This is a genomic window from Mesorhizobium sp. PL10, assembly GCF_053714315.1.
Genome location: NZ_JBSKBR010000029.1, coordinates 1 through 49,155, shown reverse-complemented (window position 1 = coordinate 49,155; position 49,155 = coordinate 1). Strand labels below are relative to the sequence as shown.

The following is a 49,155-nucleotide window of genomic DNA, read 5'->3' as shown; positions in this document are numbered from 1 at the left end:
GCAGCATCGTTGCCGCGTGGCGCCGCGAGGGCCTACGGATTGCCGTTGTGCCAACCATGGGTGCCCTGCATGAGGGTCATCTCAGCCTCGTGCGGGCCGCGCTGGCCAAGGCTGATCGGGTGATCGTGACGCTGTTCGTCAACCCGAGGCAATTCAACAATGCCGATGACCTGGCTGCCTATCCGCGCACGGAACACGATGACGCCGCCAAGCTCGCGTCTGCTGGCGCCCATATTCTTTATGCTCCCGATGCCGCCGACATATATCCGCAAGGCTTCGGGACCACAGTTTCGGTCGGCGGTGTGAGCGAGGGGCTTTGCGGCACGTTTCGGCCCGGCCACTTCGATGGTGTAGCCACCGTGGTCACGAAGCTTCTTCTTCAGACTGGCGCCGATCTGGCGTTTTTCGGCGAAAAGGATTTTCAGCAACTTCACGTCGTGCGCCAGCTTGTCCGTGACCTCGATATCCCAATCAAGATCATCGCTGGCCCGACGGTTCGCGAAGCCGATGGCCTGGCAATGTCGTCGCGCAACGCGCGCCTGTCCTTGGCTGAGCGCCACAGGGCGCCTCGACTGGCTGAAATCCTGGGCCAAACTGCCAGGCAGCTGAGTTCAGGAGAATCTATACAGCGTGCGCTGACTGTCGGCCGAGAGGCGATCCTCGCCGCCGGCTTCTCGAAGGTCGAGTATCTCGAGCTGCGCTCGGAGAGGGACCTTGCCTCAATACTCACATTGGATCGACCAGCGCGCCTGCTCGTCGCTGCCTGGCTTGGCGAAACGCGGCTAATCGACAATCTCCAGGTAGCGTTGCCGCGCCCTGAAGTGTTGCATCAAGCCGCTGCTTGAATCGAGAGGACGTGGCAGGAACGCGGGAACTGCCCGGCGATCCTAAGCAAGGCTGTGGGGAGATCGACTCCTGCAGGCATGCAAGGAGACGGTCATCATGACGCTCCAAAACCTCGCCGCGGGCGGAACAGCTTTCGCCTGCCGCAAGCTGCGCCAGAACCTAAACATATTCTAAAATTCGATCTCGCTAATCTAATCTTTACCATGGCAATGCGACCTTCACGGACGGATAGGTGCTGCGTTCCGCCAGACAAAGCCCACTTGGCCCCGGCCGAGTGGGCTTTCGCTTATTGGCTTTTGTTCGGCCAAAGCCCCCAGCTAAAATCATGTGGGCAGGGGTGGCATGTCTCCATCCGCCACCCTCCACAACCACGCATCGATTTCGGGTCGCGATGCGATCAACTCCTCAACTGCATCCAGGTAGGATGAATCGGCAATTGGCGGGACGATGTAAAGCGCAGTCGATCGCGGCTGCCCCTGTGCCAGGGCGGCAGCTACCGGCCGCTCTGCCGGCAAATTGTAGCGCAGGCCCTTTACGCTGCGCGTCTGCACCCTGGCCAGTGCATCGACCAGCTTCTTTTCGTAAGCGGACTCGTAAGGTACCCAGTTTTCCGCCACCACCATCAGTGCCAGTTCCTCGATGACGGCGAGCCCGGTCGGTGTGAGTGCGAACGTCGCGATCGCGATCAGGTGTGACGCCTCATCAGTGTCCCACAGCATTAGCTCGGTCTCAAAGCGAGACTGAAGCCGGCGGCAAAGTCCATCATCGACCAAAAATACCAACCCTGGCATGTGCTTGATGATCAGCTTATGACCGCTGCGCGCCGGCTCAAGTTCCTTGACCTCGCCAACGAGGATCATCAGCTGCCTCGGGCCGGTCTTCGGTGGCTGAGCAGGCGCAAGCGCCGCAGCACGTCGCTGCTCGATCCCGGCTTTGTCGGCGGACCGGAACGGCTCCGGCACGAACAGGATTTCGCTCAACATCCCGCCCTTCGCCGTCATCTGTCTTGCGGCTTCGATCAGGTGCCATCGGATGTTCCACCAATGGCGCTTCCCGGTCCAGCGTGAGGTCCAGGCCGTCAATTCAGCTTCGTGCCAAAGGTATTGAAGCAGGCTGCGCAAGGACAATTTCTTTGCATCGCCGGTCACGCTGTCGGAGCTGCCCGCACCCGCGACAGGTCTTGCCCGGCCAGCGACCTTCGACAGGCTGAAATCCAGCTTCAGCGAGGCCAGCCCACTCTCGGGATCAACCTGGATTGCGCTCCCCATCAGCATGCCGAGACCGGATAGCTCATCGGGCGGCTCGTAGGACGAACAGGACGGATCATGCCCGCCGCCCGACGATGGCATGCGCTTGACGATGTACTGCTCGCCGACCTGGGCAATATACATTGCCACACCCGGCGCTTGGCACAGGCAAAGTGGCCGGCTCTTGCGCTGGTAGGCATCCGCAAGCACGACCTGCAGGTCAGACACCGTTTCTTCTATGACCTGGTCAGCAATTCTGAATCGTCGCATCGCCTCCATCGCTCCGGGTGCCGCCGCATCCCTGGACGCGCATTGATTCATGATTTCGGCATCGTGGCAACCGCGATTGTTCTCGCCGGCAGTGCGAATGCGCTGGAAGGTGGCCTGACGCTTCATGTGGGTGACCAGCCCCGGCCAATAGCGGGGGCGTCTCGCTGCGGGAGCGGACTGCCGTTGCGCTGAAGGCCGGCCTGCGGCCGGTCTTCACCGTAGGCAGATCTCCGAGGAAAAAGCTGCCGCAAGCGCAGCGCTCGTGCCGGTTTGGCCGGCGCCAACAGAGGGAGAGGGTGGAGCGGAGTGCTGGCGGCGGGCGAAAGCCTGGAGAGAGGCTCCTGGCGCCCCGTCGAGGAGCAAGAGCTATGACCCAGATGGAAATTCAGGCGCCCGTGCGGAGCGGGAACAACGGTTACAAGGTGGATGTCAGCCGCGGCCAGCGCATTGGCCGCGTGTCGTCGGAATGGTTCAACCGGCCGGACGACGAACGCTACCTGTCGCTCACCGACCTCAACAATGCGGTGAGGCGGCGGTCCGAACGCAGCAAGACGCGAATCGTGGAAAGCGACGCGATCCGTGTGGAAGCCTCCCGTGAAAATCCCGAGAGGCTGACGCTCATGCTGCCGGACGCCCACACGCCGGTCGCGCCGACACACTGGAGTTTTGGTCAGCTCGCCAGCCTGGTCGGCGCACCCGCAACCTATCTGCGCCAGCTTCCGGCTGCGCTCGCCGGGATCAATCTGCAGTATGGCCTTTCCACGCACCGCGCCGAGCAGGTCAAGACGCTCGAGATCGCGAACGGCCGTCTCGAGCTCCGAGCAGTCACTGGTCCAGACTATGGGAGGATTTTCGACCACGAACTCGTTGAGGCCGTACAAAAGATCGCTGGCAACGGCACTGGCGATACGCGCTGGAAGGTGCCCGGCGTGCTCGACTGGTCGACCAGCATTTACAATCCCAATGTAGACATCTCGAAGGACACGACGACGCTTTATGCCTCGGACCGCGACATCTTCATTTTCCTGGTCGACGACCTCAACCCCATAGAGGCTGGGCGGCTCCCGGACGGCTCGCCCGATCTCTATTTCCGCGGCTTCTACTGTTGGAACTCAGAGGTCGGCGCCAAGACGCTCGGCATAGCGAGCTTCTACCTCCGCGCCGTCTGCCAGAACCGCAATCTCTGGGGTGTTGAAGAATTCGAGGAGATCACCATCCGCCACTCCAAATATGCTGCTTCGCGCTTTGCGCTCGAAGCCGAGCCGGCGCTGATCCAGTTCGCCGAATCCTCGCCGATGCCCTTCGTCAACGGCATCAAGGCGGCGCGCGAGCGCGTTGTCGCACGTAACGACGACGACCGAACCACCTTCCTGCGCAAGCGGGGCTTTTCCAAGGGCGAAACCGCGAAGATCATCGATGCCGTGCTTACCAACGAAGGCCATCCGCCGGCATCGGTTTTCGATTTCGTGCAGGGCATCACCCGCGTCGCGCGCGACAAGCAGCACCAAGACGTCCGGCTCGAGTTGGAAGGCAAGGCCAAGAAGCTCCTCGACCTCGCCCACTGATCCTGCGCCCAACCGGCGATCCTGCACATCGCATCGCCGGCTCTCCGATCATCGCCCTCTTCGAGGCGCCGCTCCGCCAACCAGGGGGACGGCGCCTTTCGCCACACCACCATGGACGAGTTCGAAACGCTGAATGAACGGCATGAGCGCACACGCAGCACCAGCATGACCGTCACCCTCGATCGCCAGGCGCTCATCCATGTCCTCATCGACCATGCCCGTATGTTGGAGGCGCTTCGCTGGCCAGGTCGACATTCGCGAACCGGACGAATAACCGCTATTCTGGAAGATCGAACCTCTCGATCGTCACGGTTCGATCCGCGTCCACTGAGATCTCCAGCGCTTCGTTCCATGCCTCCTCGCCGCCGAGTTCCGAAAGGGCGAGGAGGAAAAGCCGCACCTGAAGATCGAGACTCATCAATCCTGGCGCCGTGTTGAAGGCTATTAATCCGACGTGCAGGTCTTCGCGACCGTAAAGCCCCCGGAAATCCGTCGTGTTGTGGGTAACCAGGACATAGCCGTCATCGACAGCGCGTCTGGTCACAACATGATCTTTCGCGCCCGCCAGGCCCAGCCAGCGCACGTGGCTGGACTGCGGATACCCACTCTCTCGCGCCAGTTTCGCAAGGTCCGGGCTCAGGCATTCGTCGATCAGGAACTTCACGAAGTCGCCGGCAAATCGTCGAGACTGACCGTGCGCGACGATTTTGACGGCGTGGTCCGCCAGACTGGCTTTGCCGGCGGACGGCCGCGCCGGGGATAGGCAAGCGCGTAGTCGGCGGCAAGCTCGACCTGGTCGAGGGCCAACTGCGGATAGCCGGCATGGATCGCGTCCGGCGTATCGCCAGCCGCGAGCATGTCAGCGATGTCATGAACAAGCACACGCGTTCCGGCAAACACCGGCTGGCCGCCGAGAATGTCTGCATCGCGCGCCACCATCGCCTTCGCTTTCCGAAGCCGGGCGAGGCCGATCTTCACCTCGGCGGCGATCGGCTTCAGGTCGACCTTCAGTGGGGCGGCGGCAACCACCGATGCCGCGTCGGTTGCGATCGCGCGCTCGACGATGCGCCGACGTGCCGTTGGTGTCAGTGTCTCGGCCGTCAACCACGCCAGACGCAATCCCACTAGTCCCGAACCGACGATGACGCGGCTGCCGCGACGCATCTCGACACGGCCGCGCAGCAAGCCGGCGTCGATGATTCGATGCACCTGCTTGAGCGGCACCCGCGTCACCGACGCTGCCTCAGTGGCGGTGAGTACCTCGCTGTTAAATCCGGCCACGACAGTAATCCTTCCACGTTTGTGGAAGATATATAGCTCGTCTTTCTCCGTCGGTCCAGCCGCCAGGTTGCGTGGAACCGGCCTGTGCCGCGCCGGCGCGGCCGTGAGAGGCAGAGGGGGGAGGGGAGGGGTTTTTGACGGGTTTGGAGGTTCGGGGAGAGGCCCCGGGCCGCCCGTCATGGAGACCCTGACCATGGCAAAGGCCAGCCAGAAGATCGCTATGAATGCAGCGGAGAACATTGCCTATGACAAACTCGTGCTGTCGCAGAAGAACGTTCGTCGGGTGAAGGACGGCGTCACCATCGAGCAACTCGCAGAGGACATCGGTCGCCGCAAGCTCCTGCAGAGCCTGAACGTCCGTCCGGTGCTCGACGCAAACGACGAGGAGACCGGCATGTATGAGGTGCCTGCCGGCGGCCGCCGCTATCTCGCGCTCGGCATTCTCGTCAAGCAGAAGCGTCTGGCGAAGAACGAGCCGATCCCCTGCATCCTCAACCGCAGCGCAACGACATCGGCCGAAGAGGACTCGCTTGCCGAGAATCTGCATCGCGAAACCCTGCATCCGCTCGACCAGTTCCGAGCGTTCAGGGCACTGAAGGAGCAGGGGCTCGACGTCGAGGAAATCGCCGCCCGGTTCTTCGTGTCGGCGGCGACCGTCAAACAGCGGCTGAGGCTCGCCTCGGTCACGCCAAAACTGCTCGAGCTCTACGAGAAGGATGAAATCCGCCTCGAGCAGATCATGGCGTTCTCGATCTCCGACGACCATTCCCGTCAGGAGCAGGTCTGGGAGCGCATATCCGGCAATCCGCACATGCAGGAACCCTATTACATCCGGCGCCTTCTAACGGAGACCACGGTTCGCGCCGATGATCGCCGGGCGGTCTATGTCGGCGCAGAGGCCTACGAGGCTGCCGGCGGCGTCATCCTGCGCGATCTGTTCGAGCAGGATTCCGGCGGCTGGTTCCAGGATGCTGCCCTTCTCGAGCAGCTGGTCTTCGACAGGCTGAAGATCGATGCCGAGACAATCCGCGCCGACGGCTGGAAGTGGGTCGAAGCGGCAATCAGCTTCGCTTATGGGCATACCTCCGGCATGCGGCGCATCTACGCGGAACAGGCGGAGATGAGCGTCGAGGAGATCGCCCGTTACGACGCGGCGAAGGCCGAGTATGATGCGCTCGACGCCAAATATGCCGAGATGGAGGAAGCCGACCAGGAGATCGAGGACAGGCTTGATCAGCTTGGCGCCGAACTAGACGCGTTCAGCGATCGACCACAGGTCTACGATCCGGCGCAGAAGGGCATTGCCGGAGCGTTCGTGACCCTCGGCGCCAACGGCCAGCTCCAGATCGAAGCCGGATTTGTTCGTCCCGAGGATGAGCCCCGGGCTGAGGCCGACGATGACAAGGAGGCCGACGGCGGGGAACGTGACGCGTCGCAGTCCGATGAGGACGGCGCCAATGGCGTCGTAGTCAACAGCAGGTCGACGAACGGCGGATCCGATGCGGCCGACGAGCCCGAGGAAGAAGGCATCAAGCCGCTGCCGGAACGGCTTGTCTTCGACCTTACGGCGCAAAAGACGCTGGCGCTGCGCAACGCGCTCGCGAGCAACGTCGACATCGCCTTCGTCACCGTTCTCCATGCCCTCATGCTGCAGGTGTTCTACCATTTCGCCAAGGACAGCTGCCTCGAGGTCACCATGGTGAACAACAGCTTCGGTCAGGTCCAGGGTCTCGCCGAAACTCCCTGGGCGAAAGAGATTGCCGAGCGTCACGAGGCCTGGGACCGGGATATGCCCGACAGCGACAAGCTCTGGGACTTCCTGCTCGGTCTCGACGAAGCGAGCCGCAAGGCGCTGCTCGCGCACTGCGCGTCGCTCTCGCTCAACGCCGTCGTCGAGCCCTGGAACAGGCGGCCGGGTGCGCTTGCCCACGCAGATGCACTTGCCACCACGCTCGGCTTTGACATGGTCACGGCCGGCTGGGAACCGACTGTCGACAACTATCTCGGCCGGGTCACCAAAGCCCGGATTGTGCAGGCGGTTCGCGAGGCCCGCGGCGAGGACTCCGCGCAGATGATCGACCACATGAAGAAGGACCTCATGGCGCGTGAAGCTGGCCGTCTTCTCGAAGGGTCGAACTGGCTGCCCGAGCCGCTGCGCCTCGAACAGGACGGTCCTGTTGCCGATACCGACGAGCCGGTGGTCGGAGACATATCGGGCGACGGTGCCGAGGTCGGCCCAGCCGAGTTGCCGGCCTTTCTCACCGGCGATGCCGATTGCCCGTCGGTGGAGGTCGCCTCCGGTGTCGACGACGAGACGAACCGTCTCCAGGCCGCCGAATAACCGGCGTCACGAACCAGGAGGGTCCGGCGCAATTGCCGGGCCCTCATGGTGAGTTTTCGCCAACGAGCTTGGCCCCGACGTGACCAACGAGGGGCGGTCGTCCCACCTTTCCAACCCAAATAGCCAACCGACGACAGGTCTGCGGTCGAACGACAGCAGGCCAATTCCGGTTCATGGAGATCGAGATGTTCGACTGGAACAAAAGCTGCGCCTATGACGGCCAGCAGAAGAGACGCTCGTCCGGGCACGGCATCCTGATCCGCACCTGCAACGGCCGCAAGGACTATACAGGCGGCGCCAACCACATTGTGGCGCTTGCCCTACTGGACGACATCCCGGCGCTCGCTGCTGCTGTTCGCGCCAAAACTGGCCTCGGTCGAAATCAAGCTCTGATGGCGAACAGAACTCGCGCCGCCTGACGACGCTGCCTGCCGGCAAAGCTCCGCCTGCTCTGCCACTCGCTCAATGGGCTGCCGGCAGGCGCCGGCTGGCGCCACCGACCTTCAATCCAGGACAAAACCTTCACGCCATCGCGGCGCTCTCGTGGAACATTCCGCGTGCCTTTGGCGTGCCATCGAGGAGAAGCGCCATGCCTTCACATCCGCCCTTCAGAAAAGTGTTCGACGGTGTCGCGACACGGGAGCAGATGTTCGAACTGTTCAACCGCCACCGCGACGTGCCAGGCGTCGACCCGCTATCGGGCACTCCATACGCTGGTGAGTGGTTCCAGATCTCCAGCGTGGAATACCACTCCATGCTTGAGCTCCTGCCACCGTTGTTTCAGCGCACCGGCATGTTCGGCATATCGGAATACAAGGCCAAGGTATGTCACCAGCGTCTTCTTTGCGATCAGGGTTCGCGGTCGCGAACGCTGGTTCCACGGGTTCTGCGACCTGTCCGACAGACACAGTCCGGACGCGATGCGGGCCGCCATCGTTGCTCATGAAACGGGCGCTGCCGACAGCATGACGCGCGAGGAAAAGCTCGAAGCAATCTGGATCGCGACGCATCCGGATTTCCAGGGGCGCGCCGGCGACATCGATCCCGATGCCTGGCCGTCGCAGCATCGGGGAAAGCGGACCATTATGGTCAACGCTGGCGGGTCGGGCGCCGTTCTCAAGCTCCTCGAGGATCTGTCCGATGACGAAATCGATCACCTTCTACCTACCAAGTGACCAACGAGAGCGCTCAATTCCTTGGAGCTGGGTACCGGCTGAACGCCAAATTCGATCGATGTAAAACGGCTCTTGCTCCTAATCGACGTTGTCCGATAAAGCTCCGCCCACAATGGAGATTGCCTGAACGATTTGAGTCGTCTTCAGTTGCGGTTTCTATACGATCGTATTTCAGTCAAGGAAGAATTATGAGGCGGCAGACCCGACCGTTCATTGTGGAAGTCAGACAGAAGCGCGGCTATGAAAGGCGCAATGGCTCTATCTGGGGCGACATTGATTTCTCAGCAGCCTTCGCCGAAGCATCCACAGAGCTCCAGAACGTTGCTCCGTCAAGTCATCAGGATATTGACTCCAGTATCGTGGCCCGTGATGCTGAACGATTGCAGCAAATGACATCGGAGCACCAAATGGCAGATCCAGAACAAGCTGAATTGGCAGGTGTCGAAACGGAAGGCGCGACGAAATTGGACACGCCAGGTACCAAGAAAAAGCCCCGGCGCTCGGGGAAGGTAAAAGCTCAGTCGACCCCACCCGCCCGGACCAATGGCGCCGAGGCGGCTGCCCAAGCCAATGGGGTAGCGGCGGCAACGGCGCGCGGACCCCGCAAGGTCTATTCTGAAAAGGATCGCGCCCAAAAGCTTACCCAGATCGAAAGGTCGGTCAGAAGCGGCGCCACCCACAGAAGCGCGGTGAAGCAGGCCGGGATCTCGGAGCAGACCTATTATCTTTGGAAGAAAGCCACGATCCCTGCAGCAGAGACCGACGAACTCAAGGACCTGGTCGCGCTCGAGGAAGAAAACAAGCGCCTGAAGAGCCTGCTTGCGGAACGCCTTCGCAAGGAGAATGCCGAACTGAAAAAAAGGCTTGGGCTCCACTAAAAAGGTCTTGGGCCTAGCGGGGGCAGGCCCGGCTCGAGATCATTGGGCTGTCATGTTCCCGGTGAGGGATTTGCTTCAAGAGGATCTCCTGCGCAGATAGCCTTGGTTATCTGCCGTGTTCAGGGACGCTGAATGCAGGGTTTCCGTGCGGCAATGTGATGGAATGCGGGGGAGTTGGCTGTCTTGAGCAGGTTTGAGAGGCCAGTCGTCGTTCAGCTTGGCCGCCACGGATCGGAGCGCATCGTGCACGATGTCAACGACGCAGCCACCATTTTGCTTCGCGATCTCCCTCGCCAGACTGAGAAACGCAGGACAGCGATAGACATCTGTCTGCAGGTGCTGCGTGGCGAGGCTCGTCCCCCAGCCGCTCGGCGCGCATTCGTGGCGGCCGCGCTCGAGGCAAAGATTTTGCGCAGTGATTAGGGCGGAACGCGTTCATCGAGCTTACGATTAATCAATTGAATCCACGCGCAGTGTGGCGACCGTGTCGCGCGTCTGCGAAGTGTTTCTCCGCGGCATGGAAAAATGCGCTCGCCAAGCGCCGCCCGAAGCCAGGCGGCTCGCTCTCATAAATCTTCCCAACTGAAGTCCCTCATCGCCTGAGCATTCCTGCTTCCGCATGGAGTTGCGACACTTCCTGGAGGGGCAACCTGCGGGGAGTTCTGTCGCTGGAGGCAGAGTGGGGGCCGGGAGGGATGCGGCCCAGGCGGCGCAGAGAGAGCGCCGGCGAGGCTGAACCCCTCCACGGACAAGGAACGATCCCATGAACATAGTCACCGCCCCGGCCGCCGCCACGGCGCCCGCTACCCTTGCCACGCCCACGCCTCGCCGAGCCAACCGCGCCGAGGCAATCCTTCGGGCAGGCCATCTTCTCCTGGTCTCGCTCGAAGGCGGGCGGCCGATCAGCATCAGTGTGCTGGGGGCCGCCATGGCTTCTTGCTTCGGCGGGACGGACGCGCAGGGCTACTGGGTCTGGAAGGACGCCTACGAGGCGCTTGAGGTGGCCCAAGTCTTGTTCATCCGCAAGTTCGGAGCGGCAATTCTTTTGCGCTCGACTTCGCCAGAGGCAGCCCTCGCCATGATGACGAAGGTCGCGCAACTCGTGCCCACGCATACGCGGCGCTCACAAGAAAGCCAGGCGATGCAGCAGCTTTCCACACCGCTGCCGCTTGCCTTTGTCGCCGCCCGGGCCGCGGCGATCGTTCCATCGGATCTCGTGCTGGAGCCTTCAGCCGGCACTGGCCTGCTTGTCGTGCATGCCGAAATCGCGCAGGCCTCACTCGCGCTCAACGAGCTGGCTGCAACGCGCGCCGGTCTGCTCGGCCTCTTGTTTCCGCGCGCTGCCACCTTTCGTCATGATGCCGCTCACATCGACGACCATCTCGATGCCGGCGTCCAGCCGTCCGTGGTGTTGATGAACCCGCCGTTCACGGTCGGCGCCTATGTCGATGGCCGTGTCGCCGACGCATCATGGCGGCATTTGACGTCCGCTCTTGCACGCCTTCAGCCAGGCGGGCGGCTAGTCGCGATCACCAGCGCCAACTTTTCTCCCGAAAACCCAAAATGGCGACCGGCTTTCGCGCGCCTGCAGGAGCAAGGCACTGTCGTGTTCACGGCGGCGATCGACGGCCGCGTCTACGCCCGCCATGGCACGACTGCCGAAACCCGGGTAACCGTCATCGACAAGTCACCGGCCGCCGACCCCACCCGCTTCGTCGCCTCGCCGGGCAAGGCTCCGGACGTAGAGACGCTTCTTTCCTGGATTTACGGTCTGCCGCCACGGATCCCGGGCGGCTACCCCGATTCCATTGGTGCTGTTGCCAACGGGGTTCTGCGCAGCGCCTCGCGGCGCATGGTCGACCGATCCGCGGCAAGCTCCGCACCCGCCAATGCCTTGCCGAACGCTTTGAAGGTTTTCCGGCCGGCTCGCCCGCTTGCCCGGGCCTTGCCTGCCCGATCGGTCCTGGCAAACAGCCTGCCGGCCGAGCCGCTTGCCTACGAGCTGCGCGACTGGGCGCCGCAAGCTGGAGGCCATCTAACCGACACCATCTACGAGCCCTACGCGCTCCAGTCGATCCACATTCCAAGGGCGATGCCGCATCCGACGTCGCTCGTGCAATCGGCCGCGATGGCAGCGGTTGCACCGCCCAAGCCCTCCTATCGCCCATTGCTACCGGATGCTGTGATCGATGAGGGGCTGCTGTCGGATGCACAGATCGAAAGCGTCATCTATGCCGGCGAAGCACACTGCGGTCATCTCGCAGGCGCATGGACTGTCGACGACACCTGCGATGTCGTCTCGGCAGCACCTGAAGGCGCCCAAAACGCCGTCCGCTTCCGCCGTGGATGGTTCCTGGGCGACGGCACCGGTTGCGGCAAGGGCCGCCAGGTCGCCGGCATCATCCTGGATAACTGGCTTCAGGGCCGCCGCCGGGCGATCTGGATTTCCAAATCGGACAAGCTGCTCGAGGATGCCCAGCGCGACTGGGCAGCCCTCGGCCAGGAGAAGCTTCTGGTGCAGCCGCTCTCCCGCTTTCGGCAGGGCACGCCGATCCGCCTTGCCGAAGGCATCCTGTTCACCACCTATGCGACCCTGCGCTCGCAGGAACGCAACGGCAATAAGTCCCGGCTCGCCCAGATCATCGATTGGGTCGGCCAGCAGGCGGGGAGGGTTAACCCGACCGGCACAAAAGAAAACTCGGCGGGAATCGGCGAACCTGCGACGCCGTCGAAAAGGCCTTTCGACGGGGTTATCGTCTTCGACGAGGCGCATGCCATGGCCAATGCCGCGGGGGGCAAAAGCGAGCGCGGCGACGTCGCACCCTCGCAGCAGGGCAAGGCCGGCTTGCGTCTACAGCACGCACTGCCCGACGCCCGGGTCGTTTATGTATCGGCGACAGGTGCGACCGCTGTCGAGAACCTCGCCTATGCGCAGCGCCTCGGCATCTGGGGGAGCGACGATTTTCCGTTCGCTAACCGCGCCGATTTCATCGCCGCGATCGAGGATGGCGGTGTCGCCGCCATGGAAGTGCTTGCCCGCGATCTCAAATCGCTTGGGCTCTACACCTCGCGCTCGCTATCTTATGACGGCGTCGAATACGACCTGCTGGAGCACGAGCTGAGCGAGGAACAGATCCGCATCTACAATGCCTATGCCGATGCCTTCGCCATCATCCACAACAACCTCAGCGCCGCGCTCGAGGCGACCAACATCACCAGCGAGGCGGTCACGCTGAACCGCAACGCCAAGGCGGCGGCGAGATCGGCCTTCGAAAGCACAAAGCAGCGCTTCTTCAGCCATCTGATTACTTCGATGATGACGCCGAGCCTGCTCGGCGCGATCGGGCGGGACCTCGCCGATGGCCACGCGGCCGTTGTTCAGATCGTCTCGACAGGCGAGGCGCTGATGGAACGCCGCCTTGCCGAGATCCCGGCCGAGGAATGGTCCGACCTCAACATCGACGTCACACCCCGTGAATACGTCGGCGGGTATTTGATGCATTCCTTCCCGACGCAGTTGTTCGAAGAATATTCGGATGCCGATGGCAACGTCACTTCGCGGCCCGTCCACGACCAAGATGGCAATCCGGTTCAATGCCGCGAGGCGGTCCGTCGGCGCGACGAGATGATCGAGAAGCTCGCGTCGTTACCACCGGTCGGCAGCGCGCTCGACCAGATCATCCACCATTTCGGGACGGAGATCGTCGCCGAGGTGACGGGCCGCGCGCGCCGCATTGTCAGGAAGTCCGGTCGCGACGGCATCGACCGGCTTGCGGTGGAGAACCGTCCGGGCTCGGCCAACCTTGCCGAGACCCAGGGCTTCATGGACGATGAAAAGCGCCTGCTGATTTTCTCCGACGCCGGCGGGACCGGCCGCTCGTATCACGCCGATCTCGGCGCGAAAAACCAGAGGCTGCGCAAGCACTATCTGCTCGAAGCCGGCTGGCGCGCCGACAATGCCATCCAGGGCCTCGGGCGCACCCACCGCACAAATCAGAAACAACCGCCGCTGTTTCGACCGATGGCCGCCAATGTCAAGGCAGGTAAGCGCTTCCTATCGACGATCGCCAGGCGGCTCGACACGCTTGGCGCCATCACGCGCGGCCAGCGCCAGACCGGCGGGGCCGGACTGTTCCGCGCCGAGGACAATCTTGAAAGCCCATACGCCCGCGCAGCCCTGCGGCAATTCTACATGCTGCTGCACCAGGGCAAGATCGAGGGCTGCTCGCTCACCACCTTCGAAACCGTCACCGGCCTGTCGCTAACCACGGACGAAGGCGGCCTTCGCGACGAGCTGCCGCCAATCACGACCTGGCTCAATCGTCTTCTGGCGCTGCGCATCGAGACGCAGAACCTGCTGTTCGAGGTTTTCGAGCAGTTGATGGCCGCCAAGATCGAAGGCGCTGTCGCTGCCGGCAATTACGACAAAGGGCTGGAGACGGTCACGGCGGAAAGCATCGTTGTCACCGACCGCCGCACCGTCTACACGCACCCGGTTTCAGGCGCGCAGTCGCACGTGCTGACCGTCGGACGCAAGGATCGCATGCGTCCGCTCGGCCTTGTCGATGCGCTCGACATTGCACGTAGCGAGCCGCAATCGGTCCTGCTCGTCAACACACGTTCGAGCCGCGCGGCGATACAGCTTCCGACCGCGAGTCTCATGCTCGACGACGGCAGCGTCGAACATCGCGTACGGCTGTTGCGGCCGACCGACGAGCTGCGCTTCGGCATCGAGGCGCTTGCCGAAACGCATTGGCAGCTCGCGGACAGAAAACTGTTTTGCGAATGCTGGCAGATGGAACTGTCGGCGCTTCCCGAGTTCAGCACCAGCACGTTCCACATCGTCACCGGCCTCCTCCTGCCGATCTGGCGGCGCCTGCCGGACAACGACTGCCGGGTCTACCGCATCCAGACCGATGAGGGTGAACGCATCATCGGACGCCATATCGCGCCGACGCTTGTCGCGACCATGTTGCGCAACCTCGGGCTTGATCATGTCCCGACTCTCACTCCAAACGAAGCCTGGAGCGGCCTGGTCGAGGGACGGATCGGGTTGCAGCTCGCCGATGGCCTGATCCTTCGTCGTGGCCGCGTCATGAACGATTGTCGCGTCGAGCTGATCGGCTTTGCCGAAGCGATGGTCCCGCGGCTGAAGACTCTCGGGCTGGTTTCGGAGATCATCTCCTGGAAGCTCAGGCTGTTCATCCCGACCCGCGCCGAAGGTCGGACCATCCTCGCCATGCTCCTCGATGGTCACCCGCTCATCGGCATCACCGATCGTGCCGCAGCGGCTTGAGCGGAGGAGGCGATCATGACCAGCTCGGCATCCGAGCTGGCACAGCGTCTTGGCGAACATGCCGAGGCGGTGTGCCGCGAATATCTCTCCAACGGCCGCCGCAGCGGCAACTACTGGATCGTCGGCGATGTCCGCAACACGCGTGGCCGCTCCATGCACGTCCGGCTGAAGGCCAATGCCAAGGGTCCAGCCGGGAGGTGGGTGGATGAAGCGTCCTCGGAATTCGGCGATCTACTCGATGTCATCGGCGAAACTTGTGGCCTCACGGAGTTCCGCGAGGTCGCGGAAGAGGCCCGCCGCTTCCTCGCCATGCCGCGACCGAAGCCCCAGTCTCAAACCGATGGCGCGGAGCGCCAGCTGGCCGCCGCACGCGGTTCTCCCGACGCCGCGCGCCGCCTGTTCACCATGTCGCAGCCGATTCCCGGCACACTTGCCGAACGATATCTCGCCGGTCGCGGCATCCTGCTCTCCACGCATGAGCGTGCGCTGCGCTTCCATCCCGGCTGTTACTACCGCGATCTCGTGACGGGCGACAGCCAGACGCTTCCTGCCCTGATTGCCGCCGTCACCAACCTCGACGGGCGTATTACCGGTGTCCAGCGCACCTGGCTGGACGCACGCGGCAACGGAAAGGCGCCGATCGCCGATCCGCGCCGCTCGCTCGGTCACTTACTCGGAAACGGCATCTGGCTTGGCCTCCAGCCCGGTACGCCTGTTCCGGTCATGGCTGCTGGCGAGGGCCTCGAGACGATGGCATCGCTAAAGGTCGTGATGCCAGCGCTGCCGGTAGCCGCCGCCACCTCCGCCAATCACCTCGCCGGCCTGATCTTTCCGCTTGGCTGCCGCCGCCTCTACATCGCGGCCGATGCTGACGCCGCCGGCCGGCATGGCATCGAGCGTCTCAGCCAGCGAGCAGGTGAGGCCGGGATCCTCGCGCTGGCGTTGCGGCCGCAGCTCGGCGACTTCAACGATGATCTGCGCCATCTTGGCCCGGCCCATCTCGCGGCATGGCTGCGCGATCAGCTCGTCCCGGAGGATGCCAGTCTCTTCCTGCAGTCGGGATGAACGGCGCGACCCGGCGGGCGGGCAGGGCCGGCGTTCATGGGAAGGCCCGCAGGCATGGCGGTTCCATCGAGAGGTCGCGCCTGCGGCCTGCCTGAGAGGCGACCCCTGCCACGCCCAGGCCACGGCCGCAACGGCTGCGCCGTCCTCCGCTTCGCTACGGCCTTCGGTGCGGCCGCGTCCCGAGCGAGGCCGTGGTGCGCTGTCAGGCCGCGACAGGCGCGGCCACAACCCACGGAGACGCGCCATGACCTTCGAGCTTCCTTCCGACGACGCCTACGAGCCCTACCACGCCTCCTCGCCGACCGACCGCGTCATTCTCGAGCTGCAGATGTACGGTCACCGTCCACATCAGGACGAGCCGGACCCCCGCCCCCTGCCGGACGAGACGGCGATCCGGGCCGGGCTTGCGGGCATCGCCGAGACTTTCGCCGGCATGCTGGGCGATACCAGGCTCGAACCTGACCTCGACGACCTGCTCTGGTCCTTCACCAATCTCTTCCACCGCGCCGCCGAGCGTGTTTCCCGCGGCCTCGATCGCAACGAGGACGCGCAGCGCACGAGCCAGCACGAGCAGGACGGCTCCGAGGTGAAATCCGTCGAGCTCGAACGGCTCACCGCCGAAGGCATCACCCTTATCGAGCGCCGCAACGTGTTCGAGATCATGCGCGACGAGGTCGCCGACCTCTACGAGGCCAATACGGGATCGGCATGGCGTCCGCGCACCGGCTCCAAAGTCTCCCATCAGTCGCTGACAGCGGCGGTCATCGACTCCCGGGATTTCCTCGCCGCGCGGCGGCGTGCCGAAACCGAGGTGCTGGTGCCCGCCGGCACCAAGATCGCCTTTGCCGGCGGGCTCGACTTCAACGATCACGATCGGATCTGGGACGCGCTCGACACGGCCCGCGAAAAGCACCCCGACATGGTGCTGCTGCACGGCGGCAGCCCACGCGGCGCCGAGCGCATCGCCGCCTGCTGGGCCGAGAACCGCAAGGTCACGCAGATCGCCTTCAAGCCGGACTGGAACCGCCACGCCAAGGCGGCGCCGTTCCGGCGCAACGACCAGCTGCTGTCGGTCGTGCCGGCAGGCATCATCGTCTTCCCTGGCTCCGGCATCACTGAGAACCTGGCCGATAAGGCCCGCCACCTCGGGATCCCGGTCTGGCGCTTCAAGGAGGGCGGCGCGTGAGCGCCGTCTTCCTCGCAATCCGCACCACCGAACCCCGCGCGCGAAGCACCGCACCCTCCGCGGATCGTATCGACGCGGCGAAACCTGCGGCCACGCAATGTGGTATTGCGTTCCGCGTTACATAGACGTATATACGTCCGCAGCACAGGAGCGCGCCATGGCCATCACAGCCACGAGGAAGGAAACACCCGTCTCGATGCGGTTTCGCGATGATGATCTCACCATCATCGACCGCGGCGCGGAGCTGCTCGGCCTCTCGCGCACGGAGTTCATGCGACGCGCAGCACTCCACGAGGCGCAGGCGGCCATCCTCAACGAAACCATCATCCGCGTGTCCCCGGAAGCCTATGACGCCTTCATGCAGGCGATCTCAGCCCCCGCCGCCCCGCCCACGCCGAAGGCGGCCGAGCGGCTGCGTCGGTCGCCGCCCTGGGACCGCTAGGTGGCGCTTTCAGGCATCGAACTCCTTGACGACGCGCACCGCCTCGACAGCTTCGATTGCGGCAAGCCGGCGCTCAACGCTTGGCTGGCCGGCTTCGCGCGAACGAACCAGGCCCGCGGGTTCACCCGCGTCCTGATCGTTCACGACGAGGGGACAGTCGTCGGCTATTACGGCCTCGCGCCGGGCGTGATCCAGCCAAACAGCGCGCCGCGCGCCATCCGCACCGGACGGCCCCCCGATCCAATCCCCTGCCTGCTGATTGGACAACTCGCCGTCGACCGCCGATATGCCGGACAAGGCATCGGCAGCGGCCTGGTCAAGGACGCGCTGCGTCGCTGCGTCGCCGGCGCCGACATCGTCGGCGGCCGCGCGGTGGTGGTGCGGGCGATCGACGCCGAGGCCGAGCAGTACGGGCAGAGCTGGGGCTTCATCCCCGCGCGGGACAATCCGTCGGTGCTCATGCGCTCGATCCAGGACGTGAGCCTCTGGCTGGCCGACAAAGGCCACTAGCTCCAGCGCGTAGCGCCTTCGACAGCGGCAGGGTCCGGGCGCGCCGGCCTGCGGCCGGCCGGGCTCTAGTCGCGGCGCCCCGCCGCTCCCCGCGCCGGCTTCGCCGTCTCGGCCTTCGGGTGACGATCCCTCGCGCAGGGCCAGAGGGAGAGGGCGGCCGGCGCGGGGCGGGGACGCTGGAGAGAAGGGAAAGTCACGATGTCGATGATATTCATAGGTGGATCACGCGAGATATTCGAGCTGCCGGAACCTGCCATCACTCGCATCGGCGCGATCGTTGCTGCCGAGCACGGCGTGCTGATTGGCGACGCGTCTGGAGCCGATACCGAGGCGCAGGGCCTGCTCGCCGGCTACAATTACGAGCATGTCGGGGTCTTCCATGCGGGCAAGGAACCCCGCAACAATCTGGGCGACTGGGCCACCTACCATGTTCCTTCTCCTGAGGATGCCAGAGGGTGCTGGGTCCACGCCACCAAAGACCGGGAGATGGTGCGGCGCGCCGACTTTGGCATGATGGTCTGGGACGGCGCATCGCCCGGCACGGCCGTCAACGTGCTTCGGCTGGCCATAGCGAACAAGCCGTGCGTCATTTACGATCTGGCCAGGGGCAGCATGGCGACCACGTACACTGTGGAAGATTGGTGCGCCATGCTCCGCCATGCCGGTCCGGACATTCGCCGGCAAGCCGAGGCCCGCATGACGCCGGACGAGCGTCTGGCGCTGCCAGGATGATGTAGGCGCAGACCCGCCGACAGCCCGGCGGATCCCATCCGATATGCTTGATCCGGCCCCGCGCCCCCAACTTCCCTTCGCTGAACGGCCGAAGCCGGCCCCTTCCGAACCGGCCCACGCGCAGAGCCGCGGGGCGTTGTGCACGATGATTATCTTGCCCGTCTCGCATCTGAAGCGGGTGCGAGCGTGCCGAACATCCTGGCTTGCGCGGTCATCCATCGTGGCTTCGAGGGATTGCTACCGAGGGGCGTGAAGTTCGCTGCCAGTCGGCTCCGATCTCAAAACCGCTGTACCGCCATCGCGAAACCCAAGGCGATTCACGCGCCATGCTGCTGTTTGAAGTGTTGACGACGCAGGCGACATGACCCGGGGGTGCGCGGCAAGTATCCCGGCGATCCGGCAGCGTTGCGTCGGCGGTCAAGCGATGGCGGCCTGGGTTCTTGTCCTTCGGTCGCATCCGGGGCCATCCCCGTTTCATGTCGCCTTTGTAGACGACCGCCTGCTTTGTGCGGTCAACCCCCGTTGGGGGTACACTCGGCGAAAATTCAGGAAAATTCGATTTCTGTTTTTGGTTGCGGTCAGGCGAAGGGCCTGCCCGCGTTTTTTTAGCAAATAGAATTTTCCAGAATTTTCGCCGAGATGACCGCAGCAGGACGGCCCTCTCCTTTGGCGCCATCGGGAATGGTCCCGATGCAACCGAAGGAGAACTACCATGGCCACCACGATCGCAAACCTCACCACCAAGGCCGACGGCTCGATGGAAGGCGTCTTCGCCACGCTCCGGGTCAACGCCCCGATCACCCTCATCCCGAACCCCAACAAGTCGCGCGAGGACGCCCCCGACTACCGGATCGTCAACAAGCGCACGGGCTTCGAGATCGGCGCCGGCTGGCACCGCATCTCCCAGCGTTCGGGCGAGGAGTACCTCTCGGTCAAGCTGGAAGCCCCCGAGATCGGCGTGATCTTCGGCAACCTCGCCCCGGCGCCCGGCGGCGAAGAGAACAAGAAGGTCATCCTCTGGAACAATCCGCAGTGAGCCATCGGTGGCCGGCCCTGAAAGGGGCCGGCTTCGCCCCCGGCAACAGGAGGATCCCATGAGCCGCTACACCATCACAGTCACTGGGACCGTCACTGGCACAGTCTCCCGACAAGGCCGCTCGGACCCGGACGCGATTATCGGGTACGACCCGCCGCTTCGGACTTATTTTCTGCAGGCGTTCCCCCACGAGGTGACCGACGAACCCGCGCTCTTTCTCGGCACGCACCACCAGGCATTCGAAGCGCTGGAAGATCTTCACCAGGCAGCCGTAGCGCACGGCTACGACTTCATGCCGCTGCCGCACGGCATCGCCACCAGGCTGGTCGAGGACCAAAAAACTGGCCATCGCCCCCGGCGCGATGGCGTTCTTCACGAGCTTCCAAATCGCCTCGACGACCCCGGCTAGACCAACGCAGACTCAAAGGCCGGCGACGGAGCTCCGTCGTCGGCCTTTTTTCCGTGTCGTGACCACGTCCGGCAATTTCCATGAGGCGAACATGATGTAGACGTTGTAGTCAGGCACGAGCATCGGCCGGCCAGGGCTATCGATATCGCCACCGCCACCAGCCTCTCTCTTGGCCCCGGCTCGGCTGGATCCTGGCTGTAATCGGGGCGGCCGTTACATCGCTGGCGGCCCGATACAACCTGATGGCGCCTCAGACCTTTTCTCGGCCTGAACGGGCGTTGCCTTTTCGGTCGGCGGTTCGCCGCCGGCCGAGATAGCATGCATCTCATCGACCAATCTGACCAAGGTGCTGACCGTGCTCGGCGGCAGGGACCAGATCTGCTTGGCGAGCTTGATCTGGTCCGCCGCCTGCTCCGCCGTCTTGCCGAACAGATGTGGCGCTGCCTCATAGACCAGTTCCATCGGATGGAAGCCAAGGATTTCGCTCAAATGCACCAGCCGTGTCACGTGCAGCTTCGAGATCGCTTTCTCGTACCGACCGAACACTTGCGTCGACAAGCCCAGGAAGTGCGCGAGCTCCTCCCTTGTGATGCCGACGTCCCGTCGCGCCTTGAGAAGGAAGGCCGAAATCCGCTCATCCATCTCGCCAAGCTCGTCTATTCCCGCGAACCCGGGACGGCGAAAGATCGGCTTGTCGATTTCGGGATCCGTCGTCTCGACCAGACCGGCCCTCTCCTCATACGGAACATTGTTCTTGACCATGGATCGCAAGCCTCATTCTATCGATTTGGGTTGCAAAAAGGCATAGTCGCATGGTTGAAGCAGGATACCTCGCGAGACGCCTTTGCTGACGCGACCGCGCACGAGAAATGGGGCGCGCCATTTCAGCCCGCGAGCAGCCGCGAAAAAATTCCAAGCCCGTCATCGCATTGCAATCATTGCGACTTAAATCTGTTCCAGCGGCCGCCCACTTCGGCGCGCTCCAACAGCGCAACGATTTTGTTCCCTTTTTATGCACTAAGCCGGCGTTTGCGCCGAGGCTTATATAACACGCTCCTCGTTGGATGACAGCCGGATTGTCGAAAACACCCAGCCAAAAAGGATAGGTGCTAGTAGCCGTTATCGCGCAGGTATTGGTCGATCGCCGCCTTCATGATCACCGTCATTTTCAGGTCGTTGTCCAAGGCTGCCCTTTGCAGCCGGGTCTTCGTCTCATAGTCGAGCGGGACGTTGACGAAGTGTATGGATTCCCGAACCTGCGCACGCTTGAGATCACGCAGCCTGGTGCGCGCCTGTTCCTGATCGAGAGCCCGTTTGCTTGCGGCGTCCTTGCGTGCTTCCGGGCTTGGCCGTCGCAAACGGCTGCGCGTCGGGGTCCCCGCGCCTTCGGCGACTGGCACGTTTTTAGCTTGCGCCGGTGCGGTTGATCGTTCCTCGCGAACCCCACCCCGTTCCTTTCGCGGCGCAATCGGAATATCGCCCACCGACAGTTTCGGACGATCGGCCATGATTATTCCCCCTTTCAATCCGGTCCAACCAGATGCTCGACCTCGGCGAACAGCGTCGCCACTTCCAGGCGCGCCTTCTTCACCGGGTCGGTCAGATCGAGCATCTGCAACGTTCCATAGCCGTTGCGGATCTCGCGATAGCAATTCCGTTCCGTCAGCTCAGTTTGCAAAAGGGTCGACGGATAACCGGCCTCGCGCAAGGCGGCGACGAACGGCCGGATGAAGCGGTAGGCTTCCAGGCTGCGCGCGGTCAGCGCAATGCGTGTCACAACGACCCCATGCGGGATGTTGCGTCCCTGTTCCTCAGCGATGTCGGCCGTGGTTTCCGCTGCCTGCCCGACCGATCGTATTTCGTCTTGATTGGCCTGGACGGGGGAGATCACGACATCAGAGTTGGCAATGATGGTGTTGGCGATGACACTGTCGACGCCGGGCGTGTCCATCACGATCACATCGTGACTTGCCGCCGCGAGCGCCTGCTCTATTCCCCTGCTGGTTGGCGCCGTCGCCAGATCGATATTTGCGGGCACGTTGTCCTTGTCGGCCGAGAGCTTCCACCATTCGGTCAGGTTCTGACGGTTATCGGTATCGATCAGCAGCACCGACTGTCCTCTGAGCGCATATTCACCCGCGAGCAATATGGCCACCGTGGTCTTGCCGGCGCCTCCTTTGCTGCTGACGACGGACAACCGTCTTGCCATTTTTAATCCTCCGCGGCTCGGCTTGGCTGACCGTCAGGGGTCTGCCCTACCTCTCAGCAACGTTCCAACAAAGTGGAAACACACGATGCAGACACACCGTATGATACTTATTCCACATCCTATGTCCACACGATCACCGACATGCCGAGTTCGTGTGGAATTCTCACACGTTTGGCGCGATCGTATTGGCGATGAGAGGGGCAGGCTGTTGCTGGGCTCCGGCTTGCGCGCTGTATCACAGTTGGCGTCGCTTGCATCCATCGGTTGTACATGGCAGGATACGGAAAAATGTGGTACATTTTTTCTCACGATCGAGGGACGAGCCCTCGATCCGCCGCCTGCGGCGGCTTGAAGGAACTTAGAAAGAAGGCCGACAAGGATGAGCGGCGACAGTTTCGAGGTGCGACGGGGGGCTTCCAAGAAGGACAAGGTGGTGCGGATGCGCCTGTCCGCGGACGAGCTCGCAACAATCGAGAACGCGGCCAGGGCGGCGGATATGACAATGTCTGCGTTTCTGCGCTCGCTGCTGCTGGACGGCGCCGGCGTGCAGCCGCTCCTGTCCGAGCAGGACCGTGCGGTGATGGGTTTTCTTGCCGATGAGATGCGGGCGGTCGGCACGAACCTTAACCAGCTGGTGCGGGCGATGAACGGCGGCGGGGCGGTAACGGGGACTGATCTTCAGGCCAATATCGGCGAAGTGCAGATCGTCGTCGCTGCCGTGCTGACCGAACTGAAGGCGCTTGCCAAGCGCGCCGGTTACCGGCGGCGCGGGGAGGGGTAGCGATGGAGTTCTTCTTTGGCGCGTTTAGCGAGGAGTGGGAGCGGCGGAAAGCAGCCCTGCTGCATGAGATGTCGCTCGGCAAACGCGGCCTCGCGGACGAAGAAGAACGCAAGGGCGGGCCTTCCGGCGGTGGTGGCTGGCCGGGAGGGGGAGGTTCGTTCGCGCCCGGCATCGGATCGGGGCGAGCGAGGGGTGGCGGCGAGGAGAGTGGGCGGCCGATGCGTGTACGGTTCGCGGCGATCGCCAAGGGCAGCCAGCCGGCCGTCGTCAAGATGGCATCCTATGGCGGTGGTGTGCGGCTCGGGGCGATGCTCGATTATGTTTCGCGCGCCGGCGAGGTCGAGGTCGAGGACGATCGCGGCGAGCGAATTGGTAGCAGGGAAAGGCTGTCGTCACTGCGCGGCGAGTGGGAGCACCTGCTTCAGAACCGCGAAGAGAGCCGCGACATCGGCGCCTTTTCCGTCGAGATCACGGGCGTTCCCGACGTTTCGGGCGATGAGTTGCAGGGGTTCGTCAGAGCGACGCTGTCGCGCGGCCTGGGCGAACGGCGGTTTGCTTATGGGATTGAGCGCCCAGGCGATGCCTCGTTGTCTCTCAGAGGCGTGGTTGTTCTGCGCGGCGACGACGGTGAGCGGCTTACCGGAGACGCCAAGGCAGCCAGCATCGTTCAAGAACGATATGACACGAGATCGTCGGCCGAGGATCCATCGGCGGTCTTCTCATTTAGCGGATACGGGAATGGCGTTGACTATGGCACGGCCAGGCTCAGACGCCTGGTCGAGACGGTTCATGGCGACGTCCACGACGAACGCGGGGTGACGATCGAAAACGACAGCGCGGCCGGCGATCTCGTCCAGAAGGATTGGCGACATGAACTGCACAGCCGCAAAAGCCGCGACGTCATGCATCTGATCATGTCGGCGCGCGCCGGCACCGAGGTTGCGGCATTCAAGGATGCAGCGCGCGATTTCCTGGCCGAGCAGTTTACCGGTCATCGCTACGTCTTTGCCCTGCATGATCCGGCAGAGGACCCCAAGGAGGAGGCGGACGGTGGAAAGCGTCCGCATGTCCATGTCCACGCCATCATCACCATGAAGTCGGAATTCGGCGAGCGGATCGAGACCAGCCCGAGAATATTCCGTGAATGGCGGCAGCTGATGGCCGAGAAGGCCCGTGAGCACGGTATCCAGATGGAGATGACGGACCGGCGGGAACTGGCGAAGTCACCAGCCTATGGGCGTAACCAGGTCCGGCCGATCAGCCGGGAGGGCCGGACCGAGCATGTCGGAACGAGCGAAGCCGCTCACATCCGCTATCAGGCCAAGCGTTCGGAGGCAGCAGCGGTTGCGAACGCCCGCCGCAGCGTCGAGTATACCAATACGGCACGGAGAATCTGGAACGAACTTGCGCTTGCCAGCGGTGACGCGGAAATAAAATCCTACGCTAGCCAGCAGGAAAACCGAATAGAAACAGCGCAAATGCAAGAACGAGCCAAGACTGAAAAGTCGACGGGGTTTGAAAAATTTGGCTCGAAGTACAGAGCCAATATGATATGGTTGCGGGCGATCGTTTCGGAGGCCTATAAGTTGCGCGAGATGTCCCGTCCTGAGTTCGAAGCTTATGAAAAGCGGGTGGAAACCACGCTGTTCAGATTCGAGCGATTGGTGGCGGCCGAGGAGCGCGCCAATTTTGACGAGATCGCCAGTGCAGCCCGTGAGCACGTCAATGTCCGTCGCGAACTCGTTGAGCTCAATGAAGAGCGCAGGGCAGTTGAAGGCGAGCGGGCAGATGTCTCCGGCCCAGGCCGTGCGGATGTGCTCACAGCACGCGACCAGGACGATCTGGGCATTGGCGGCCAACCTGCTCGTGACCGTGCCGAAAGGGACGCTCAAGAATCAGTGGACAAGATCAACGCCAGCCGTACAGAGGTCGAGCGCGCCGACATTGGGGGACAAAGTACGGCCTCGGCGGAACGCGAATATGCCGCTGCGCTTCAAGCCGCAGCGAAGCTGGCATTGGCGGGCAACAGGTTCTTGCGCGAAGTTGCCGAAAACAACGAAGACCTCCGCCATACCATGGAAGCGTTGGAGGGTGCGCAAACTTGGAAGGCCGCTTCGACCACCGCCAACGCCGGCGAGGACGAGCGGCGCTTGTCGCATGATAGCGCTATCGAACGTGACGCGGGCCCTCGAGACGCCGAGATCGATCACGACATTGGTGGTGCGCCACCCAGTCCTGCACAAAAGCGCGGACGAGGCTATGAGCGCGCCCCGGACACGGCGCCGAAGCCGAGCGAGCCCAATCGCACCGATCCGCCACAGCAGCAAATACCGCGACTGGATGAACTGGACCGTGAAGAGCAGGAGCGGAAAGATCGCGACCGCGATCGCGACGATTTCGAGCGTTAGGAAGTGATGATGAACAACAAGACGCCCTGGTACATCTATCCTCAGGATGAGCCAAAAAGGCAGCCGTGCCGCGACGATCCACTCGCACTCCTAATTGGTTTCCTGCTCATGTCGATATTCGTTCTCGTCGCGCTCGACCATGCACTGTATCAAGCCTGGACAGTCGCCCTTGGTTGGTGGGAAGTGCTCACTTCCTAAACTCGGAGCAGTCCATCGGGCTCCGCCGAAGCCCAGCAATCAAATCGAAACATGCGGGAAAGCCAATGCTCAGGCTAAACCGGGCTCAGCTCCATAATCTGGTCTGGTCCAAGCCTATGACGCAGATCGCCCGGGATCTCGGAGTTCGCGATCAGCATATCGCGCAGGCCTGCGATGACTACGACATTGCCCGGCCGCGCACCGGCCATTGGCAAAAGATCGAACACGGCAAGGCGGTCCAATTGGTGGCGCTCGGAAACGACAGGTTCGGCGCACACGAGGTTATCGTTGTCGGGAAAAGCGACGGTGCTTGAGCGTCTGCTGAATGGTTCAGAGACGGAAGATCCGATGAATGTCGTCAGGGCAAGCGATGTGGACCAGCGCTCAGCACTCCGAGGGGAATGACATGGCCAAAGATGACCTGAAAGCACTCCTCGAGCAGAACGGGCTGGCCGATACAATTGCCATACTGCGGGACGCCGCGCCGGATTCTCTCGATTGCACCGACGACCAGGCTCTTGCCAAGATGACATTGGTCCTTCGCGTGCTGAGCTTGCCGCCAAGTGCTACAAGTAAGCTTCTCGAAATTGTCGAGGAGTTGCGGGGATAGCTTTTGCCGGTTTGCTGCGGGGAACCGGTTGTAACTGCGCCATGGGCCGAACCGATTTCCTCCGGGGAAGTCTTGCGGATGGGTATGAGCAGCGGGCCAGCGTCGAGGAAAGCGTCTGCCGATATTGCATCGTCGGGCAGGGGGCGATGGTGCCAACCTGACCACCGTTCCCCACATGGATGAGACTGCCCGCCACTGGCGCCGCTGCGCTGATCGCACGCATGGTCGAATGTGGCATCTGTAGGCACAATGGAATATCGAGCAATTCGCCGGGCGCTGGGGCCCGGCCAATCGCTATCGCAATCTCAATGGCGCCGCCGCCGCCCGAAGACGCTCACCTTCGCAGATTGAACCAGTGTCTGATCACCATTCCGGCATTATCGTCTCTGATGTCGAAATAATAAGGATCACCGCGCAGCGGGCGAGACACGTACTCGGTCGATACACAGGTGCCGCGCTCGCGACTCTGAGTGTACCGCCGATTGTCCCGGCAGGTGTCGTTTTTTCGGATGCAGTAGGAAAATTCCCCGCCGCCATGATCGGCGTTTGGATCGCTCGCTGGCGCCCAACCTCGAGGACAATCCGCGTATCGTTCGACGCCGGGCCTGCCAGTTCCAGCTTCGGGACAGGTGGGCCAGGAGAACCCCGGATGGCTCATTGCTTCGATCAGCCGCTCCATCGGGGGATGACACGCCGCCACGTTGTGCCACGAGGGGTCAGACGAAGAGACACATAGAAGTACCTCGCAGCCCCATTCACTTGCCGCGGCTTCACGAAACGGCACTGCGGTTGCAAGGGTCAGCAAAGCGAGACACAACAAAGCACGCATCCTAGCTCCATAGGTTTCCAGCTATCGGTCGGTTCGCCTCGGCTTATGCCTCGCGTCGGCAAAGGGCGGCGAGATTTCGCTGTCGCGTTCAGAAAGCAGATTGAAATCCGCGATCGGTCTGCGCGACAGCGTCTTGTCGAGCGCCTTGTCGCGCCATTCGGTCATGTCCAGAACGTAAGTCGACCACATGCCGTAGCGCGCCGCCATGGCGTGGCGCTGCGATGACAGATAGGCCGGGTCGACGGCGGAGCCGGATACCACACGAGCCCACCCGACGCGGATCATCTCCAGCGCAATATCCTTTCCGCTCGCAATGCATCTCGCTTGGGGGGTGCTGTCGGCATCGTAGGCCAAGACCTTGCACCGAATGCTTTTGGCGCCGGCCGTTCGTTTCAGCCAGGCTTTGGCAAGCGGCCCACACGGAACCGGGGCAGGGACTTTGACACGCTCCTTCTTGCGCCAGATCGGGTCGAACGCCCATTGTGGCAACTCGCACGTGTCAATGCCGGCAAGCCTGATTTTTGCGGCCCTGTCCGGGAACCAAAGTGTCCTCCCATCGATGACAGCGGCCTGGCCCCGATAGGTCGGAAGCTTTATTGCCGTGGCGTAGTTGTTAGCTCGTTGCGGCACGGGCTTGCTGGCGGCTTCGAGGTCAGCCGGCAATGCGGCGACTTGCAGGAAGGGGAGCGTGCACAAAGCAATCGCCACGCTGCGTGACATCAACGGTCGACCCCCGTGTTCTTGCGTGCAGTCGCGTTTTTCGACAGGAGAATGGCCGGATGTTGCACGTCGTCGAACTGCCAAAGCCCGGCGCGGCGCGCGCGGGCATCCTGCTCAATCACGGCATACTCCGGGTGGATTGGCATACCCGACGTGTCCAGCGCCGCAAAGGCGAAGCCGCTGGCGATTAACAGAACGGCCAGATCCATGCGGTTGCCGGCGACCGATCCGTAGCAGGCGACGTAGGTCAGCTGCTCGTGTTGCGCCACGGGAGCACAAACCGGGGTGGTGTCCCGGATGAATGCTGCGAGCACCGCGAGAGAGGCTTCGCCACAATCGCGCGACGCACCGGCCTTATCGGTATAGGACGTGCCGCGAAGGCAGGACTGTACACCATAGAGCCGGTAGGTCCTGCCATCGGCGACCCAGGTGTCCCCGGTCTCGAGCGCAACACCTTGGGCAAGATCAAAATACCCCTGTGGCGCTGCATGACCTGCCGTAGCAAACAGTCCGGCAACGAGAGCGAATGCCGATCTCTTCATTGCTTTTTGATCCTCGGATCGGCCCACATGCCGTAGCCGCCGCGGCCGATCTTCTCAGCCCCGGCCAGGTCCGGCCGCATAAGCGTGCCGTCGGGCTTCTTTGAAAGGCGCAGCGCGCCGAGCGACACGAGTTGCTCCTCGAACATGTCGATCGTGTCGAGCGAACCCGGATAATTGTAGTAGCCGTAGCAGGTGGCGTCCTGGGCGGCCGCGTTCTGTTCGCTGACAAACGCCCGGCAGAATATGACCTTTGGCGACTTAAGCATGATCTGTAGCTGCTGCTCGGCATAGGTCGAGCAGGAGCCGGAATAGCTCTCGGCCCGGTTGACCATGTCGCCCTGGCAGGGCTCCAGGCCATAAAGGTGAAGCATCACCTTGTCGTTCACCTTGATGTCCGTGGGCGAGACCGCCTTATAACCCGACTGGGAAGCGAACCCTTTGCGCTCCACGACCTTACCGGCGCCGTCGGAGTACTCGATCACCAAAACTGTTTTCCCGGGCCCGGCGAGCGAGCGGATATAAGCCTTGTCGACATCATCGACGGCCCGTGCTTCGCCGAATGCCAGCGCCGTGCTCAGCAGCGCGAGGGAGGCGGCGGCAATGAGTCTGCACTTAGCCAAAATGATATTCCTGCTGATGCCTATTTTTGAATAGTAGGGGCTTTTCGCACTGCAGAAAAGAGGTTATCGCTATGCCATTATGGATATGTCGCTCCACAGACGCAAGATCGTTTTCCTGAGCCACGGGCGCCCATCATCTTCAGGTCGTTCACGGCTCTTCCAGGCAACTGTGCTCGCGATCGTGGTGTCCGCCGCCATGTTTTCCCGCAGCGCGATAGCGGAACAAACATCAAGAAATAACAATGCTCTACGACCACAGACCATTACCGAGAGTCGCTCTAAAGCAGCCCTCGACGGCTTCTCGGACGTATTTGCCACTCGATGGCCAACAGCGAGCGACGCTTTCATTCTGGGTTCCGATGGGGTCGTTCGGGCGCCGAATCGACCGAGTGTTGACCCCAATCCAACCATGCAAGGTGATTCGCGGTTAGCCAAACAGGAAGAGTTACAAAATTGGTCCAAGGGCAGCATAGAAGACACCCGTATTGGTGGCGCTGGCCAAGAGACACTGGCGCTCGCGGACAACGACTGTGGTCCTTCCGCGATCGCCCCCGAAAAAATCAGAGCCTTCGTCGATGACGCGGCGGCGAAGCACGGCGTGGATGCGGTTTTCGCGGCGGCAATTGCCTGGTCGGAAAGCGGCTTCGATCGCTCGCGGAACTCCTCGAAGGGTGCGCGCGGGCCAATGCAGTTGATGCCGGCGACCGCGCTCGAGCTTGGCGTGGAGGACATCTGCGACGCCGCCGACAATATCGACGGCGGTGTTCGACATTTGCGGGCGCTGCTGGATGAGTTCAAGAACCCGCTTCTTGCAGCCGCTGCCTACAACGCCGGGGCTGAGCCCGTCTATCGGTACGGTGGAATTCCGCCATACCCCGAGACCGTCAGTTTCGTCGCCCGCGTCGTCAACTTCACGCTCGGCCTGAAGCCTCCCGATCCGCGCGCAAGACAAGCGAACAAGCAAATGAGTGCTGCTGGCGCGGAGGCCGGCGTCATCACCGAAAAAAAGCCCGGCGAGTTCGTCGGCGGCGTCATGCAGTTCTAGCACAGGAGAGGCAAATGCGTTTTCCAAACCTTCGGATCGAGACCCGAACGATCATGCTGATGGGGGCAGGGGTTGCTATCCTTGCCGCTGCTCAATTCGCTGGCGCCGGACATGCCCTTGCCCAATCGGGTGGCGGCAGCGGCGCATTCGCGCCCCTGCAAACTGCGGTCCAGATGATCGTGGATTTTATCACCGGGCCTTTCGGACGGTTACTCGCGATCATCGCCGTGATTGGTCTGGGCTTCCTGGCTTTCGCGGGACGCCTTTCGTGGTTCACGGCGGGCGCAGTCGTCATCGGCATCGGTCTCGTCTTCGGTGCTCCGGCAATCGTCGACCAACTGATCTCGGCCGTGGGTTCGAACTAGCCATGTCGGATTTTGCCGACGAGAAGCCTGCTTTGACGCCGCTGGTGATTGGCCTGACGCGATCGCCGACGCTCTGGGGCGTCCCTTACATGGCAATCGTGATCATCATCGGCCTCAGCATCATCGCCTGGCTGGTTTCGTACACCTTCTGGTCACTGCTGGTGGGGCCGGTCAGCTACCTCATCCTGTTTTCGCTGTGCGCCTGGGATGGCCGCATCCTCGACGTGCTGCAGGTCGTCAGCCGCAAGACACCACGAACGCCGAACAAGGCGTTCTGGGGCGCGAATTCTTACGGATCATGAGAGGGCACCTAACATGCTCAAGGTCATCAGGGAGGAATTGGGCTTCGGCAATGTTGCGCATCGGGAGCGGCCGATAGCGACGCATATCCCGTATCTGCGCCACGCTTCGGACTCGGTGATCCGACTTGAGAGCGGCGCGCTGCTTTCCGTGATCAAGCTCGACGGACTGTTCTTCCAGACGGAGGACCAGGCGGAGCTCAACATGCGCTCGGTCGTGCAGAACACCATGATCAGGGCGCTGGGATCGAGCCGGTTCTCGCTCTGGTCGACCATCATTCGACGGCAGGTCGAGACAGAACTCGACGGCAGCTTCGAGGATCGCTTTTGCGAGCTCTTGAACGAGCGCTACATGGGAGAGCTGCGCCAAAAGCGCATGTTCACCAACGAGCTCTATCTCACCGTCGTTCGCTCAACGATGCGCGGGGCTCTCGGCGCCAGCGAATCGGTGGTTGGCATTTTGAACCGCGGTTTCGGCCGCCATGTTCAGGATCAACGGCAGCGCGAGACCGTTGGCGAACTGGAAGACCTGACGGAAAATATGGTCCGCGAGCTCCAGAAATATGGAGCACGTGCGCTCGGCATCGCCTATCGAAACGGCGAGCCCTATTCCGAACCTTCCGAGTTCTTCAACGCGGTCCTGAGTTGCGGCGTGCCGCGTCGCATGCGCCTGCCGCGCATGGGCCTGCGCAACTATGTCGGAGCCTCGCGGCTGCATTTCGGCAAGCGCACCATGCAGGCGCAGGGCGCCGTCGAAGAGGACAACCGCTACGGCGCCATGCTGTCGATCAAGGAATACCCCCCGTTCACGGGCCCCGGCATGCTGGACGGGCTCCTGCAGGTCAACCATGAGTTTATCCTCACCCAGTCCTTCACGATTGCCGACAAGCCGATTGCGCAGGAGCGGATTTCCCGGCTGCAAAGGCAGATCCGCGCATCGGATGAGGCCGGCAGCTCGGTCGAGACCGACATCGATCATGCGTTTAACAGCCTGATGAACCAGGAGGCCGTATTTGGCTTCCACCATCTGACGCTGCTTTGCCTGTCGCGGGATCTCGACGGCGTCAACAAGGCTGTATCTGAGCTGGGCGCCAGCCTGACCGACATGAACATCAACTGGCTGCGCGAGGACATCAACCTCGAGGCGGCCTTTTGGGCGCAACTGCCGGGCAATCACGCTTACATCGCGCGCAAGTCCATGTTGTCGAGCGCCAACTTCGCGGGCCTGTCATCGATGCATAATTTCGCGTCAGGCCAGACCGAAGGCCTCCATTGGGGACGCCCGGTCACCATCCTCGAGACCAGTTCGCAGACGCCTTACTGGTTCAACTTCCACCAGCGCGATATCGGCCATTTTCTCGTCACCGGTCCGACCGGCTCCGGCAAGACCGTGGCGCTTACCTTCCTGCTTGCCCAGGCATTCCGCATCTCGCCGAGGCCGCGTGCCGTGTTCTTCGACAAGGACCGCGGCGCGGAGATCTTTGTTCGCGCCATTGGCGGCGATTACGAGGTGCTATCGCCGGGTACGCCGACCGGCTTCAATCCGCTGCAACTGGAAAACACCGGCGCCAATCGCGACTTCCTCATCCGCCTGCTCAGGGTGATGCTCCGGCCCGCCGGCGGTATCGACGTCAACCAGGAGGAGGAAGACACGCTCGAACGCGCGCTCGGCCGCCTGATGCAGGAGCCGGCCGCGCAACGCACGCTCGCCAACCTCTCCGGTCTGCTGATCGGCCGGTTCCGGGCCGACGCCAACGATCTGCATGCCCGCCTCCGACCCTGGATCGAGGGCGAGAAGGCGTGGCTGTTCAACGCCCCGCACGACGTCCTCTCCTTTTCCGGCCGCCGCGTGTTCGGTTTCGACATGACCAGCATCCTCGACAACGAGGAGCTGCGAACGCCGGCGCTGATGTACCTGTTTCACAGGCTGGACGAGTTGCTGACGGGCGACCCGGTGCTCTTCTTCATGGATGAGGGCTGGAAGCTCCTCTCCGATGACACCTTCTCCAGCTACATCGTCGACAAGATGAAGACGATCCGCAAGCTCAACGGGATCGTCGGATTCGGCACCCAGTCTGCCGCCGACATCGCCCGCGCCCGCGCGTCGCATACCCTCATCGAGCAGTCGGCCACCAACATTCATTTCCCCAATCCACGCGCCGATGAGGAGAGTTACATCCGGCGCTTCGGCCTGACGCTGAAAGAGTTCAGTTTTATCCGCAACACACCGCCCGAAAAGCGGGCCTTTCTGATCAAGCACGGCAATGACTCCGTCATTGCCCGCCTTGATCTCTCGGCAATGCCGGACATGGTGAAGGTTCTGTCAGGCCGCAAGGAGACGGTCGAGGAATGCGAGATGCTGCGGGCCCGGTTCGGGGATGAGCCCGCGGCGTGGCTGCCGCACTTCTGCGGCTGGGACGCGGCCGCATGAGACGCAAGGTTATCACGGCGCTGGCTGCATTCGTCACGACTGGCGGCTCGGCCCTTGCCGACATCCCGGTCAGGGATCAAACCGTCAAGAACGAGCGCGAACACCGCGACGAGACGACGTCCGGCATTGCGGATGTCGACAAGAAACGCGGCGCGGTGAGCGCCAGCGTGACTTGCGCCATGTATCGCCCGGGCCGGAAGGACGATCCCGTGGCGGCGGCGAATGCGAATCCCGAGATCACCGGTCTGGTTCGGCGCGTCGCTCGCGAAGAGGGCGTCGACGAAAGCCAGTTCCTGGCGCTGGTCTACCAGGAAAGCCGGTTCAACCCCTGTGCCAAATCCAGCGCCGGTGCGATCGGGCTCTCCCAACTGATGCCCGGTACCGCGAGCGGGCTCGGCGTCAATCCCTACAGCATCGAGGACAATTTGCGCGGCGGCGCCCGCTACTTCAAACAGCAGCTAAAGCGTTTTGACGGCAATCTGAACCTGGCGCTCGCCGCCTACAATTCCGGACCGCTCAACGTCCAAAAATACGGTGGCATTCCCCCGTTCAAGGAAACGCAAGGCTATGTCGCCAACATCACCAAAAAATGGCTGCCGGCCTTTGGTGGCTCGGATCTGAGCGGCATCCCGCTTAACTACGGCGGCGGCAGCACAGCCTATAGCGGGCTTCGCGACTCGACCCTCGACGCCATGGCGACAAGCCAGGCCACCACCGACAGCCTGGGCAACGTTGCATCATGGTTCGAGCAGCTCGGAAATCTGCCGACGGGAACGGTGCTCGATAGCTGGGATCAGAACTCGGGCGCCCGCAACGCCAATCTCGAGATGATCAACAACATGATCAGGCTTGGCGTCACGATGGCGGACCTTCTCAACAGCCGCAATGCGGTTACCGCCTCCGGGCTCTCCGGCTCGTCACGGTCGGATGATTATCCGCGCCAGGAGGGACAGCCGCGCGAAACGACGGGCATGTGCGATCCGCGCCAGGATCTGACCTGGGATCCGATCGAGAAGGCCTGTGTCCACAAACGCGAGGACACATCGAAAATCCAGATCATGCTTCAAACCGACTAGAGGAGAGAATTGTCGTGAACCGTCTGCTCATAGCATCGATTGCGGCCCTCGCCGCCACGCCGGCCCTGGCCGACATCCCCGTCATCGACAAAACCAACTACGCCATTGCCAAGCAGACGGCGAAGACGACGGACAACATCCTTGATACCAACAACGACATTTTGACCACCGTCGACAAGACGCTGAAAGCGGTTACCGGAGATCGCGGCAGCGATGCCGGCTCGCTCAAGGACCTCGCGATCGGCCAGGGTTTCAGCGTCACCTCCGTGCCCTCCTTCGACAGCATCCTGCAGGCCGGGGTCCCCAATTTTGGCGGCATGAACAGTGATGTCGCGCGTGTCGCCAGCACCTTCATCAATGGCTTGCAACTGGTGAAGTCTCTCTCTGGACAGGAGAACAGTGCGTTCTCCGGCGACAAATCATACGAACAGCTGGTCAACACGGTGCTCGGCGTAGCCGCTCTCATCAATGGCTCTCAGCAGGGTGTCCAGACGCGCAAGACCAGTCTCGAACAGGCAGCGGGACAGATCGGCCAATCGCAGGATATCAAGGGCTCGATTGACCAGAACTCGCAGCTGCAGGTGCAGACGGGGCTGACGCTCAACGAGCTCATCGGTACGATGAATGGCGCCGTCACTTCCCTCCAGGCAGAGAACCAGCGGCGTCTCGTCGACATTTCCAACAGCAAGAAGGCGCTGACCTACGGTGACGAGTAATCGACGCCGAACGGCGCGTTTTCTTCTTCTCGCATCGGCGATTGCCCTTTCCGGCTGCGGGACGGTGAAGGAGAAGACCGCGCCCTGCAAGCGCCCTTCCGATCTCCTTGGCTATGGTCCAGAGGCATACAGTCCGCGGCGGCCGGCGGACTGTGGGCCGCTGCATCCGGTTAACGGTGACGGCAAAGCGGCGTTGCGGGCAATCGATGGGCTGGCCGCGGAATAGAGGACGGGGGCGATGGAGGATTTTCTCGGCAATCTTCTCGACCGCATCGAGAACTCGGGCACCAACTTTTCCGAGCGCGCCTATGGCGTCGTCGGCTCCGAGATCATGCCGCTGCTCAACATTCTGTTTGTGCTTTATGTCGGGTTCTACGGGCTCCAGCTCCTGACCGGATCGGCCCGCGTCGGGGTCGGGGAGATCGTCGCGCGCATCGTTCGCATGATGCTGATCCTTGCCCTGATCGGCCAGTGGGGTCACTTCAACGACCTTGCCTATTCGTGGCTGAGCAACACGCCCGAGGACGCCGGCAGGGCGATCCTGGCGGCCTCTTCGACCGGCATCACGGAACCCACCAACGGCCTCTCCCTGATATGGAAGACCGCCAATGAGGCAGCCTCCGCATTTGCGGAGCAATCAGGCTATTTCGCCGTGCTGCCGTCGCTGATCGGTTTTCTGATCATGGCCTGTACCGCTATCTTCATGGCGATCGCGCTTGCCATCCTGGTGCTCGCCAAGGTGATGATGTGGGTGCTCGTCGGCAGCGCGCCGATCTTCATCGCCTGCATGCTCTTCGAGCGCACGCGCAGCTACGGCGCGGGCTGGCTCAACCAGGTCATCATCTATGCCCTGATCCCGCTGTTCATCTACGTGATCGCCGCCTTCCTCATTGCCGCCATGGATCCCGAACTCACCGCGATCGATGCCGCGGCCAAGTCGCGCACGTTGAAGCTCTCGGATGTCGCGGCCTTCGTTCTGCTCTGCGCTGCCGGTGGCTTCGTCATGCTGCAGATCCAGAGCCTTGCCCAGGGCATTGGAAGCGGGATCGCGGCCGGTATCGGGCACGCCGGTTTCGGGCTCGCGCGCTACGCCGGATGGCGCGTGCCGCGTGCAGCCGCCCGCAGTGCGGCCTCGGGAGGTCGCGGGAGCTATGACCTTTATCGACGGTTTCGCACACCACGTGAGGCGACTGACGATGCATCGCCGGGCTCCAGCGGTACCGAGGGCGCGCGGACCGCCATGCAGAACCGCATCAGCGCCAACAGCATGCCGCGATGATGGCAACAGGGCAGGGGAACAGTTAGCGACATGGCCGACGCTACGAAGGAAAAGGCGCTGCGCAGCTACTTCCAGGAGGCAGAGCAATGGGAGCATGAGATCGTTCGCAAGGCGAACCGTTCCCGCGCGCTTGCCTGGTTCGTGACGACCGTCTTTGGCGGCATCACGCTTCTCAGCCTCGCAACGCTCGTGCTTTTGGTGCCGCTCAAAAGCTTCGAGCCCTATATCGTCGAGGTCGACCGCAACACCGGTTACATCGAGGTCAAGACCGGCCTGACACGTCCGACCAGTCTGACCGGGCAGGAGGCGATCACCCAGGCCAATGTCGTGCGCTATATCAGGTCACGAGAGGGCTACGATCCCTACGCGATGGCGGACAATTTCGGGATTGCTGCACTGCTGTCGACGGGTGATGCCGCGCGTGAACTGCAAGAACTCTACAGTTCCACCAACCCGCAAAACCCGGCAAAGCTCTACGGCAAGCTGAAGAAGGTGTTGGTCGATATCAATTCGGTCACATTCCCCAACAAGAGCACGGCGATCGTCCGCTTCGCGACCACAGAGAAATCCGACACCGACACGGTCCAACGCCACTTCATTTCGGTTGTCCGCTTCCGTTACACGGATACCCCGGCAACCAACGAGTGGCGCTTCGAAAACCCGCTCGGTTTTCAGGTCTATGATTATCGGCGCGACCAGGAAACCGTAACGCCAGCCGGGCGCCAGCCGTGAGGAAAGGGCCGATGGGAATAGTTCTCTCATTGCTGTCGGTACTTCTTTCGGCGCCGCCTGCGCTCGCGGCTCAGACCCCACGTCCGGGCGGGCTGGATTCCCGCGTCACCAGCGTGGTCTACCAGCCCAACAATGTGGTCAAGGTCTACGCGACCTATGGCATTTCGACGATGATCCTCTTCGACGAGGACGAGAAGTTCGAGACCGTCTCGCTCGGGGACACGGAAAGCTGGCAGGTCGTTCCGGCCGAGAAGGGCAACATCCTCTTCGTCAAGCCGGTGGCGAAAAACGTCGCCACCAACATGAACGTCGTGACCACCAAGCGCATCTATTATCTCGAGCTGAACGACTTCGCGCCCGACGCTGGACATCAGGTCTTCGGCATCCGCTTCGTCTATCCGGAAAAGGACCTCAATGCCCAGTTGAGACAGGAGGCGGAGTTTCGTGCGGCAAACCCGAACATCTCCTCGATCGACAAGGCCAACGTCAACATCGATTATTCCTATTCGGGCAATGCCGCGCTCAAGCCGACGATGATCTTCGACGACGGCAACAAGACGTTCTTCAAGTTTTCCAGCCGCGTGCCAGCGATCTTCGCGGTCAATTCCGACTTTTCCGAAACGTTACGCAACTTCCGCAAGGAGGGTGACTACATCGTCGTCGACGGGGTGGCGCAGCAATACACGCTGCGCGACGGCAATGATTGGACCTGCGTCTTCAACCTGCGCAAGCCGGACTACGGAGCGCCCGATCCGGATGTGCTCGGGCCTGCTTTCGACAAGGATGCCAGGAAGCGCAGAAGGAGTGGCAATCCATGAAGCGCAGCCCGGAACTTGATGCCATGCTGTCCAGCGACGAAGTGGCTGTTGCAAGCCCGACCGTTCGGCGCAACCAGCTGCTTGGCGTCGGCGCTCTTGTGATCGCAGGTTCGGTCGCGGCCTATTTTGTTCTCGCTGACCCGCGCAGCCGGCCGACCGACCTGCTCCAGGGCGACGAAGAATTCTCGACGACCGGCTTTCGGCCGCCTTCCTTCGTGCGTGATCAGGACGAGCCGGCAAAACCGCAAGAGCCGGCGGTCATCAACATTCCCGAACCCCCGGCGCCACCACCGCCGCCGCCGGTCCGGAGCGATACCAGCGAATTCGACGTGCCACCACCACCGCCGCCTGCTATCGCAACGAACCTGCCTCCGCCGACCGAGGCCCCGCCAGCGGAAGAGTTTCCCGGTCGCCTCAAGTCCAAGATGATCGTCCTCGACACGTCGAAGGCCGATGGCGCAAATGGCTCGCTCTCGGCTGGCGATGCGGACCGCCCAACCGTCGCCGGCGAGGACCGCAACAGCAAGTATCTTGCCGCCGCGTCGGGGCTTGCCGATCGCTCCGCCACCGCACGCCAGATCAAGCGCACCGATGCCACCATAGTGGAAGGCACAATGATTCCTGGCACCCTCGAGACGGCGATCGTCAGCGATCTTCCCGGCCAGGTGCGCGCGATCGTCTCGCAGGATGTTTATTCCTTCGACGGACGCCGCGTGCTGATCCCGACCGGCACCCATCTCATCGGCGAATATCAGTCCGACGTGGTTCGCGGACAAAAGCGCGTCTTCGTCATCTGGACCCGCCTTATCCGCGACGACGGTGTGACGGTCCGCCTCAACTCGATTGGAGCCGACAGTCTGGGCCGATCGGGGCTGACAGGTGAGGTCGACAACAAGTTTCGCGAGCGGTTCGGCGCCGCCATCCTGCTGTCGGTCGTCGGCGGCGTGTCAAGTTACCTGACCGGCTACGGCAGCAATGGCGCCGGTGGAAATGGCAACGAGGCAGCACGCGCCGAGGACATCGCCCGCAGCACGATCGCCCAGACGTTTTCCGATATGGCCAACCAGGCGCTCGGCGACAGCTTGCGCATTCCACCCACCATCAGCGTCAGCCAGGGCGAGCGCATCTTTGTCTACGTGCGTCAGGACCTCGACTTCTCTTCACTCTATGAGGACCCCGTCACCGAGGCCCTGAAGGAGATCAGGCATGAGCGGCGAGGCCGGTAGGACCGAGCGGGCGCCTCGCAGCGCACATTATTTTCTCGAGCGCGCGCTCGATCCCGTCCGCCAATTCCTTGACGACCCGGCGGTGATCGAGATCGCAATCAACCGACCGGGCGAAGCCTTTATCGAACGTCTCGGCGCGGATTTCATGGAACATCACCGGATCGAGGCGCTTACTGCCGATGAGATCCAGAACATCGGTGAACGTGTCGCCGGCGTCACCCACCAGTTCATCAGCCGGGCCAATCCGCTTCTCAGCGCCGCTCTGCCTTCCGGCGAACGCATCCAGATCATCCTGCCGCCGGCCGCACCCGATGGCGGCGCGATCTCGATCCGCAAGCAGGTCGTCAGCAATTTTACGCTCGAGCATTATCGTGACAGCGGCGCGCTCGGAAACGTTGCCGTCGCTCTGGGCGGTCTCAACGATACGGAACGCAAGCTCGTCGGGCATCTGCGCCGCAACGCAATCTATGATTTCCTCGACACCGCAGTTCAAAACCGCGTCTCCATTCTGATCAGCGGTGGAACCTCTTCGGGAAAGACCACCTTTCTCAACGCCTGTTTGAACAGTCTCGGTCCCAATGAGCGCATCGTAACCCTGGAGGATACGCGCGAACTCTTCCCGCCGCATGCGAACTCGGTTCATCTGCTGGCTTCGCGTGGTGATCAGGGAACCGCCAATGTGACCATCCAGCAATTGCTCGAGGCCTCGCTTCGCATGCGGCCGGACCGCATTTTTGTCGGCGAGATTCGCGGCGCCGAGGCCTTCTCATTCTTGCGTGCGATCAACACCGGACACCCGGGGTCGATGTCAACGGTCCACGCCGACACACCGCTCGGCGCGTATGAGCAGCTGGCTATGATGATGCAGCAGAACGGCATGTCGGCCGGCTACTCAAAGCTCGACCTGATGTCCTATATCCGGATGGTTTTGCCGGTAGTCATCCAGCTGCGCCGCGATGGGGGAAAACGTGGCGTCTCCGAAATCTATTTCGCACGGGCCGAGGAATGAGCTCCGGCTACAAGGCCTTCTACTTCGCATTCTGCTTGGTGATTGCGCTCGCGGCCTGGACGCTCTTCTACGGCGCCGGTCTCTATCTTGTCCACGGCGACCCCCGCGTGCTGCAGCTGACCATAACCACCAACCCGTTCGCTCCGGCCGAGCAGCTCTGGCTCTACCCGGATAGCCGCGATCTGCAGATCGTGGCCGTGACGGCAGCGGTGCCGGCGGCGATTATAGCCGTCATCATCTCCGTCGTCGGCCTGCGCATGCCCGAACATCCGCTCGGCGACGCGTCCTTCCAGACGGTCGCGATGATGCGTCGGCGAAAATGGTTCGGCAGGCACGGCCACATCTTCGGCCGGGTCGGGCGCAAGATCCTGCGAACCAAGGATGACCTGCATCACCTGGTAATCGGGCCGACGCGCTCCGGAAAGGGCATCGGCTATGTGAACCCCAACGCGATCGCGCATCAGGGCTCGATGATTGTGACCGACCTCAAGGGCGAGATATTCAAGGCGACCGCCGGCTATCGGAGAGAAAAGGGAAACCAGGTGTTTCTGTTCGCTCCGGGGTCGGACAGGACCCATCGCTACAACCCGCTGGACTTCATCCGCCAGGAACGCGGGAACCGGACGACCGACATCCAGAACATGGCGAGCATCCTTGTTCCTGAAAACACCGAATCCGAGAATTCGATATGGCAGGGGACAGCCCAGCAGGTGATCGCCGGCGTCATCAGCTACATTCTCGAAAGTCCCTCTTATGAAGGCCGGCGAAATTTTGGGGAGGTCAATTCCTTCTTCAACAGCGGCATGAATCTTCAGGCGCTCATGAAGTTCATCAAGGAGCGGGAAGGCTATTTGTCGAAGTTCACGGTCGAGAGTTTCAACGCCTATCTCGCGCTGTCGGAGCGGGCGGCAGCATCAGCCCTGCTCGATATCCAGAAGGCGCTGCGGCCCTTCAAAAATGATCGCATCGTGGCCGCAACCAATATCACCGACATGGACCTGAGGGCAATCAAGCGCCGGCCGATCTCGATCTATCTCGCTCCGAACATCACAGACGTGGTTCTGCTGCGACCGTTACTGACCTTGTTCGTGCAGCAGACGCTCGACATCCTCATGCGCGAACGCCACTCGAAATCATTGCCGGTCTATTTCCTGCTCGACGAGTTCCGGCAGTTGAAAAAGATGTCCGACATCACCGACAAGATGCCCTATGTCGCCGAGTACAACATCAAAATGGCCTTTATCATCCAGGACCTGAAGAACCTGGACGAGATTTATGGTGAAACCACGCGCCATTCGCTGCTCGGCAACTGCGGCTATCAGCTTGTGCTTGGCGCCAACGATCAGGCGACGGCCGACTACGTGTCCCGAGCGCTGGGGAAACGAACCGCGCGCTACCAGTCGGAATCGCGGACGATCGAACTGTTCGGCCTGCCACGCCGCACCAAGGTTGAGCAGATCCGCGAGCGCGACCTGTTGATGCCGCAGGAAATCCGTCAGATGTCCGCGGACAAGCTGATTCTGATCGCTCAGGGGCAAAAACCGATTTATGGCGACAAGCTGCGCTTCTTCGAAACCGAGCCGTTCAAGTCCGCGGTCGCATACTCCCAGGCCAACATTCCTGATGTTCCGCCGATCGAGTATCTGCCCGAACAGGCCGTTCCGGCGACAACCGAGACCTATGCGCAAAAAACCTCCGGGCAGGGGGGCGAGGCGATCGTGGCAACGCCTGACGGCAAGCTTCCACAAACCAGCTCTCCCCGCCCATCGGGCCTCGCGCGGTTGAAAGATGGTAGGTTAGTTGATCAAGATACAGCGGCACAAGGTGTCTCAATCATCGCAGATGCGGGGAGCGTCGACCCAGAATCGGTGACAATACCAGATGGTATTCAGGACCGAGTCGTGCCCGCAGGACCGCCGAATGACGCGGGCAAAAAGAATGACGTGGCGGTCTCGGACCGGATTCGCCAGGCGGAGAGCCGTCTCAAGCCAACGGCGGAACATCTCAGAGAGAAGATTGCCGAGCAGATTGAGGCCAGCGGTTCAGATCGGCCCAATCGTCGAAAGGGCTATCTTGAGGTATTCGAAGCGACGGTGCCGGATCCGGTCGACATCGGATTAACCCTGGAATAGCGAGAGTTCGCGTTCGACCAGGTATGCAGCCAGCGAGAAGTTTCCGGACAATGTCGTAGGGCGAACTCCGCTAAGGCCCGATCGCCTTCGCTATTTGAGGGTATGCGGCTCAGCTCAGTCATCTGCCCTTGATAGTAATGCAAATATGCATTATCTACCGGACAGCAAGATCGGAGTTGAGTGACATGACGACTTTGACGGTAACCGCACGTGGACAGGTGACGTTTCGCAAAGACGTGCTGCAGCACCTGGGTATTAGGCCGGGCGAGAAGATCGAGCTCGATCTGCTGCCGGACGGGCGGGCGGAACTGAAGGCGGTGCGGGCGAAGGGATCGTTCCGAGACCTGCACGGCTTTCTCAAAGGCAAGACGAATGGCCGGGTGCTCAGCATCGAGGAGATCAATGAGGCGATAGCCGAGGCTGGAGCCTCGGCCGGGGCCGGCAAGGAATGAAGGTCACCGCCGATACGAACGTGCTATTGCGTGCTTATGTGGCTGATGATGAAGAGCAGGCGGCGGTTGCCGTGGACTTGCTCGCCAAGGCCGATATTGTGGCTGTGAGCCTGCAGGCTCTGTGCGAGTTTGCATGGGTCTTGACCCGCCACTACCAGACTGCGCGCGGGGACATTGTCTCCGCGATCGCCGCGCTGCTGAACACCGCGAATGTCGTCGTCAACCGACCAGCAGTCGAGGCAGGGCTAGCCGTGTTGGAGGCCGGCGGCGATTTCGCCGATGGCGTGATCGCCTTCGACGGCGGCTGGCTCGGTGGGGAGACATTCGTCTCTTTTGACCGGAAGGCGGTCAAATTGCTTTCGGCACAAGGACAAGCGGCCCAGCTTCTTTCCTAGACCCTTTCCCGAGGCAGCGTGCTTGGTCGCGCTGCGATCCGTGCAATGACGGTGATTGCCACCGGCGTCGCGTCTTCACGGCTGGAAGGACTGCCGTTTCCCTTTTTCGAGGATCGCTGAAAAGCCTTGCGCCTAAACCGGGTATTTGTGGGCCTTCTGTCGTATTTCCGAAGCGCAGTGCAGGGTAGAATGGTGGTCAGTTAACCCGCGCAGAGAGACGGCAATGGAGCTGATCGCTCACCAATCGCCACGGCTCGAAAACCCTGGGCAATCGGCGGCCCGATCCAGGGTACAGGCAAACGGTGACCTTCGTTAACGCTGAGACCGTCAGGCTCTACAAAAGAATCATTCTCCAAGGGGATCATCATCATCTACCCGGCGGTCGGGAGGCCCGGCCGGTTGAAAAAGGACGATGGGAAATGCTGCAATCACAAGAGCGACGGGGACGGCCTACCGCTACGCGAAAGCCCGCATCATGCTCACCGAGCTGGTGCCGCTCACCAGGGTGTCACTGCTGGCGGTAATCGACCGCGAGGAGCGGCGGCGATTGAACGCTGCGCTAGATGAGGTCAACGCCCGGTTCGGCCGCAATATCCTGGTGCCCGCCGCAATGGGATTGCAACGGAGCTGGTCGACCCGGTTCGAGCGGAAGTCACCGAGCTACACGATCCTGTGGGCCGACCTGCCCAGCGTGGTTTCTACTTTGTAATTTTTTGCGACTGCTGCCCTTGCAAGCAGGCATGTGAAGTCACATTTGACGGCAACACTTTATGACAAAGGGCCTTTTTAGTATTCTTTGAAGCCGGGCAGGGAGGGGCGCCACATGGCAGACTATTTCGAGATTGATTTTCTTGGTGTCGAAACCAAGAAGAGTGGCGACGCCATTGCGATGCGCTATGAGAAAGACGGCGCGACGTATATCCACGTTATCGATGGTGGCTATGTGGAAACCGGCAAGTCCTTGCGTGACCACGTGGTCACACACTACGGCAATCCTAAGTTCATCGATCATGTGGTTGCCACCCACAATGATGGGGATCACGCCCGGGGCTTGGTCGAAATCCTTGAGCATTTCGACGTCGGCGTCCTGTGGATGCTCCGCCCCTGGGAGTATGCTGACGAACTCATCGGCAGGTTCGAGACCTATACCAGCGTGGACCGGCTCCGCTCTACCTTGCGCTCAGCCTATTCCAACCTCGCGGCCCTGGAGGATATCGCAGTCCGGAAGGGGATTGAGATCCGGGTGCCGTTTCAGGGCGCGTCCGTTGGCGCGTTCCGCGTTATGGCGCCGACCCGCGCCCGTTTCCTTGACCTTGTCGTCACGTCCAACAAGACCCCCGAGGCCAAGGCTGAAGAAGTTGAACGCGGCGGGATCTTCACGACCCTGCTTGAAAAAGCGATTACCGCAGTGAATCTGATCAGGGCCGCCTGGGGCGCCGAGGCGTTCCCGGCCGAGGACACCAGCAACGAAAACGAGATGAGCGTGGTGCAGTTTGCCGAGCTGTGCGGTGAAAAGATCCTGCTGACCGCGGACACGGGCCGCGACGGGCTGGCGGAGATCATCGAGTACGCGCCTGCTGCGGGGCTCGCGCTTCCCGGGATCAATCGCTTCCAGGTTCCCCATCACGGCGGGCGGCGCAACCTGACCACGGATCTGCTCGATAAGATTCTCGGGCCCCGTCTCGAAAACCCGCCCGTTCAGGGGCACTTTACGGCGGTAATCAGTTCGGCCAAGGAAGATGAGGATCACCCGCGCAAGGTGGTGATGCGCGCCATGATCCATCGCGGCGCCAACCTCCATATGACCGAAGGCCGGGATATTCGCACGTCGAAGGACGCGCCTGAAAGGCCCGGCTGGACGTCGCTGACGCCGGCGGCCTATCCCGATGAATACGAAGAGTGACATGGCGATTCCTTTCACCACCGACATTGCGCAGATGTTCGACGGCTACGGCCGACAGGCCCGCCTGTTCCCGGGTCTGCTGACCATCTTTCCGCCGTTGCTGGCGGTCATGGCCTGGTTTCCATGGCTGATCGTGTCGAGTGTCGCCGCCACTCTGCTCACCATCGCGACGTCCTGTGGGCTGCTCTACGCTTTGGGGTCCTATGCGCGGACCAAAGGCCGCCGCATTGAGCCTGCGCTGCGCAAAGCCTGGGGCGGCTGGCCGACGACCATCTTGCTGCGCCACAGCAACGACCAGCTCGATGTGCATACCCGCCAGCGCTATCACGCCTTCCTTGCCGCGGCGGTGCCTGACCTGGTCGCGTTCCCGACGGCGGCGCAAGAGACCGCCGCTCCAGTCGCAGCCGATGCGGTCTACAATTCTGCGGTGGTCTGGCTCAAGGAGATGGCAAGAGGCAAAGAGTTCCCGATGGTGCACCGCGAGAACGCCCAATACGGTTTCCGCCGCAACCTTCGGGGGCTGAAACCGGTCGGCATCTCGATCTGTGTGTTGACGCTGCTCGCTTCCGCAGCCGCCATTGTCTACGGCAACCCGAGCTTTCTCGATCTCCTGATAAAGCACGACTGGCGCGGCGCGATTGCGGTTCTGACGCCGCTCGGCCCGGCGGTGCTGTCGGCCATGGCCGTCAATGCGCTGGCAACGGTGATCTGGGTCTTCGTTGTCACCAAAAGGTGGGTATGGGAGGCGGGCGTTCAGTATGCCACGGCGCTGCTTGCCGCCTGTGACACGATCAGGCTGCGGCAGGGCCCGCGCACGCCTGCGGCGGTGTGAGATGGATCTCAGGATATTCGATGTCGAGCACGGCCAGTGCTCCCATATTGTCACGGACAGCGGGCGCCACGTCCTGATCGACGCCGGCCACAACTCGAGCACCAACTGGCGGCCCTCGGCGTTCCTGCCGCGCCAGGGCATCACCCGTATCGACAAACTCATCATCTCCAACTTTGACGAGGACCACGCGAGCGACCTGCACAACCTAGTCAATGCCGTCGGCATTGGGACATTGGTCAAGAACCCCTCGGTTTCCGCGGAGCAGCTGCGGTACGTCAAGGATATCGGCGGCATTGGTCGGGGCATCGACGCGCTTGCGAAGATGATGACGCGCTATACCGCACCAGCGGCAAGCAACATCGACTATGGGGATGTCAAGGTTCAGCACTTCTGGAATCGCTACCCGGCGGAGTTCGAAGACGAAAATAATCTCAGCCTGGTTTCGATCATTGAAAGCCACGGCATTAGGATCTGCTTTCCTGGCGACATGGAGGTGGCCGGGTGGGAGAAGCTGCTGGAGCGCGAGGCCTTTCGGGAAGCGATCGGCAGGGTCGACATCCTGGTCGCGTCTCACCATGGCAGGCGGAACGGCTGCAGCGACCGTCTTTTCGACGAGACGGGCCTTTACCCGCACTTTGTCGTGATCTCCGATTCCGGACGGGAATATGCGTCGCAGGAGACCGTGAATTGGTATCGGCAGCGGTGTCGCGGCATTGAGCTTGACGGCCAACAACGGCGGGTGCTGACCACGCGGCGCGATGGCAGGGTTCGCATACAGACCGGCCCCGGCGGCGCCACGGTCGACACTTTCTAGGCCATAGGGCGCGCCGTCGGCTTAGCCCGGCGAGCGTTCACCAAAAAAGTCAGGCTTTGACCCGGCGGTTTCCGGCGGGCTTCTTTCCTGGCGCGGGCTTCCGTCCCAGACCTAGTGACTTGGCCAGTGCCGACCGCGTTGCCGAATAGTTCGGCGCGACCATGGGATAGTCTGACTTAAGATCCCACTTCGCCCGATACTCGTCGGGCGTCAGGCCGCAGTGCACGTTGAGATGGCGCTTCAGCGATTTGAACTTCTTCCCGTCCTCGAGGCAGATGATGTAGTCCGGAAATACCGACCGCTTCGGATTGACCGCTGGAGCTTGGGCACGCGTCTCCGGTTCGGCCGGCTGCCCAATCTTCGCAAGCGACGAATTCACGCTTTCGATCAGGTCCGGGAGAGAGGCGACGGGCACGGGGTTGTTGCCAACGTAAGCGGATACGATGTCCGCAGTGAGCTCGATCAATTGGTTTCGGCTAAGGGGAAGCGACATTCCTACTTTGCAGAAGTGGGACATTTTAACTTTGCTCTGTACAAACGGAAGTCGCAGAATCTATCTTATGGAACTAGAAATTGTAGCAAGATAGAAATGTCTTGATTCCGCAAAGTAGGAATGTCGCCCTGCTCGTCGGTGAGCGAGGGAGACGGCGGGTTGGGACTGATTTTGATGAGCGAGCGCGAGCTGCAACGCATCGAGGTGCTGTCGAAGGTTTTGGAGCGGCGCATGACGGTCGTCTCGGCGGCGCATGTGCTGGATATGACGACCCGCCAAGTCCAGCGTCTGCTGAAGGCGTTCACAGCCGAAGGCGCCGCAGCACTTCGGCACAAGGCTCGAGGACGACCGTCGAACCATCGATATGTCGCCGGCATCGGCGAACTGGCGGTTCAGTTGGTTCGGGAACATTATCTCGACTTCGGACCAACCTTGGCCGCCGAGAAGTTGGCGGCGAACCACGGCCTGATCGTGTCGCGAGAGACGCTGCGCAAATGGATGACTGACGCCGGAATCTGGCTGTCGCGCAAGCAGCGCCGAACATTCCATCAGCCGAGGCTGCGGCGAGAGTGCTACGGTGAACTGGTGCAGATCGACGGCAGCGATCACCGTTGGTTCGAGGATCCTTGCACCCTGCTCGTCTTCATCGACGACGCCACGAGCAAGCTTCAGCAGCTTCGCTTTGTGAAGTCGGAGAGCACCTTCAGCTACTTCGAGGCTCTTGAGCTCCATTTGAAGGCACACGGCTGCCCGGTCGCATTCTATTCCGACAAGCATACGGTGTTTCGTGTCGCAAAGGCCGAGGCTCGCGCAGGCCGGGGCATGACCCAGTTCGGCCGTGCGCTGGCGGAACTCAACATCGAGATCCTGTGCGCCAACTCGAGCCAGGCCAAAGGCCGGGTAGAAAGGGTCAATCGGACTCTTCAGGACAGGCTTGTGAAGGAACTGCGCCTCGCCGGCATATCGGACATCGAAGCGGCCAATGCGTTCCGGCTGGCGTTTACGGCTGATTTCAACGAGAGGTTCGCCAAGGTCCCTACCCGACCGGACAACCTGCATCGCGCATTGAATGTTGCGCCGGATCGGCTGCGTAACGTGCTGTGCAAGCGGGAGCAACGTTATGTCGGCCAGCAATTGTCGTTCTCCTACGAACGCAGGCAAATCATGCTTGAGAAGAACGAGCTTTCGTGCGGACTGGTCGGCAAATACGTCGATATCTACGAGTTCGCCGACGGTCGGCTGGACATTCGATGGAGAGCATGTTCCCTGCCCTACACCGTCTTCGACAAGGAGCAGCGCGTCACGCACACGGCGGTCACCGAGAACAAGCGGCTCGGTGAGTTGCTGACCTGGATCAAAGCTCAGCAGGATGAGGCGCGACCTCCTCCGAAGATCAAGACCAACAGCGAGCAGAGCGCCTACAAGAAGCGCGGAACAAAGCCGGGCCGCAGGACGGAATTCATAAACGATCCTGCTGTCATCGCACGGCGACAACGGGCATTGGCAAGGTTGGCCGCGGCCGAGTGAACCGGCCCTCGAAGCTAAAGCCGAGGGAGCTCTACTGGAACGCACCCGATCGGGCTCTGCAACCCGGACCAGCTTACGCCCGACCGGGCGCTCTGGTCCGTGCCAAGAAGCACGTCACTGTCGCATTTCTATCTTGCTGCACCCTGCCCGTTGGAACGGCTAATGCGACATTTCTACTTTGCAGAGCCGGCGACATTTCTACATCGCCGCCACAGTATTGCCGCCATTTCAGCATGTTAAGCATTGGCTTAGCGCCTCAACCAGACGCTACTTAAGCAATGTGGGCGGTGACGCCTGGCTGCGGGCGTCCGCCAGCCAATGTGGCCCAGCCGCGAGGTACCATTTTTTCACGCCCCAGACGCTTGACGTCAGGCTGTCGTCAGGAAGGTCTCCTAATCAGTTTCTGCCGCCGCTG

50 protein-coding genes are annotated in these 49,155 nt (G+C 62.0%); 40 read left to right on the top strand and 10 right to left on the bottom strand.

Features of this window, described 5'->3' with window-relative positions:
* The first annotated feature begins 5 nt into the window (after positions 1 to 5).
* The gene (gene panC / locus ACWGTO_RS28875) at positions 6 to 845 is read left to right on the top strand and encodes a pantoate--beta-alanine ligase (RefSeq protein WP_454578189.1); all 840 of its coding nucleotides are present in this window, start codon (positions 6 to 8) and stop codon (positions 843 to 845) included.
* Positions 846 to 1,169: 324 nt separating this feature from the next.
* Here panC and ACWGTO_RS28870 read toward each other — a convergent pair whose 3' ends face one another.
* A complete protein-coding gene (locus ACWGTO_RS28870; protein WP_454578188.1) occupies positions 1,170 to 2,363 on the bottom strand; it encodes a DUF1173 domain-containing protein in 1,194 nt (397 codons plus the stop codon).
* Positions 2,364 to 2,731: 368 nt separating this feature from the next.
* Between ACWGTO_RS28870 and ACWGTO_RS28865 the strand changes: the two genes are divergently transcribed.
* Positions 2,732 to 3,928: a DUF932 domain-containing protein gene (locus tag ACWGTO_RS28865; RefSeq protein WP_454578185.1), complete on the top strand. Its 1,197-nt coding sequence runs from the start codon at positions 2,732 to 2,734 to the stop codon at positions 3,926 to 3,928.
* A gap of 277 nt (positions 3,929 to 4,205) precedes the next feature.
* Here the strand turns inward: ACWGTO_RS28865 and ACWGTO_RS28860 are convergent, their stop codons facing one another.
* Together ACWGTO_RS28860 and ACWGTO_RS28855 are read right to left on the bottom strand one after the other, a co-directional pair.
* The gene (locus ACWGTO_RS28860) at positions 4,206 to 4,592 is read right to left on the bottom strand and encodes a DUF5615 family PIN-like protein (RefSeq protein ID WP_454578184.1); all 387 of its coding nucleotides are present in this window, start codon (positions 4,590 to 4,592) and stop codon (positions 4,206 to 4,208) included.
* Entirely contained in the window at positions 4,589 to 5,209 is a 621-nt protein-coding gene (locus tag ACWGTO_RS28855) for a DUF433 domain-containing protein (protein ID WP_454578183.1), read from the bottom strand. The genes ACWGTO_RS28860 and ACWGTO_RS28855 overlap by 4 nt, the downstream gene beginning before the upstream one ends.
* 193 nt (positions 5,210 to 5,402) lie before the next feature.
* Here ACWGTO_RS28855 and ACWGTO_RS28850 point away from each other — a divergent pair, with 193 nt between their 5' ends.
* From ACWGTO_RS28850 to ACWGTO_RS28785, 14 genes are all read left to right on the top strand, one after another.
* On the top strand, positions 5,403 to 7,550 hold the full coding sequence (locus ACWGTO_RS28850) for a ParB/RepB/Spo0J family partition protein (RefSeq protein WP_454578182.1): 2,148 nt from the start codon (positions 5,403 to 5,405) through the stop codon (positions 7,548 to 7,550).
* Between the two features lie 185 nt (positions 7,551 to 7,735).
* Positions 7,736 to 7,969, top strand: coding sequence for a hypothetical protein (locus ACWGTO_RS28845; RefSeq protein ID WP_454578181.1), 234 nt, complete (start codon positions 7,736 to 7,738; stop codon positions 7,967 to 7,969).
* Positions 7,970 to 8,139: 170 nt separating this feature from the next.
* Positions 8,140 to 8,496, top strand: a complete 357-nt coding sequence (locus ACWGTO_RS28840) for a DUF1419 domain-containing protein (protein ID WP_454578180.1) — start codon at positions 8,140 to 8,142, stop codon at positions 8,494 to 8,496.
* Positions 8,399 to 8,725, top strand: coding sequence for a DUF1419 domain-containing protein (locus ACWGTO_RS28835; RefSeq protein ID WP_454578187.1), 327 nt, complete (start codon positions 8,399 to 8,401; stop codon positions 8,723 to 8,725). Before ACWGTO_RS28840 ends, ACWGTO_RS28835 begins: the two co-directional genes overlap by 98 nt.
* A 188-nt stretch (positions 8,726 to 8,913) precedes the next feature.
* On the top strand, positions 8,914 to 9,603 hold the full coding sequence (locus ACWGTO_RS28830) for a transposase (RefSeq protein ID WP_454578179.1): 690 nt from the start codon (positions 8,914 to 8,916) through the stop codon (positions 9,601 to 9,603).
* A 174-nt stretch (positions 9,604 to 9,777) separates the two neighbouring features.
* The gene (locus ACWGTO_RS28825; protein ID WP_454578178.1) at positions 9,778 to 10,026 is read left to right on the top strand and encodes a DUF982 domain-containing protein; all 249 of its coding nucleotides are present in this window, start codon (positions 9,778 to 9,780) and stop codon (positions 10,024 to 10,026) included.
* 340 nt (positions 10,027 to 10,366) lie between these two features.
* A complete protein-coding gene (locus ACWGTO_RS28820) occupies positions 10,367 to 14,899 on the top strand; it encodes a strawberry notch-like NTP hydrolase domain-containing protein (protein WP_454578177.1) in 4,533 nt (1,510 codons plus the stop codon).
* A gap of 15 nt (positions 14,900 to 14,914) precedes the next feature.
* Complete coding sequence (locus ACWGTO_RS28815; RefSeq protein WP_454578176.1) at positions 14,915 to 15,964, top strand: DUF7146 domain-containing protein; 1,050 nt, start codon at positions 14,915 to 14,917, stop codon at positions 15,962 to 15,964.
* Positions 15,965 to 16,208: 244 nt separating this feature from the next.
* Complete coding sequence (locus ACWGTO_RS28810) at positions 16,209 to 17,150, top strand: DUF2493 domain-containing protein (protein ID WP_454578175.1); 942 nt, start codon at positions 16,209 to 16,211, stop codon at positions 17,148 to 17,150.
* Between the two features lie 157 nt (positions 17,151 to 17,307).
* A complete protein-coding gene (locus tag ACWGTO_RS28805; protein WP_454578174.1) occupies positions 17,308 to 17,592 on the top strand; it encodes a type II toxin-antitoxin system TacA family antitoxin in 285 nt (94 codons plus the stop codon).
* On the top strand, positions 17,593 to 18,102 hold the full coding sequence (locus tag ACWGTO_RS28800) for a GNAT family N-acetyltransferase (protein WP_454578173.1): 510 nt from the start codon (positions 17,593 to 17,595) through the stop codon (positions 18,100 to 18,102).
* 198 nt (positions 18,103 to 18,300) lie between these two features.
* Complete coding sequence (locus tag ACWGTO_RS28795) at positions 18,301 to 18,834, top strand: hypothetical protein (RefSeq protein WP_454578172.1); 534 nt, start codon at positions 18,301 to 18,303, stop codon at positions 18,832 to 18,834.
* Between the two features lie 712 nt (positions 18,835 to 19,546).
* On the top strand, positions 19,547 to 19,870 hold the full coding sequence (locus ACWGTO_RS28790; protein ID WP_352778180.1) for a DUF736 domain-containing protein: 324 nt from the start codon (positions 19,547 to 19,549) through the stop codon (positions 19,868 to 19,870).
* Positions 19,871 to 19,928: 58 nt separating this feature from the next.
* Positions 19,929 to 20,279, top strand: a complete 351-nt coding sequence (locus ACWGTO_RS28785; protein ID WP_454578171.1) for a hypothetical protein — start codon at positions 19,929 to 19,931, stop codon at positions 20,277 to 20,279.
* A gap of 213 nt (positions 20,280 to 20,492) precedes the next feature.
* On the opposite strand, the gene ACWGTO_RS28780 is transcribed toward ACWGTO_RS28785, so the two are convergent.
* The 3 genes from ACWGTO_RS28780 to ACWGTO_RS28770 all read right to left on the bottom strand — a co-directional run bounded on the left by ACWGTO_RS28780 (position 20,493) and on the right by ACWGTO_RS28770 (position 22,488).
* The gene (locus ACWGTO_RS28780; protein ID WP_454578170.1) at positions 20,493 to 21,041 is read right to left on the bottom strand and encodes a helix-turn-helix domain-containing protein; all 549 of its coding nucleotides are present in this window, start codon (positions 21,039 to 21,041) and stop codon (positions 20,493 to 20,495) included.
* Positions 21,042 to 21,388: 347 nt separating this feature from the next.
* The gene (locus ACWGTO_RS28775) at positions 21,389 to 21,787 is read right to left on the bottom strand and encodes a hypothetical protein (RefSeq protein ID WP_454578169.1); all 399 of its coding nucleotides are present in this window, start codon (positions 21,785 to 21,787) and stop codon (positions 21,389 to 21,391) included.
* Positions 21,788 to 21,801: 14 nt separating this feature from the next.
* A complete protein-coding gene (locus tag ACWGTO_RS28770) occupies positions 21,802 to 22,488 on the bottom strand; it encodes a ParA family protein (RefSeq protein WP_454578168.1) in 687 nt (228 codons plus the stop codon).
* Between the two features lie 379 nt (positions 22,489 to 22,867).
* Between ACWGTO_RS28770 and ACWGTO_RS28765 the strand changes: the two genes are divergently transcribed.
* The 5 genes from ACWGTO_RS28765 to ACWGTO_RS28745 all read left to right on the top strand — a co-directional run bounded on the left by ACWGTO_RS28765 (position 22,868) and on the right by ACWGTO_RS28745 (position 26,485).
* Positions 22,868 to 23,269, top strand: coding sequence for a plasmid mobilization protein (locus tag ACWGTO_RS28765; protein ID WP_454578167.1), 402 nt, complete (start codon positions 22,868 to 22,870; stop codon positions 23,267 to 23,269).
* Between the two features lie 2 nt (positions 23,270 to 23,271).
* A complete protein-coding gene (locus ACWGTO_RS28760) occupies positions 23,272 to 25,677 on the top strand; it encodes a relaxase/mobilization nuclease domain-containing protein (RefSeq protein ID WP_454578166.1) in 2,406 nt (801 codons plus the stop codon).
* 9 nt (positions 25,678 to 25,686) lie between these two features.
* Positions 25,687 to 25,875, top strand: a complete 189-nt coding sequence (locus ACWGTO_RS28755) for a hypothetical protein (RefSeq protein WP_454578165.1) — start codon at positions 25,687 to 25,689, stop codon at positions 25,873 to 25,875.
* 116 nt (positions 25,876 to 25,991) lie between these two features.
* Positions 25,992 to 26,189 carry a hypothetical protein gene (locus tag ACWGTO_RS28750; RefSeq protein WP_454578164.1) on the top strand — a complete coding sequence of 66 codons (198 nt, stop codon included), beginning with the start codon at positions 25,992 to 25,994 and terminating at the stop codon, positions 26,187 to 26,189.
* 92 nt (positions 26,190 to 26,281) lie between these two features.
* A complete protein-coding gene (locus ACWGTO_RS28745; RefSeq protein WP_454578163.1) occupies positions 26,282 to 26,485 on the top strand; it encodes a hypothetical protein in 204 nt (67 codons plus the stop codon).
* An 850-nt stretch (positions 26,486 to 27,335) separates the two neighbouring features.
* Here ACWGTO_RS28745 and ACWGTO_RS28740 read toward each other — a convergent pair.
* The 3 genes from ACWGTO_RS28740 to ACWGTO_RS28730 are packed head-to-tail and all read right to left on the bottom strand — an operon-like array spanning position 27,336 to position 29,196.
* Positions 27,336 to 28,034, bottom strand: a complete 699-nt coding sequence (locus tag ACWGTO_RS28740) for a thermonuclease family protein (RefSeq protein ID WP_454578162.1) — start codon at positions 28,032 to 28,034, stop codon at positions 27,336 to 27,338.
* Positions 28,034 to 28,576, bottom strand: coding sequence for a thermonuclease family protein (locus ACWGTO_RS28735; protein ID WP_454578161.1), 543 nt, complete (start codon positions 28,574 to 28,576; stop codon positions 28,034 to 28,036). The genes ACWGTO_RS28740 and ACWGTO_RS28735 overlap by 1 nt, the downstream gene beginning before the upstream one ends.
* Positions 28,573 to 29,196, bottom strand: coding sequence for a hypothetical protein (locus ACWGTO_RS28730; RefSeq protein ID WP_454578160.1), 624 nt, complete (start codon positions 29,194 to 29,196; stop codon positions 28,573 to 28,575). The genes ACWGTO_RS28735 and ACWGTO_RS28730 overlap by 4 nt, the downstream gene beginning before the upstream one ends.
* A gap of 79 nt (positions 29,197 to 29,275) precedes the next feature.
* On the opposite strand from ACWGTO_RS28730, the gene ACWGTO_RS28725 reads away from it, so the two are divergent.
* The 18 genes from ACWGTO_RS28725 to ACWGTO_RS28640 all read left to right on the top strand — a co-directional run bounded on the left by ACWGTO_RS28725 (position 29,276) and on the right by ACWGTO_RS28640 (position 46,720).
* On the top strand, positions 29,276 to 30,241 hold the full coding sequence (locus ACWGTO_RS28725; protein ID WP_454578159.1) for a lytic transglycosylase domain-containing protein: 966 nt from the start codon (positions 29,276 to 29,278) through the stop codon (positions 30,239 to 30,241).
* Between the two features lie 53 nt (positions 30,242 to 30,294).
* Entirely contained in the window at positions 30,295 to 30,606 is a 312-nt protein-coding gene (locus tag ACWGTO_RS28720; RefSeq protein WP_454578186.1) for a TrbC/VirB2 family protein, read from the top strand.
* Between the two features lie 2 nt (positions 30,607 to 30,608).
* Positions 30,609 to 30,908 (top strand): type IV secretion system protein VirB3, encoded by a 300-nt coding sequence (locus ACWGTO_RS28715; RefSeq protein ID WP_454578158.1) that lies wholly within the window; start codon positions 30,609 to 30,611, stop codon positions 30,906 to 30,908.
* A gap of 13 nt (positions 30,909 to 30,921) precedes the next feature.
* Positions 30,922 to 33,336: a VirB4 family type IV secretion/conjugal transfer ATPase gene (locus ACWGTO_RS28710; RefSeq protein ID WP_454578157.1), complete on the top strand. Its 2,415-nt coding sequence runs from the start codon at positions 30,922 to 30,924 to the stop codon at positions 33,334 to 33,336.
* Entirely contained in the window at positions 33,333 to 34,412 is a 1,080-nt protein-coding gene (locus ACWGTO_RS28705; RefSeq protein ID WP_454578156.1) for a lytic transglycosylase domain-containing protein, read from the top strand. The genes ACWGTO_RS28710 and ACWGTO_RS28705 overlap by 4 nt, the downstream gene beginning before the upstream one ends.
* Positions 34,413 to 34,426: 14 nt before the next feature.
* A complete protein-coding gene (locus tag ACWGTO_RS28700; protein ID WP_454578155.1) occupies positions 34,427 to 35,128 on the top strand; it encodes a type IV secretion system protein in 702 nt (233 codons plus the stop codon).
* 238 nt (positions 35,129 to 35,366) lie between these two features.
* Positions 35,367 to 36,407 carry a type IV secretion system protein gene (locus tag ACWGTO_RS28695; protein WP_454578154.1) on the top strand — a complete coding sequence of 347 codons (1,041 nt, stop codon included), beginning with the start codon at positions 35,367 to 35,369 and terminating at the stop codon, positions 36,405 to 36,407.
* A 30-nt stretch (positions 36,408 to 36,437) separates the two neighbouring features.
* Positions 36,438 to 37,139: a virB8 family protein gene (locus ACWGTO_RS28690; protein WP_454578153.1), complete on the top strand. Its 702-nt coding sequence runs from the start codon at positions 36,438 to 36,440 to the stop codon at positions 37,137 to 37,139.
* A gap of 11 nt (positions 37,140 to 37,150) precedes the next feature.
* Positions 37,151 to 37,957, top strand: coding sequence for a P-type conjugative transfer protein VirB9 (gene virB9, locus ACWGTO_RS28685; RefSeq protein ID WP_454578152.1), 807 nt, complete (start codon positions 37,151 to 37,153; stop codon positions 37,955 to 37,957).
* A complete protein-coding gene (virB10, locus tag ACWGTO_RS28680) occupies positions 37,954 to 39,183 on the top strand; it encodes a type IV secretion system protein VirB10 (protein WP_454578151.1) in 1,230 nt (409 codons plus the stop codon). Before virB9 ends, virB10 begins: the two co-directional genes overlap by 4 nt.
* The gene (gene virB11, locus ACWGTO_RS28675) at positions 39,164 to 40,192 is read left to right on the top strand and encodes a P-type DNA transfer ATPase VirB11 (protein WP_454578150.1); all 1,029 of its coding nucleotides are present in this window, start codon (positions 39,164 to 39,166) and stop codon (positions 40,190 to 40,192) included. The genes virB10 and virB11 overlap by 20 nt, the downstream gene beginning before the upstream one ends.
* On the top strand, positions 40,189 to 42,324 hold the full coding sequence (locus ACWGTO_RS28670; protein ID WP_454578149.1) for a type IV secretory system conjugative DNA transfer family protein: 2,136 nt from the start codon (positions 40,189 to 40,191) through the stop codon (positions 42,322 to 42,324). Before virB11 ends, ACWGTO_RS28670 begins: the two co-directional genes overlap by 4 nt.
* A 185-nt stretch (positions 42,325 to 42,509) precedes the next feature.
* On the top strand, positions 42,510 to 42,776 hold the full coding sequence (locus ACWGTO_RS28665; RefSeq protein ID WP_454578148.1) for an AbrB/MazE/SpoVT family DNA-binding domain-containing protein: 267 nt from the start codon (positions 42,510 to 42,512) through the stop codon (positions 42,774 to 42,776).
* Entirely contained in the window at positions 42,773 to 43,171 is a 399-nt protein-coding gene (locus ACWGTO_RS28660) for a type II toxin-antitoxin system VapC family toxin (protein ID WP_454578147.1), read from the top strand. Before ACWGTO_RS28665 ends, ACWGTO_RS28660 begins: the two co-directional genes overlap by 4 nt.
* 412 nt (positions 43,172 to 43,583) lie before the next feature.
* Positions 43,584 to 43,880, top strand: coding sequence for a DUF4113 domain-containing protein (locus ACWGTO_RS28655; protein ID WP_454578146.1), 297 nt, complete (start codon positions 43,584 to 43,586; stop codon positions 43,878 to 43,880).
* Between the two features lie 114 nt (positions 43,881 to 43,994).
* Positions 43,995 to 45,074 (top strand): MBL fold metallo-hydrolase, encoded by a 1,080-nt coding sequence (locus ACWGTO_RS28650; protein ID WP_454578145.1) that lies wholly within the window; start codon positions 43,995 to 43,997, stop codon positions 45,072 to 45,074.
* A 1-nt stretch (position 45,075) separates the two neighbouring features.
* On the top strand, positions 45,076 to 45,906 hold the full coding sequence (locus tag ACWGTO_RS28645) for a hypothetical protein (RefSeq protein WP_454578144.1): 831 nt from the start codon (positions 45,076 to 45,078) through the stop codon (positions 45,904 to 45,906).
* 1 nt (position 45,907) lies between these two features.
* Complete coding sequence (locus ACWGTO_RS28640) at positions 45,908 to 46,720, top strand: ComEC/Rec2 family competence protein (protein ID WP_454578143.1); 813 nt, start codon at positions 45,908 to 45,910, stop codon at positions 46,718 to 46,720.
* Between the two features lie 49 nt (positions 46,721 to 46,769).
* On the opposite strand, the gene ACWGTO_RS28635 is transcribed toward ACWGTO_RS28640, so the two are convergent.
* Entirely contained in the window at positions 46,770 to 47,213 is a 444-nt protein-coding gene (locus ACWGTO_RS28635; RefSeq protein ID WP_454578142.1) for a MucR family transcriptional regulator, read from the bottom strand.
* Positions 47,214 to 47,372: 159 nt separating this feature from the next.
* Here ACWGTO_RS28635 and ACWGTO_RS28630 point away from each other — a divergent pair, with 159 nt between their 5' ends.
* Entirely contained in the window at positions 47,373 to 48,740 is a 1,368-nt protein-coding gene (locus ACWGTO_RS28630) for an ISNCY family transposase (protein ID WP_454578141.1), read from the top strand.
* Positions 48,741 to 49,155: the final 415 nt, after the last annotated feature.

Bases quoted from the DNA above. Each gene is read 5' to 3' on its own strand.
- ACWGTO_RS28870 (WP_454578188.1), bottom strand. From the start codon at position 2,363: ATGCGACGATTCAGAATTGCTGACCAGGTCATAGAAGAAACGGTGTCT.
- ACWGTO_RS28865 (WP_454578185.1), top strand. From the start codon at position 2,732: ATGACCCAGATGGAAATTCAGGCGCCCGTGCGGAGCGGGAACAACGGT.
- ACWGTO_RS28850 (WP_454578182.1), top strand. From the start codon at position 5,403: ATGGCAAAGGCCAGCCAGAAGATCGCTATGAATGCAGCGGAGAACATT.
- ACWGTO_RS28845 (WP_454578181.1), top strand. From the start codon at position 7,736: ATGTTCGACTGGAACAAAAGCTGCGCCTATGACGGCCAGCAGAAGAGA.
- ACWGTO_RS28840 (WP_454578180.1), top strand. From the start codon at position 8,140: ATGCCTTCACATCCGCCCTTCAGAAAAGTGTTCGACGGTGTCGCGACA.
- ACWGTO_RS28830 (WP_454578179.1), top strand. From the start codon at position 8,914: ATGAGGCGGCAGACCCGACCGTTCATTGTGGAAGTCAGACAGAAGCGC.
- ACWGTO_RS28820 (WP_454578177.1), top strand. From the start codon at position 10,367: ATGAACATAGTCACCGCCCCGGCCGCCGCCACGGCGCCCGCTACCCTT.
- ACWGTO_RS28815 (WP_454578176.1), top strand. From the start codon at position 14,915: ATGACCAGCTCGGCATCCGAGCTGGCACAGCGTCTTGGCGAACATGCC.
- ACWGTO_RS28810 (WP_454578175.1), top strand. From the start codon at position 16,209: ATGACCTTCGAGCTTCCTTCCGACGACGCCTACGAGCCCTACCACGCC.
- ACWGTO_RS28805 (WP_454578174.1), top strand. From the start codon at position 17,308: ATGGCCATCACAGCCACGAGGAAGGAAACACCCGTCTCGATGCGGTTT.
- ACWGTO_RS28795 (WP_454578172.1), top strand. From the start codon at position 18,301: ATGTCGATGATATTCATAGGTGGATCACGCGAGATATTCGAGCTGCCG.
- ACWGTO_RS28790 (WP_352778180.1), top strand. From the start codon at position 19,547: ATGGCCACCACGATCGCAAACCTCACCACCAAGGCCGACGGCTCGATG.
- ACWGTO_RS28785 (WP_454578171.1), top strand. From the start codon at position 19,929: ATGAGCCGCTACACCATCACAGTCACTGGGACCGTCACTGGCACAGTC.
- ACWGTO_RS28780 (WP_454578170.1), bottom strand. From the start codon at position 21,041: ATGGTCAAGAACAATGTTCCGTATGAGGAGAGGGCCGGTCTGGTCGAG.
- ACWGTO_RS28775 (WP_454578169.1), bottom strand. From the start codon at position 21,787: ATGGCCGATCGTCCGAAACTGTCGGTGGGCGATATTCCGATTGCGCCG.
- ACWGTO_RS28770 (WP_454578168.1), bottom strand. From the start codon at position 22,488: ATGGCAAGACGGTTGTCCGTCGTCAGCAGCAAAGGAGGCGCCGGCAAG.
- ACWGTO_RS28765 (WP_454578167.1), top strand. From the start codon at position 22,868: ATGAGCGGCGACAGTTTCGAGGTGCGACGGGGGGCTTCCAAGAAGGAC.
- ACWGTO_RS28760 (WP_454578166.1), top strand. From the start codon at position 23,272: ATGGAGTTCTTCTTTGGCGCGTTTAGCGAGGAGTGGGAGCGGCGGAAA.
- ACWGTO_RS28755 (WP_454578165.1), top strand. From the start codon at position 25,687: ATGAACAACAAGACGCCCTGGTACATCTATCCTCAGGATGAGCCAAAA.
- ACWGTO_RS28750 (WP_454578164.1), top strand. From the start codon at position 25,992: ATGACGCAGATCGCCCGGGATCTCGGAGTTCGCGATCAGCATATCGCG.
- ACWGTO_RS28745 (WP_454578163.1), top strand. From the start codon at position 26,282: ATGGCCAAAGATGACCTGAAAGCACTCCTCGAGCAGAACGGGCTGGCC.
- ACWGTO_RS28740 (WP_454578162.1), bottom strand. From the start codon at position 28,034: ATGTCACGCAGCGTGGCGATTGCTTTGTGCACGCTCCCCTTCCTGCAA.
- ACWGTO_RS28735 (WP_454578161.1), bottom strand. From the start codon at position 28,576: ATGAAGAGATCGGCATTCGCTCTCGTTGCCGGACTGTTTGCTACGGCA.
- ACWGTO_RS28725 (WP_454578159.1), top strand. From the start codon at position 29,276: ATGGATATGTCGCTCCACAGACGCAAGATCGTTTTCCTGAGCCACGGG.
- ACWGTO_RS28720 (WP_454578186.1), top strand. From the start codon at position 30,295: ATGCTGATGGGGGCAGGGGTTGCTATCCTTGCCGCTGCTCAATTCGCT.
- ACWGTO_RS28715 (WP_454578158.1), top strand. From the start codon at position 30,609: ATGTCGGATTTTGCCGACGAGAAGCCTGCTTTGACGCCGCTGGTGATT.
- ACWGTO_RS28710 (WP_454578157.1), top strand. From the start codon at position 30,922: ATGCTCAAGGTCATCAGGGAGGAATTGGGCTTCGGCAATGTTGCGCAT.
- ACWGTO_RS28705 (WP_454578156.1), top strand. From the start codon at position 33,333: ATGAGACGCAAGGTTATCACGGCGCTGGCTGCATTCGTCACGACTGGC.
- ACWGTO_RS28695 (WP_454578154.1), top strand. From the start codon at position 35,367: ATGGAGGATTTTCTCGGCAATCTTCTCGACCGCATCGAGAACTCGGGC.
- ACWGTO_RS28690 (WP_454578153.1), top strand. From the start codon at position 36,438: ATGGCCGACGCTACGAAGGAAAAGGCGCTGCGCAGCTACTTCCAGGAG.
- virB9 (WP_454578152.1), top strand. From the start codon at position 37,151: ATGGGAATAGTTCTCTCATTGCTGTCGGTACTTCTTTCGGCGCCGCCT.
- virB10 (WP_454578151.1), top strand. From the start codon at position 37,954: ATGAAGCGCAGCCCGGAACTTGATGCCATGCTGTCCAGCGACGAAGTG.
- virB11 (WP_454578150.1), top strand. From the start codon at position 39,164: ATGAGCGGCGAGGCCGGTAGGACCGAGCGGGCGCCTCGCAGCGCACAT.
- ACWGTO_RS28670 (WP_454578149.1), top strand. From the start codon at position 40,189: ATGAGCTCCGGCTACAAGGCCTTCTACTTCGCATTCTGCTTGGTGATT.
- ACWGTO_RS28665 (WP_454578148.1), top strand. From the start codon at position 42,510: ATGACGACTTTGACGGTAACCGCACGTGGACAGGTGACGTTTCGCAAA.
- ACWGTO_RS28660 (WP_454578147.1), top strand. From the start codon at position 42,773: ATGAAGGTCACCGCCGATACGAACGTGCTATTGCGTGCTTATGTGGCT.
- ACWGTO_RS28655 (WP_454578146.1), top strand. From the start codon at position 43,584: ATGGGAAATGCTGCAATCACAAGAGCGACGGGGACGGCCTACCGCTAC.
- ACWGTO_RS28650 (WP_454578145.1), top strand. From the start codon at position 43,995: ATGGCAGACTATTTCGAGATTGATTTTCTTGGTGTCGAAACCAAGAAG.
- ACWGTO_RS28645 (WP_454578144.1), top strand. From the start codon at position 45,076: ATGGCGATTCCTTTCACCACCGACATTGCGCAGATGTTCGACGGCTAC.
- ACWGTO_RS28640 (WP_454578143.1), top strand. From the start codon at position 45,908: ATGGATCTCAGGATATTCGATGTCGAGCACGGCCAGTGCTCCCATATT.
- ACWGTO_RS28635 (WP_454578142.1), bottom strand. From the start codon at position 47,213: ATGTCGCTTCCCCTTAGCCGAAACCAATTGATCGAGCTCACTGCGGAC.